This window comes from Klebsiella sp. K47 (assembly GCF_051858335.1).
Classification (GTDB): domain Bacteria; phylum Pseudomonadota; class Gammaproteobacteria; order Enterobacterales; family Enterobacteriaceae; genus Klebsiella; species Klebsiella pneumoniae.
The window spans coordinates 1-42,968 of the sequence record NZ_JBPYUI010000034.1 but is presented as its reverse complement, the minus strand read 5'-3'; the positions used below and the strand labels follow the sequence as shown (position 1 = coordinate 42,968).

Here is a 42,968-nt window from a genome sequence, read left to right as displayed (position 1 = left end):
TTGGTGATTTTGAACTTTTGCTTTGCCACGGAACGGTCTGCGTTGTCGGGAAGATACGTGATCTGATCCTTCAACTCAGCAAAAGTTCGATTTATTCAACAAAGCCGCGTTTTGTTCAAGAGGTCCATATTCAGGAACAATCAACCTCCCCTGATACCGATATGCCCAGGCCATACCGTTTGCGACCATGATGGCGTTAACATCGTTGTTGTTAAGATAGATTGTGCCAAGCATACGACCATAGACGTCCTGCCCATGGTCCTGAATATTAACAACCTGATTTGCTACTAACTGAATCATTGTTTGCTTTGCCTTCTGCCCGAAGGCTTGCTTACTTTCAGGGGCATCAATCCCATAGAGCCGTATTCTTGTATTTGTTGCACCGTCATAAGCCTGGACTGTATCACCATCAATAACACGCACCACTTTCGCCGAGAAAGTTTTGGCAATTGAAGTTAGTGGGGAATATAAAAGGATAACAGCCAGTGGAAAAATGGATAATCTAGTTGTCCGGATGTTTATCATTGGTTGTCTCTGGATGATAATCATTAAATGTGATTTGAGGGGAAAATCACAACGATTTTGAAAAGTTACTTTCAATGTATAGGTTACTTTATTAACAACATGCTATTGTGTCAATGTATATGAAAATTATTACCTGAGGTGAATGAAAACGCATCTCGGCTCAGATCAATTAAGGGGGGCTTATGTCTACTGTTAATGATGTGATTGTATCTTATGGAGGTGACAGTAAAAGGTATTCAAGAGACTTCCAGACAAAAGAAGAATTTAAAAAGAGCTGGTACGCCGTTTTGTCACGGGCGCATGCTTCGGTAGAAGCGAAGGTAAGCTGTGCCTGTAAAGGTAAAGGACAAAAATCACTTGCCGTAAAATATCACTCAGGCGGTGATACTTATTTCCTGGCACGGTACCCGAATACAGGTAGTCAACATTCACCTGACTGTATTTTCTTTACGCTTGATAAAGACAATTCAGGTCTAAAATGCTATACACAAGGTGTCGTCAAAGACCTTAAAGATGGAGGCTACGGAATTAGGTTAGACGTGGCATTAGCCTCATCTGACTCGGAGTCGACCTCGATCGTACCGATAGATAACAGGAATAAATCAGGTGGTGTTTCTCAGAATAGCATGTCATTGCTGGGTCTTCTCCAGTTCCTGTGGGATGACAGCGGTCTGAATCGTTGGTATCCGAAAATGGCCGGGAAACGTAATCCTGGCAAGGTGTTCAACCTTATAACCCACTCTGCGGAAAAAATTAAAGTCGCATCACATCCGCTGTCCATGCATTTACTTGCAGGTGCATATCCTTCGACACCTCAAGAGACAAAAAACATAAAAATGACATCAGAGGCGCTGATGAATAAAGAGCGTCTGATATGCCTCAATGTACTATCTAAATATAACCCTGAAAGACACTCGAATGCATCAAAACGACTTCCGATAAAGTTTTTTTCAGGTGTTCCAGTTGTGCTGATGAATACTGAGAATTGGGCATCACTGGAGAAGAGATTCAGCTCTGAAATAGCAAACTGGCGTTCAGGAGGTAACGTAATCTGTATGGCTATAGGTGATCTGGGTAAATTTAAGGGGAAAGATACATACTATCTTAAACCACTTCAGATAGCATTGATGAATGTTGATGAAAACTGGATCCCGGCAGACTCGAGTTATGAGCTGACCATGCTAAATTATCTTCATAAGCATGAGCGGTCATTTATCAAACCCCTGAGATACGATGCTTCTAATAATGATGTTTTCCCAGATTTTTGTCTGACGGATATTGGGGGGCATGAACTATTTCCTATTGAGGTATTTGGTATGGATACTGCTTCATATTTGGCGCGTAAGGCGATCAAAGAAAGTTACTATAATGAACGATATGGAAAGGATGGTTGGGCATCATGGGTTGCACCGGCTGGCCCCCTACCCCATTTGCCCGATAAGGGCTGCAGTTAACGCCAAAATGCTTCAGTAAGGGCTTCGGCCCTATTATAACTATCAGCACTTTTCTGGCATAAAAGGCTTCAGCCCTGTTGTACTTCATCCTGCGATTTCAATTTTGATCAATTAACCGGCCAGAAATCATACGAAATTTTCTTTTCGTCGCCGTGCGCTACGTGAAATCTGACGTACTCACCCCTCCGTTTTTCTTCAGATTTCGCGTAGCGCAACCTGAACAAAAACCACTAGAAAAGTAACTTTTGGACTGATTTAGAAGCTGGTTACCCCCACCTCGGGTGATAACATTAATCTAACACATGGAATAAAGGGTATTATTCTAACTGTAAATAGGATGTTGCATACCTCTTGAAGCGATGGAAAAATGAGCACACTTCTGGTTATTCCTGAATTCATGCTTTTTGTTGGTTTTTATATCGACATATTGAAACCTTGTTTTATTTAAAAGGCATCAATTTTATAATCAATTTCTGTTATTTTATCGCTATTGACATTTATCATTGTGACTATATCCAATGATATTAAATCACTTACATCTAAAAGTGACGGTGTCACGTATTGTGCGCCCAGAGAGACCCTTTTCGTGAAAAAAGTAGTTCACTCCCATAACGAAATGTGGGCTTCTTTATTGCAGATCGTATGTGGATGTCTTCAGGTAGCAGGAAGGAAAGTGATGCAGGCATGAAAGGATGACAAACCGGCAAAGGGGCTGCTACTGCTCCGTATTCAACAAACCACCCCTGGTTAGTTGAATCCTTTGCCGGTTTTACTGACAATACCAGACAGGTAAACTTTTTCCATCAGATTTTCTCGTCAACATGTTGCATTCATAGTTTTTCCATAATTGGATGCTTTTGCAGGACAACTACGGTTTTTATCCTTTCGTGCCCGGTAAAAAAAATTGTTAAATAGCGATTTCACCCTTTTAAAGGAAAAATTGTCCTCAGGCTCACAGTACTATAAAAGTATCAATAATCAGGAGCCTTACTATGACTATCATGAAAGTTCATTATTCACCAACTGACGGGATCCCTTTGCACTCCCTTTATCTGAAGGAAACTTCAACTACTGAACGATCAGGTTCAGTACTGGGGGGCGGCATTTCGGGAGACTCTGTTATTCTGGGAGGCGGAGGTTATGCCGGTTCGGAAATGCAGAAGACGACTCGTTCTACTGTCTTTGCACCACCTGATGAAGTTACTGCTGAGCCTGACAACACAAAAATGGTCCTCCGGATTTCCTGTGTTATCGGTGTAATGCTTTTACTTATAATTATTACCTTATTCAGTAATGCTGTTGTTGATATTTTTGACGTAAACGTATCTAAAACAATGTCTTCTTTCCTGGAACATGCTCCCTTCTTTATCATTGGACTATCTGTCATTTGTGCTTTCTTTGTTATAGGAATGACCGATCATGATTACACCCCGGTACTTGAAGAGCATAAAAGGAATGAAGCGCGTTTGTCTGTATACCACAGGCTACGCTATGTCGAAGCTGATAATATTGTTTTTGATCCGCAATCAATGAAAGGATGTTATGCAGAAAGAAAATTCATTGCCTCACTAGTTGAAAGCTGTATCACTAAGTAATATCCCTGATTTCCTTTACTAAGCCTTTCATGTAAGGCTTAGTAATTGCTTTAACCCTCCCTTTGCTCACTGTTTTTATATGCTTCCGGTTTATGGGTGTGCTAAAAGTTGCTTTCTCATGTTTGAAGTTGACTCCGAAAAATATTAAATGTTTTTGAATATTATTCATAAGCACTATTATATAAATAGGTACTGGCAAGTGAAATAATTACTGATAATATGTCTTTATGTGCTTCCTATTCTCTAAGGATGGTAATTAATGATATCTTCCACGCTTGTCCCGATTAACCCTTTCCAGCGATGTGCAATGGCTTCTATTGCTTCTGTGGAGAATCGCAGAGCTTTGGGACGGAAAACAGGAGAACTGGCCTACGTCAAAGCCTTTTTTAAAGAACTTACAGGTAAATCGCAAATTAGCTCGAATGACTTGAGAAAGGTTGATTCGAGTTACGATCCATTTGTTCGTGGCGAAGCAACTAAAGTTGAATACCTGCGTGCTATCGATATTCTGATTGAATCTCGTGGAGAGTGTTTTATTCTCCCTCTTTCCTGGTCTCTGGCAGTTTCCATGTTCCCGGAGTTACAGAACAGGGTTTTTCAGCGCCGCGAACACCGTGACCGGATTCATGATCAAAGGGTGGAGCGCCTGACAAAAAAAGAATCTAACCTATTGAAATATCAACTTGAAATTAACGTTGCAAAATCCAGGCTTTACTTGTCTTTCTGTGTTCCAGGTCAACATAAACGCTGGTTAGAAGAGTGGCGAAACGATACCCATGGACAAGGACTTACAACTAATCATATTTACCTGCTGATTAAGGAATGGTGGTCATCATTCTGGATAACTTCATACAGAAAGGACTATATTTGGTGTTACACACTGGCTGAATTGCTGGACGAGATTGATTATGTTCTTAGCACTATTACAATTATGGAGTTTAACGTCTGTTTTTCAGCGCTACCATTATCTCTTATATATAAAACTGGATAGAATACAAAGCTCCAATCAGAAAAACTAAATTTTGCAAGCCCAATATTTCTCACTGTTTTCAAGGGTTTTTTTGTACCATTTAAGGGGGTGGTTATTATTATCCAAAATTTATGAATCTGACCTTAATTATTATTGCTTCCGGTGGAAATACCCCCTTGATGAGCCGGTTTGGTTTAGTATGATGGTCTTATTCATAATCGATCGTAATCTTCTAAACAGATATGAGGTTTATCATGGCTGACTATTATTCAGAATGTGCTTGCCTTATCGAAGCAAATCCTACTCAAGCTGATATATTACTTGAGGCAATGAATGAATTGTTTGAACCGGATGATAGTTTTATTCAAAAACTAATTTCATGTGATAACACAAACGGCCTGTCAGAAATGGAGATTATTGTACGTCACTGTGTCCTGAACCATCCATTCAGAAATGTTGCAGATATTCCTGAAGACCTGGACTGGCATTTTGATGGGGAAAAATGCCCAGAAGGTTTTCTTATTAACAGTGATCTCGGTGATTTCAATTCTGAACATGGTGCGCTGTTTGCTCAGGCGGCACTTATTGCATTTGACAGGAACGAATTGATAGAGTTCAAAATTGCTTTTACATGCAGTAACTTAAAAAGGCCTGACGGGTTTGGAGGCGCTGCCTGTGTCGTGAGCAAGGATTTCATCCGGTGGACAGGTCTACACAATTTTCTGGAGGCTGAACGAACCGCTTTCGCCGAGAAGATGAATTACTTCTTTTGTGAATTTACAGAGGTCGTCGGTGAGCTTGAATATCCAGTATCGTTTATATTGCGTTGCCCGAACAGCGTTAATGCAGCGCATAGGTATGATGAGATTCAGCTTAACTATCGCGATGGTGGGGAAAAAGATGCCGAAGGAGGGATACAATTTAGTTCTGGCTCTGCCATCAAAAAATCCAGTATGAAACCAATCACTCCTGATGAGTTCCGGGTGATGAAATCGTACCTGAACGTCATGTGATTTTCTTTGGTCCGGGCATTCTCCCTCCACTCTTCTGTACTGATCTGTCTATTTTGTGAGGCATTATGACAAAGCAAATATTACCCAATGAACTGGCTGAAATCGTAACCGGTCTTCTTATTAAACCTGAACTGCTGGGTGAACTTGACTCCCGTGAGGCGCACCAGGCCTTCATGCTGGATATAGGGCGGGTAATTGCTGATCACTGTGGTGGACGGGTCAACGGCATTACGGATGGCGATGTCGCAAAGCCCTATCTTTCAGACATAGAGTGTACCCCCACACTCCACATTGAACCCGATGACCGTCTGCCTTCGACTGAACGTAACGTATGGTCAAATTATCATGTTGAAGCCTGGGCAGACGAGGGACAGGAAACTATCCTCGACAGGGCGATCCGAAACTCTGACAGAGCTGCCCTGCAATCTCTGCTTATTGTGGCCGCACAAAAATAATCTGTCGGTGCTCCTGTTATTAAACTAATGACGGACTGGCGTATCCCTGAAGGTGAACCGGTTTGCCATGAAGCGGATAGCAGAATTTATACGGCCACCTACCATCTGGATAACCAGACCTCAATCGAGGTGGCGGACGATACAGGTCAGCTTTGCTTAGGTGTATTACTGGAAATCAATCATGGCGTGCCTGCACTACATCTGAATGTGTCGGGTGGGGATAAGCTTCTCCACGTACATGCTGCACAAGGTGGACTTGTCCTGACACCAGACAGTTCCGGGGTACGGTTTCAGGGTGCTGAATGTGACAGGTATGCTTACAGAGATCAGAACTCATTACTTGTGAAGGAACAGTAATATACTGCCCTCCGCCGATCCAGAGTATGGGGTTACCGCATCAGATTTTACTGAGCACACAATCACGAAAAAGTTACTTTTTTCTCAGGAGGTGCCTGGACCCCTGCCCTTCATTTTGACGCGAGAAGGATGTTAGCACCTCACGTGCAGTTACTGTTATTCGCGTCCTGGTGGTATAGTGCAGCGGCTGGCAGAAGTAACCTACTATCCAACGGAATAAGATCACGATGAACGTCATTCAGCCCCGCATGCTTTCTGTATTTGATTTTGACGGTACGTTAACGCGGCATGATAGCTTTATCCCTTTTCTGCGGTTTGCCTTTGGCAATCGGGCGTTTTCGCGACGTATCGTCAGCATGGCTCTACCCACGTTACGCTGTATGGGTAAGCAGATGACGCGTGATGAGCTAAAAGAAACGCTCATTACAACTTTTCTTACTGGTGTTGAGGAAAAGTGGGTGTCTTCTAAAGCAGAGGAATTCTGTCAGCTCTACTGGCATCGCCTCATGCGCCCGGCAGGTTTGATTGCTGTGGCGAATGAAGTCACTTCCGGCGCGATCGTCACCTTATGTTCTGCGTCGCCGGAAATTGTACTCAGACCCTTTGCCGAAAAACTTAGGATCAAACTGATTGGTACACAATTAGAGACAAAAGACGGCATTCTGACTGGCAGAATCAGTGGTCATAATTGCAGGTGCTCACAGAAAATTATCCGGCTTGAAAAAGAATATGGACCTCTGACTGACTATCATCTTCGGGCATGGGGTGATACGCGGGGTGATTATGAACTCCTTTCCGCAGCGACTGAGCCTCACTGGCGTCACTTCCATCAAGGTTTCCGTCGTAAACTTCCGTCGAAGCTAATCATCAGATAAAAATTGCCCTTTATCGTTCTGTAATTTCTTCTTTACATAAAGGCAACATATATTCTACATTTAACCACTGTAACTGGTCAAAAAAAGAGTGCATCCTGGTAAATCGGTAGCTCGGACTATTAGGTATGCTTCAACCTGTTACCATTGGAATACCTACTTTCAGCCCGCTTTTCCGAGCGGGTTTTTTTCATCCCTGCCGATGTGTTCCTGGGTATAAATTACTGGGTGAAGTTGGGTTTCAGCGATCACATCTGCATATAGCCCTGTTTAGCTCTGCGTACTTTGAAAAGGTGTCGTCATGGCAGCAGGCCTATCGCCCCTTACCGGGGCGATGGGTCAGATAATGCCTTCCTTTTTTGCCAGTCCAAGCCAGTCTTTGAACTCTTCGAGAAGTTTTTCATACAACTCTTCGTCCTTTATGTGGGCAAAATTATCGATCGCAAAAAAGTTGCTGTTGTCTACGCGACGGTCGCTAAAGGTGTCCAGCCTCTCCAGAATCCCATAATTTGATCCGCCCAGTCCCACGAACTTCCAGAAGACAGGATAGTTGGCTGAGCGGCGGATGGCCTCTTTAATTTCTCGTGTTTTGCTGATCCCGCCATCTGTAATGCACACGACAAAAACGGGTAGGGTGCTGTCCTTGAAATAATCGATAACCTCATTCATGACTGGCGGCTCATTGTTCGTCCCGCCAAGGCCGGGAAGGATTTCCCAGGCAGATCGTTTACCCGTGTTCTGAATTGCAGCAATGTATCCGTCAAGGTTGTCCAGTGTGACGTCAGGGTATTTCTTGTGACGCTCAGCAAAGCCCCATACATCCATCGTGCCGTCATCATCGAACTGGACAGACAGGACAGCTATACGGTCAAGAACGGCCTGTACATGCCCTTTTTTAAACTGGCCGGTCATTGAGCCTGAGGCATCGAGAACAAAAGCGACTCGTGCTTCAACGGTATCCAGTTTGTGTTTTGCCAGTGAAATACTGGCTTTCTTAGCCAGGCTGATAAGCGCAGGCGCTTTACCTTCGAGTTTCTTTTCAAGGCTGATCCTGGCTGGTTGCGGTACAACTTCTGCTGCAGGTTCCACGTCCACACCATAGCTAACTGCCAGTGGCTCAAGCCCGCCATTAAATCCCTGCCCAAGCGCCCTGAGCTTCCAGTTGCCCTGGTATCGGTAAACTTCCCCCATAATTACTGCCTTTTCTGTGCGGCCATTGAGATCGACAAAAAAGGTGGCCTGACTTTCAGCAGAAAGTTTCAGTTGCGCGAGGCCGCTTATCGTATCACTGCCATCTATCACCATAGAGATTGCAATCTTCTGAATCGTATCCGGGATCTGGTCAAGCGCAAAATGAACGACTGCGTACTGGTGACCGGGGTTGAGCTTCACACTGCCACCGGCGGCACTGAGATTGTTGTAAAAGATAAAATCGGCATCGCCTGTCACTTTTCCCTCAGCATTCAGCATAAACAGGCAAGTCTCAGGGGTACTGTGAAATCCAGGACTGGGGGGATAATCAAGCCGGAGAGTCAGTGTAGCTGTGTGAAGCGGAATGTTCTGTCCTGATTGTAATTGCATTTAGGCTCCTTGTTGCCGGGTAAAGGGATCACTCAGCGGGTAGAAAAAACCCCGGACAGGCCGGGGTTTGGTTTTACTGGTTTATCAGATGTTGATGCCGTGCTGGGTTGCCAGCGCAGCCAGGCCACCAGCAAAGCCCTGTCCTACAGCCTTAAACTTCCATTCCGCGCCATGGCGATACAGTTCACCGAAAATCATTGCGGTTTCAGTTGAGGCATCTTCTGACAGGTCAAAGCGTGCAATCTCGGAGCCATTATCGTTGTTCACCACACGCATAAAGCTGTTACTGACCATGCCGAAATTTTGCTTACGGCTGTCTGCTTCATGAATGGTGACTGCGAATACGAGCTTCTTAACGTCTGCGGCCACTTTTGTCAGATCAATTTTGACCTGCTCATCGTCACCGTCGCCTTCACCGGTACGGTTATCACCCTGATGCTGTACTGCGCCATCCGGGCTGGTGGTGTTGTTATAAAATACGAAATGCGAATCGGACAGCACTTTACCGTTTTCGCCAACAAGGAATACTGATGCATCCAGATCAAATGCCTGACCATCAGTAACGCGTGCATCCCAGCCCAGGCCAACCAAAGCAACATTCATGCTCGGGGCTTCTTTAGTCAGAGAAACATTACCGCCTTTAACGAGAGAAACAGCCATTTTTTGCTCCTGCTAATCGTAGATATCGGGTCGTGGATATCGGGTCGTGGATATCGGGGGCATCACCCCCGAATGATTTGGGTAAGAAAGTTACTTTTTATCAGGACGCGTTGATGCCGTACTGAGCGCACACGGAAGCCAGTCCACCAGCATAACCCTGGCCAACCGCACGGAATTTCCATTCTCCGTTGTGACGATACAGCTCCCCAAACAGCATGGCAGTTTCAGTAGAAGCGTCTTCTGTCAGATCGTAGCGAGCAACTTCAGTCTGATTGTCATCATTCACCAGACGGATAAATGCGCCGGAAACCTGACCGAAGCTCTGGCGACGAGCCTGAGCATCATGGATAGTGACAACGAAAATAATTTTGTCGACATCCCCAGGTACCGCGTCCAGTTTGATTTTGAGGGATTCATCGTCGCCATCACCTTCACCGGTACGGTTATCACCGGTATGAGTAACGGAACCATCAGCAGATTTCAGGTTGTTATAGAAAATGAAATCTGCATCGCCACGAACCTTGCCATTGGCTGCCAGCAGAAATGCGGAAGCATCGAGGTCAAAGTCCTGACCGTCCGTAGAACGTGCATCCCAGCCAAGGCCAACCAGCACGTTTTTCATGCTTGGCGCGGTTTTGCTCAGGGAAACGTTGCCGCCTTTAGATAGTGAAACGCTCATCTATTTATCCTCTTTCGTTAATCATTAATCAGCTGAGATCAGCTTTCTTTATTTTCAGCTTCCGGCTTTTCCGGAAAGATGACACTGGCCAGAATACCAAGAGCCAGTACACCCAGTACGACATACAGACTGGTGGTCGCAGACAGGCTGTAACCATGGTGCCAGATGTGATCGGTAGCGTTCAGACCCAGCTTAAACGCAATGAAGAACAGCAGGACGATAACAGCTTTCTCCAGCTGGGACAGATACTGTTTCAGGGCTTCCAGTACGAAATACAGAGTACGCAGGCCCAGTATTGCGAACATCATGGCGCTATACACAATCAGTGGCTCACGACTGACTGCAATAATTGCCGGGACAGAGTCGAAGGCAAACATCACGTCAGAGAGTTCCACTACAGCCACACATAACATCAATGGGGTGGCGTATAGCGCTGCCTTTTTCAGTCGCCCTACAGATACGTCTTTGTTTTCTGGCTTAGCCAGTTCGGCGTCCACTTCTTTTTGTGTCAGCAGGAATGCATGTCCGGACAGTTTCGGCCAAATCGGGAAGAAGCGTTTAACCAGGCGATAAGCAAGGTGCTGAGAATAATCCTCAATTTCGTCATCATCCCCACCGCCTTTGAGCATCATGACCGCAGTCCAGGCAACAACAACGGCAAAGATCAGCTCGACATAAGGGCCAAGGCTAAGCAGACCGGTACCGATCGCAACGAAAATCCCCCGGAAAACGATAGCGCCAATGATCCCCCAGTACAGAACCCGGTGACGGTAACGGTCCGGAACTGAGAACCATGAGAAAATCGCCATCATGACAAACAGGTTATCAACTGACAGCACCTTCTCAAGGGCATAACCCGTGACAAACAGGCTGGCAACCTCGGCTCCGTGATGCACAAAAAGGAAACCGGCAAATGCCATCGCGACAACAACCCAGAAAACGGACCATAAGGCTGCGCTTTTGAGGGAAATTGGCTTGTCATGTCGGTGCATGAACAGGTCAATAAAGATGGCGCCGACCGACAGAGCAACAAAGACCGTCACTGTTTCAGCCGGAAAACCGATGTGAGTGGAAACCATATCGTACCTTTATCCGTTGTTTATCAGAGGCCAAATTCAGCCGGGTCGAAACCCAGCGAACGGGCAATTTCACGGACAGCACTCTTCTCATCATCATCGAAGTTGCCATCACTTTTAGCGACAGCAATACCGACACGAAGAGCCAGTTGAGCTGCCTCTGGCTGGTCTTTCAGGGCGAGGATATATTTCATCGTTTCGCCTTTTCCGATTTCCAGATCAAAGTCGAAACTGGTCACCAGCTTGTTAAAAAATTCGATAACTTCTGCTGTATCGAAGACTTTCAGCTCTTCTGAGGATCGCAGAAATCCAATCATCTTCTGTTTTTCTTCGGAGCTAACGCCGTCACTGGCAACAGCGATACGGGCGCATACCGCGACGGTACCCTGCATAAATTTCTTGTTTTTGTAACGGCCTACCTGGCGGGTCAATTCCTCACGACCCGAGGTCAAAGCCCCTTTTACTTTGTCGAAAAAACTCATTCTCATACCCTCATCATTGCGTTTATTTGGAACCTCTGGACCAGCGAAACCCCCAGCCAAAAGCGCGGTCCATTTCCTCCTGGCCTCTGAAGTACTGGTTAATACGTTCCACACGAATGGAACCGTTCTCGTTGACCAGACGGGCAATCGCACACAGCGTGCGTTTGTTATCACCTTCAGTCAGACGCGATTCAATCGGTGGTTGCTCAGGAACATGTAATGTCACCACGCCATCGGTTTTGTCCCAGCTAGGCACGCCCTGATAGATAAAGGCATATATCAGTACCTGGCGAATTTCTTTCCATTCGCGGCCATTGATGTGTAGCCATTCCCCATCCAGAGCCTCGCCGGTACGATCATCACCCTGCAGTTGAACATATGGCTCAGAGTGATAGTTACCAAAAGCATTACCGAGTGCCTGAACAACTGACTTATAGCCATCTGCGAGCTCAACGAATGCACCGAGATCCAGGTCTATCGCTTTGTTCGAACCAAACATACCGCCCAGTAACCCGCCTGAACCCGAGCCACGATGCCAGTTCAGATTGATGCGGATTTCACCAAAATTGTCTTTTTTGGCAAGGCTGATGGCAGGCTTCTCTTTGGTCAGAGAAACTTTACTCAGGCTAACTTTAGGCGGAGCCGGAGGTGCTGGTGGCGGAGTGACTGGAGCTGGCTCATCCGCGACGTTGACGCCATAGTACTCAGCGAGAGGTTTCAGGCCGCCATTGAAGCCCTGGGCGATAAAACGAAATTTCCAGTCACCATTCCTGCGATAGACTTCACCGAGGATCAGAGCGGCTTCCTGACGGCCACTCAGTTCTACCTGACCACTGATCAGCGAGGTATTGCCACTTTCAATTTGTATGGACAGATGATTCAGGGAGGAAACGGTATGACTGCCGTCACAGGTAACGGTGAAGGCGACTTTCTGCACGTCGGGCTTGAGGCGGGACAGATCAACGGTGAAAACGCTATTGGTCCCTTCAGCACTGAAGCTAATGGAACCATCTTCATTACGGGGTTGCCCGTAAAAGACCATATCGCTGTCACCCCGAACTTTCCCGTCAGCGAATAATCGAAACGCCGAAGCGTCAACAGGACCACCAGAAATGACCCTCACGCGGAGATCCTGAGCTATTAAAGGGGCATTGCCCCCCGGTGTCAGATTCATGCTTTTACCACCGTACTTACGATATCGAATTGCATATCGTCGATTGTGCGGCCACCGCTTGCTTTACCGTGGGCGGTAAAATCCCAGTTTCCGTTGTTGCGGCGCAGGGAAGCGATGATGATACCCGTATGAGCACCTTGTTCCGTCAGCTGATAACGGGCCAGTTCTTTATTGGTCTGATCCACGACGCGACAGAAGGCGTTATCGACATCGTTGAAGGACTGCCCACGAAAGCTGTTCACGGTAAAGGCGAGGTATTCAACATTTGCCGGCAATTTTGTGAGATCGACGCGAATGATTTCATCATCTCCATCCCCCTCACCCGTCAGGTTATCGCCGGAGTGGACGACAGACCCACAGCTGGATTTCAGTTTACGAAACCAGATGGTGTCAATTTTATTACCTGCGGCATCCAGAAGAACGCAACCTGCATCCAGGTCTATGGAATCATTGCCACCAAAAATGCTGCCAAATAATCCCTTTTTCTTAACAGGATCCCAACCCAGTCCGAACTGAAGCTGGCTGAGAGCAGTGGATTGTTTGCTGAGTGATACTGTCTGGTTTTTACTTAAAGAAACCATATTCATTCCTTAAAAGGTATTGACCGGGTTTTTATAAAATTCATTTTCAAACAGAATGCATCTAAATCATATCATGACAAAGTTCACCCGCAAGGTAAAAACTGGTGGGTTTCTGGAATTTACGTTTCATTACATTGGGTGGGTAGGTGGTGGTTTGATGTATGTTATTGTTATTAAGTGGTTTTTGTGGTCTAGCCGGAAAGTCAAAAACAGCGAGTGATTATCATATTATGATTGACATGGCGCAGGTCAGTTCTTAGACTCATGTATTACAAAAATCTCATCCCCTTTTCAGGCGACAATTATAAAAAATGAAAAAGAAAATTTGGTTTATGGAAGGGCTATCTTCCCAGCGAGACATTATCCTTGGAGTGAAATCATTTGCGGAAAAGGAAAATCAGGATATTGAAATCTTTTCTTCTCATCGCAACGAGAGGAAAGAGATCTTGTCTGTTTCCGATTTTTCAATGATCGAACCTAACAACGAAGAAGAACGTCTTTCTTTTATTCATTCCATTACTGACGCTCATGGTATTAATGCGATACATACTGGTCGCAACTGTAAATGGTTTGAAAGCCACCGGGAAAACATTCAACGTTCTGGTGTCCACCTGACTACCGGGTCAACGGGGACTCACTGGTTTGAATTAGCCGATGAAAAAGTTACTTTTTCCGAGTTTATGGAAAAAAATGGACTTCCGGTTGTCCCGTCGGTTCGGGTAAAAAATGTAGACGAGCTTCGTACTCTGCTGAGTCATCCCCCTTTCCCTTCTGATTGCCTCTGCATTAAACCTGTTACAGGCATTTATGGCATGGGATTCTGGCGTTTTGATGACAATGTTTCCCCGGTAGCTTTTCTCAACAATCCTGATAGCCGTGTTATCCACCCATCACAGTTTCTGGCTGCTCATGCCCGGATGGACTGCTTTACTCCACAAGTACTGATGCCCTATTTACCCGGACCAGAATACTCTGTGGATATGGTGGTAAGTCAAGGCACGGTCCTGGCCGCTATCGGGCGGCGTAAAGAAGGTGTGCTTCAGTATCTGGAAAATGAAGGGGAAGCGATTGAACTTGCCATCAACTGCGCCCGCCTAATGAACGCAGACGGCATGGTCAATGTACAGACTCGCCATAATGCCGAAGGCAAACCGCTATTGCTGGAAATTAACATGCGGCCTTCAGGAGGTATTGGTTATACGCGGCACAGTGGCGTGAATCTTCCGGGTCTGTATGCCTTCCATACACTTGGGCTGATGGATGATGATCAGGTCAGGCAGTCAGCGAAAACTGATTTTTCACCTGCAGTCGTCCGCTCTGTCACCGATGTCATTCTCTATCCGGCATCATTGACCAACAGAATTGATTAATGGAGACAGATATGTCAGCAATTGATGGTAATTTCGTTTATCAAAAGACATTATCCTGTGGGCGAATTGAAGTAAGCAGCGAGGAAACCGATTATCCTCTTACTGATCTCTTTGATATCGCCGAACGGCGGAATCCAAAACGCGCATTTCTGTTTGTCAGTAAAGTGCTGGGTCGACATATTCCTGTCTCTCCTCTGGTCATGCGCAATGTTTATACACAGCTGGCGGAGAAGTTTCCCGGGACTCTGGACGGGCCGGTGGTATTTATCGGGATGGCTGAGACGGCTGTCGGCCTCGGGGCGGGAGTGTTTGATGAGGTGCGCAAGCATCACCCTGACTGTGTTTATCTGACATCAACCCGCCATCCGGTCGATGCCGAACTGTTGTGCGAGTTTAAAGAAGAGCACAGCCATGCCACAGACCACCTGATCTACTATCCAGTTTCTGCTGCCATGCGGCAAACCGTAGCGGAGGCACAAACATTAGTGCTCGTGGATGATGAAGCCACGACAGGGAAAACGTTCCTCAATCTTCTCGCCTCATTACGTGCATCGGGTGCACTCCGGAAGGTACGACGGATTATTGCTGTCACGCTGACTGACTGGAGCGGAGAAGCACTCAGTCAGAACAGCCCCCTGCCACTACATACAGTATCGCTCATCTCCGGCAACTGGCGCTGGACACCCGAACCGGATGCCCCGCTTCCTGTCATGCCCCAGGTAAATGTGACCTCCAGAGGGAACGTCCCGATCACAGGCAAACAATCCTGGGGGCGACTCGGGATGCAGATACCGGCGAGTGACCTGGGTCTCCAGGTTCAGGTTTCGCACGGTGAAAACATTCTGGTGCTGGGCACCGGTGAATTTGTCTGGGAGCCGTTCCTGCTGGCTGAACGACTTGAGGCGGCAGGTGCTCAGGTCGTGTTCAGTTCGACGACCCGCTCACCGATTTCCACTGGTTATGCTATCCAGTCCGCCATTGCTTTCAGCGATAACTACGGACTGGGTATTCCGAATTATGTCTATAACGTTGCTCATCAGCAGTTTGACCGGATCCTGATTTGTTGCGAAACGCCAGCTTCCAGCGTCGACCCCCGGCTGCTTGAGGCGCTTTCCGCTGTTGCTCCCACCGTAGAGGTGATTACCTATGAATAAGCCCGTCGTCTTCAGCGACCTCGATGACACCCTGTTCCAGACCCGCCGAAAAATGGTTGATGAACTTGCCCTTGAACCGTTCCGGACCGGCGCACTGGATCGCAGCCTCACGCCTCGCAGTTTTATGACCGAAGAGCAGGCCATGCTGGTGGACTGGTTGCTGGAACATGCGGACCTCATTCCGGTGACGGCCAGAGGTACGGAAGAAATCAGTCGGGTACAGATCCCCTTCCGTTCCTGGGCCGTGACCACTCATGGCGCGGTGATCCTTCGTCCAGATGGTACGCCAGACAGCGACTGGAAAGCCCATATGCTGGAGTGCCTGTCCTCCTACGCCGACCGCTTAACATCAATGCAACATATCATCACCGAGCTCATGGATGCGCGAGGCATTAATGCCTGGGCACGCCTCAACTACGAATATGAGGGTACGCCGGTGTATCTGGTCATGAAGCACCGCGACAGCACGAAGCTTGATGAACTGAACGCTGTCGGGGATGAGATTGAGCGCGTTTTTTCGACCGAAGGGTTTTACATCCACCGTAACAGCAACAACATTGCCTGGTTACCCTGCCCGGTAGAAAAAGGGCTGGCCGTTTCATGGTTGCTGGAGAAACTGCGTCAGGAGCGCGGGGTTTTCCCGGTGATGGGGCTGGGTGACAGCCTGAGCGACCATCGGTTCATGAAACTCTGCAGCTGGTTTGGTCTTCCACGCCAGAGTCAGTTTGCCGAGGCCATATCACAGCGTATTTTTGGAGAGCAATAAGATGTCGCATTTTGCCCCGTTTTCTGGTTCCTATAAACCGGACGATGTTCACTTTTTGCTGAAACCCATTGTCATGGAGATGACACCGGTTGACCTGAAGGAAGAACTGATTCAGTCAGGAAAAATGCATTATTCCGACATGTTAAGCCAGGAACCAGAGCCGACCCGCTGGCACCTGGATCTTTTCACCCGTGCGCTTGACTCGGGAGCTGCACGTCTGGCACGGGAGGTATCTTATCTTGCTCGTGAACTGGCCCGTCGTGCTGGCGATGAACCCATTGTCCTGGTCAGCCTGGTCAGAGCTGGTGTTCCACTGGGGGTCATGCTGCATCAGGCTCTGCGTGCGATGGGAAAACAGTCTTTCCACTACGGGATCAGCATTATCCGCGACAGGGGTATTGATGCTGCGGCGCTTGATTTTATCGAATCACGCCATGGTACTGGTGGCATAGTGTTTGTCGACGGCTGGACGGGAAAAGGAGCTATTACCGGCGAATTATCCCGCACACTGAAGGACCGTCCCGGTTATCCGGAGCAGCCTCGACTGGTTGTGCTGGCTGACCCCTGCGGATGTGCCTGGCTTGCTGCCAGTGACGATGACTGGCTTATCCCGTTCGGTATCATGGGCGCGCCTGTCTCGGGTCTGATTTCGCGCTCTGTCTGGGCCGAAGAAGGCCTGCATGGCTGTGTGGTTTGCGATCACCTTCAGTCTTTTGAATGTAGCCAGATGCTGGTGGATACGGTAGCACATTTCCGTGAACAGCTTGACGGTAAACCCCTTCCCGCTTCTGGCTGGGACGCAGGGAAAAATGCCGCACGCTGGCAGCTGAGCAGAAAAGTTATCCAGAGCCTTGCTGCGCGTTATGAGGTGGACAGCATTAACCGCATTAAGCCGGGTATCGCTGAAGCGACGCGGGCGGTTCTGCGTCGTGTACCTGATCATGTTTTTGTTCGCCAGATGGATGACCCGGATGTTTCTCTTCTGGTTGGGCTGGCAAAAGAGAAAGGTATCCAGGTGACGGAAGCCGGGGATACGCTCGGTCAGTATCGTGCGGTTACCATTATCAAAAAGGTACGCTGATGAAAAAACAACCCAACCCATGGGAACTCGGTGCCACGCTGTATATGCCTGCCACACGCAAGGATATCGCTGAGGTCGTTCTGGAAGGGAAAATACCGGGGCTACGCTCTCTGGTTGTCTGCCTGGAAGATGCGGTCAGCGAGCATGACATCCCTCTTGCGATTCAGAATCTTTCACTGTTTTTGAAGCAATTGAGACACGCAAGAGCCGTCAACGATGATGAGAAGTACCCACTGGTATTTATCCGCCCACGTCACACTGATATGGGGGGATGGTTAACGACTAATTTGGACCTGAGTGCAGTTGATGGTTTTGTACTGCCCAAATTCACCCTTTCCACGCTCCCGGTTTGGTGGGACATCATGGCAGGAACATCATTGATGATGATGCCAACGCTTGAAACCGAAGAAGTCTATGATGTTATTAAAATGCAGGCGCTGGCAAATGAACTTTCGAGTCATGACTGCCGTGACCGCATAATCGCTTTGCGGATCGGCGGAAACGATCTCATGAACGTCGTGTCTCTGCGACGGCCACGGGATCTGACCCTTTATGACACTCCTATGGGTTATGTCATAAAAATGCTTGTGTCAGTATTCGCTCCTCGTGATTTTGCGCTTACCGCACCAGTATGCGAACACATCGACGATCACGGCGTTCTGGGACGAGAACTCTCTATGGATATCGCCCATGGGCTGGTGGGTAAAACGGCCATTCATCCTGATCAGATTAGTGTCATAGAGGAGGCGCTTAAAGTGTCTCCTGGTGAGCATTCAGATGCGTTACGAATTCTGAATTCCACCCAGGCAGTCTTCAAATCTCAGGGAGCGATGTGTGAACCGGCCACCCATCGCCGGTGGGCTCAGGGGATCCTGGGACGGGGACAGGTATACGGTCTGACTACGGGGCAAAATCCGGAAGGAATCAGGCTTATTCCAGTTTCTAAGCAGCACTAAGGAAGCATATATGGGATTCAGATTTCGTAAATCGATCAGCATTATCCCGGGGGTCAGGGTTAACCTGAGTAACGGGACCCCCAGTCTGAGTATTGGCCCCCGTGGAGCTTCGCTGTCAGTGGGAAAGAATGGTACGTTTGCCAACCTGGGCCTTCCCGGAACGGGACTGAGTTACCGCACCCGGATTGACAGAACAGCACGGGAAAGAGTGAATACCAGGCATCAGGCAGATCCCGGTCTGAGGTCTGAACTGGAGCTGGTGGTGGAAAAACTGATGTCCACCGTAACAGCGATAACCAATATCCATGAACTCTCCCCTTCTCCAAAGGGAGGGAATACCTGGGCCACGCTCGAGACACAGTACCTGGCGCTCCGTCAGGGCAGTTTCACTCTTCCTGCGCCGGTACGACCAAACAAACCTGAATATATACCTCTTCCACCAGAACCTGATGAGCATGCCGGTCGCGGTTTCCTTGGGGGATGGTTTGAATCTGATGCAGCCCGACAGGAGCGACAGAACGAAAACCTTCGGCGGTGGCAGACGTCCGTCGCTGATATTGAACGTGAAAATGCGTTGCTGAAACAGCGTTATGAGAAACAGCGTATAGCGTGGGCTGAGCAGTACGCAGAATGGCAGCATCAGTACCAGGAGCATGAAAAAAATCGCACGGACTCTGTAGCTTTAGCGAAAGAGCAATTCCGATCTAACGCCCGCTTCTTTGAACATTGTCTTGAGGAAGTTTTCTCGCAAACAGAATGGCCGCGAGAAACGCTGGTGACGTTTGAGGTACGGCCTGAAGAATCAACAGTCTGGCTTGATGTTGATTTACCTGAGATTGAGGATATGCCTGATAAAGTGTATAGCGTGAATGCCCGGGGAACTGATATCAATGAAAAAGCCATGACACAGAAAGCGGTCCGGGAAAGTTACGCTAAACACGTTCACGGATGCCTGCTGAGATTAGCAGCAATCGTTTTTCAGACGCTTCCGTTTGAACAGGCCGTCATTTCAGGCTTCACTCAGCGGGTGAGTAAACGCACTGGATATCTTGAAGATGAGTACATTATTTCCTGGCGGGTACGCCGCTCTGAAATCGAGCTAATCAACTTCGGGAATCTGCGTGGCGTTGACCCTATTGAAGCATTGGGTGATCGAGGTCTGATCAGGAAAATGAGTTCAACTTACATTTTTCAGCCTATAGAACCACTGACCCAGATGGCAGGTACCGACTGAATATGCAATTAAACACCAGACAGGAAAGAGTTTACACCCTGGCTAACATACTTGGCTCAGGGAAGCCTGTATCGGCGCAATCCATCACCGCGACGCTGGCCTGTTCTGAGCCGACACTAAGCCGGGCGCTTAAAGAGCTGAGGGAAACTTACGCTGCTGAAATTAAATACAGTAAGGCTGGCCACTCCTATCAGATGGTACACTCCGGATTACTGGATAAGAAAACACTAAAGAGAATGAGTGAGGCGCTGGACCTTAATTCTGATTTAAAAACACATGACCAGGGGGCACGGGTGGTACTGGATAAGGATATAAAAACTTCCGTTTCCCTGTCGATAAGACGCCGTGTTCTTCGCAAAATTGACAAACTGGCTGCGCTAAGCGGTACATCAAGAAGCGAGGCAGTAGAAAAATTAGTAGAGTTAAAAATTGATGAAATTATCAATGAAATGAAGAAATAGCAGAATATTAGTGGGGTGGTTGTTCTCACTCCACTAATCGGCAATCTTTACCATTTTCCCAACAGGTGTTTATTGTATAACTACAGATAAAAAGCAAATTAATAAAATAAAGATTCTTAATTCATAAATAATCCCTGCGTTTTATTTAATTAGTTTTCTTTTAACTAACCATCGTCGCCGTATTATTAAATGCAAAAACGTTAAACCATATTTTATATAGATTATGACCTGTACAGTTTCCCGGCGACGGGTTATCAATATGGCGAATGCCTACTAAAAATGGCGGGGATCGTATTGTTGAAATATTGCAAATTTGTATTGTTGTTCAACCAACTCGCGCGTTTGAAACAACGTGAAAATCTCACTTTGTGATTGCTGAACTAACTATATGCCTTTGTTTTTAGTAATATGATATGAAGTGTTTATAAAACCATGTTCAGGAAATGAGCTCCCCCATCAACCATTAAGGAAAGTTTAAGATGAGAAGACTTCCCGTCTATCTGCTTCTCGATACATCAGGTTCAATGCACGGAGAGCCTATAGAGGCAGTTAAAAATGGTGTCCAGACACTACTGACCACCCTGAAGCAGGATCCTTATGCACTGGAAACTGCATATGTCTCTGTCATTACTTTCGATTCTACTGCACGTCAGGCCGTACCTCTTACAGATCTCCTCAGTTTCAATCTCCCCTCTTTTTCGGCAAGCGGAACTACCGCTCTGGGCGAAGCCTTATCCCTGACTGCAAACCGAATTGATTCAGAAGTTCAGAAAACGACAGCGGAGACAAAAGGCGACTGGCGTCCACTCGTTTTCCTGATGACGGATGGTGGCCCTACTGATGACTGGCGTAAAGGACTTAATGAATTCAAAGCAGCCAAAAAAGGGGTAGTTGTCGCATGTGCTGCCGGGCATGATGCAGATACGGATGTGCTTAAGGAGATCACCGAGATTGTTCTCCAGCTGGACACTGCCGACAGCTCTTCCATCAAAGCTTTTTTCAAATGGGTGTCTGCCAGTGTTTCCGTAGGTAGCCAGAAAGTCGATGCCGGTAAAAAAGAAGTTATCGGTCTTGATGATTTGCCTCCACCGCCGCCAGAAGTAAACGTGGTTTTATAAGCAATTAACTTAAGAGAGGATCCTATGACTGTCAGCTTACGGAAAGGGCAAGGCGTCAGCCTGCGTAAAAATGAGTTCGATCTTTCCTCAGTCACGATAGGTCTTGGCTGGGACATCAATGAAGAGAAAAAAGGGTTCCTGGGCGGAATTTTTGGCAAAAAAGAGGAGGAGTATGACCTCGATGTTATTGCCTTTCTCTGCAACGCAGCCGGTAAAGTGACTGATCTTGGCAATGTTGAAAATGGTAAGCCGACACTGGTTAACGGCGATATTGTCTTCTTCAACAGTCTTCGCCATAAATCAGGGCAGATCTGGTTGACCGGCGATAACCGGACAGGTGCCGGTGACGGAGACGATGAGCAAATTATCGTAAAACTAAACAGCATCGATCCGAAGTACGAAAAAATTGTCTTTATTGTTCAGATCTACAACGGCGAAAAATTACAGCAGCACTTTGGAAAAGTGCAAAATGCATTTATCCGGGCGGTAGACGGAAAAAATGTGGAAATGGCACGCTTTGACCTCTCCGGCGGTGTAGCCTTTAATGGTCAGCGATCGATGGTCTTTGCTGAGCTTGTCCGGGAATCCAGTGGCTGGAAACTGAATGCGATAGGCGAGCCTTCCACCTCCGATTCGTTCGTAAGCCATCTGAGGAACTATATCTAAATGCGAAGACTACCCGTATATCTGCTCATCGATACTTCCGGCTCAATGAGAGGAGAATCGATACATTCAGTGAATGTGGGTGTGCAGGCTATGCTGAGTGCCCTGAGACAGGACCCTTATGCGCTTGAAAGCGTCCATATCTCAATAATTACATACGATAATGAAGCCCGGGAGTATGTTCCCCTCACTGCCCTGGCTGACTTTCAGTTTTCTGATATAGAAGTACCAAGTGCGGGCGGCACCTTTACCGGCGCGGCGCTTGAATGTCTGATCCAGTGTGTCGACCGGGATATTCGCCGCTCTGATGGTGAACAGAAAGGCGACTGGAGACCGCTGGTGTTTCTGATGACAGATGGTACTCCGTCAGATGCCTGGGCTTATGGGGAAGCTGTTAAAGAGGTTCAGCGGCGTTCGTTTGGTTCCATTATAGCCTGTGCTGTTGGCCCTAAAGCGGGACACGAACATCTGAAACTACTGACTGACAAAGTTGTGGCTCTTGAAACACTGGATTCGACCGCATTTTCAGGCTTTTTCAAATGGGTCAGTGCCAGCGTGGCTTCAGGAAGCTCCAGTGCCGGAGTCACTACTGATTCGGACACACTTCCACCGCCACCGCCAGAAATCCAGCTTGTTCTGTAACTTACGCCGGTATGGCAGGGAATAACCCTGCCTTATACCGATAAAGTCCATCTCTGCTATGGACGTCACATTTTGCTATGAGGGAGTTTCCTGTGAGACGACTTCCCGTTTTTTTTGTTCTGGACTGTTCTGAGTCCATGATTGGTGAAAACCTGAAAAGGATGAATGATGGCTTGCAGAAGATTGTGAGCGATCTGCGTAAGGACCCTCATGCTCTGGAGACTGTCTGGGTGTCAGTAATTGCCTTTGCCGGTATTGCCAGAACGATTGTCCCGTTACATGACATTGTGTCTTTTTATCCCCCTCGCCTTCCTGTCGGTGGAGGAACTAACCTCGCGACTGCCTTACGGGAACTGACAACACAAATAGATTCTCAGGTCCGAAAAACGACGCTGGAAGAAAAAGGTGACTGGAAGCCAGTTGTCTACTTACTTACTGACGGCCGACCGACAGATGACATTTCAGCTGAGGTTAAGCGCTGGAACGAATTTTACGCAAAAAAAGTGAATATGATTGCTGTGGGGATCGGACCATCAGTTGATCTCAGTGTACTCAGGCAACTGACTGAAAACGTCTTATCGTTTACCGAAAATCAGGAAGGCGATTTTTCGCGGTTTATCCAGTGGATCACAGCTTCAGTCACAGCTCACAGTCGTAGTGTTGGCGAGGATTCTCAGCCGCCCCTGAAACAAACTGACTATATCGTCAAACTTGCCAAAGATGACACAGCCCGTGCATACGATGAAAACTGTGTGGTATTAACCGGGCGTTGCAGTAAAACCCGTCGACCTTATCTGATTAAGTATGAGCGTCCGCCAGCCAGGGTATCGGGCCTCGCTTTCGATCTAAACCTTAACAGCTTTAACATTGCTGGTTGTTATCCTGTGGATGAAGATTACTTCTCATGGACGGATATGTCCGTAGCCGGGGCGCAGATAAACACCAGTGAACTCCATGGCGTACCAGGGTGCCCACACTGCGGAAACAGTAGTGCTTTTGCGATGTGTACCTGCGGAAAACTTCTCTGTATTGATGGGCCTGATGATGTGAACTGCCCATGGTGTGGGAAAGGTTTGTCCTTTCAGAGCGAGGGTGGAAATTCAGATTTTAACGTTAGCAGAGGACGCGGCTAATGAGCGAGTTCATTACACCTGAACATAAAATTATTGCTCTCATTCTGGAGGCATCAGGGGAACCGACTGATGCTGATAAAGTATGCTGTCTTGGTAACATACCTGATGTTGCCCTTGCTGTGCGGCAGCTGAGAGAAACGGTCATTCAACACTGTGCAAGCGAAGCCATACCGGCGGAGAACACTCAAACAGTTTCAGAATGTCTTACCCAGCCCTTTTCTGACAAAATCCTCCCACCTCAAAACTCGGGTGAAAGCGAAGCTGATCGACCTGAGATTGAACCCGTCCATGCCGCTACTGCACTTCAGGGAAATGATAAGCAGGAAGCGCATAGTGAAATGGTGGATGATACAGCGTCAGAAGGCGTTCAGGGACTCACTGAAGAAGTTCCTGATGCAACCGGGGTCTTACAGACCGAGGCTTCCGTCACGGCGCAACCAGAAGACATGGATAAAACCAGTCCGGTTGTTTCTGACAACCTTTCAGCTGACACCGCAGTCAGTGCTTTACGGCCCGGGGAAGTACCTCAGAGAGTGGAGAATAAAACATCCCCTGCCCCCGGAAAAGTGCCGGAGGTGTTTATCATGCTGCCAAATGCACGGGCAGGTGAACCCTACGATGTTCGACTGGAAATAGCGACCGATACAGGTGTTGAGGCAGAGATCACGGAGGTTAACTTCTCTCAGGACATAGGGCTGATATTTGATATCAATGAGCGACGCCTCCAGGGGACGCCAGGGCACAGCGGAGACTTTGAACTGACTGTGAAATGGTCATGCAGCTCACATCGTGATAATGAAAAAAAGTTACTTTTTGTCGTGAACCCTGATCCGAAAAGTCTCTGGAAAGTGATTGACCCGCCTTCTGATGCACCATTCTACAAGAAGAGTATCGACCACCAGAGTGTCTGTCGGTCAGGTATTCATATTGCCGGAGCAAGCCGTCGTGGACGCTCCCATGAACATGTAGGCTCTTTTCGTGACGACGATTATTACCTCAACTTCAGTGATGTATCCGGATGGAGTGTATTACTGGTAGCTGATGGCGCGGGGAGCGCTAAATATTCCCGGGAAGGCTCCCGTATCGTTTCTGAAACTGTTGGTAACTATCTCTTCAACCAGTTCAAGACTGAAAAAGGTCTTGAGATCAAAAACAGGGTCCTTCGCTGGAACAGTGAGGATCAGCGAGCAGTATGGGAGTTTATGAACCACCACTTCCGACAGGCAGCGGTACTGGCCGTAAACAATATCAGCAGTGCCGCAATTTTGGCTGAAGATAAAGTAAAGTCATTCTCAACGACTTTACTCGCGACCGTCACTTTTCGCGACGGTGCTGATCTTTTTGCCGCGTCTTTCTGGTTAGGTGACGGTGCGATAGCTGCATATGGACCTGCTGGCAAAGTCAGAGTGCTTGGGACTCCGGATAGCGGAGAGTATGCAGGTCAGACGCGTTTTCTGGATGCCGATGCCGTCAGTGATGCCGGATTCAGTAAACGTATCAGTATCGGTAAGTGGAACGACATATCGCATCTGGTTCTGATGACGGATGGTGTTTCCGATCCCTGGTTTGAAACGGATAACGGGCTTCAGAATCCACAAAAATGGGACAGGCTGATGGCCGAGCTCTCTCCCCTACTCACAGACCCTGAACATGCCTCGGCACAACTGGTGGAGTGGCTTAACTTTTTCTCTCCGGGAAATCACGATGATCGCACAATCATTGTGCTCTGGTGAAATTAATGCGATAGCAGGTGGCTATTCATGGCAAATATAATTACATGCAAAACTAAGGATGGAAAAACCATTCAGTATGTCGATGAAGTCATCGGCTCTGGCTCAATGAAAGACGTTTATTTTTCTCCGGATAAATCATATGTCGTAGCCTTCTACCATAAACCTCAGAATGAACAGGCCCGGGAACGTATCAACATGATCACCGGGAGGTACCGGCAGAATATTTTTGAGCAGACTGGTGGAGATTACTGGAAAGGTCTCTTCTGCTGGCCCACTGATGTGGTTGAGCACGCTGATAAGGTGGGTATTGTTGTACCTGCTTACCAGCAGCATTTCTTCTTCCGATATGGTTCCAAAAACAATGATTTCCTCGGGATCAAAGGACGTGAAAAGGAAGGGAAATGGTTTGCCAGCGCGAACAATCAGAATAAATTTCTGGATCCGCGTGAACGTGGCAATACGCTTAACTATCTGAAGGTCTGCATCCTTCTAACGCGTGCAGTCAGACGAATGCATGCTGCGGGCCTGTGTCATAGTGACCTGAGTTATAAAAATGTGCTGATAGATCCGGAACTAGGCCACGCATGCATTATTGATGTTGATGGGCTGGTGGTTCCGGGAAAATTTCCTCCAGACGTGGTTGGTACACCTGATTTTATTGCCCCGGAAGTGGTGAAGACAAGCCATCTCCCCAAAGACGATCCCCGCCGCGTATTGCCGAGTATCGCTACCGACCGGCATGCACTTTCGGTACTCATTTACATGTATCTTCTTTTCCGGCACCCGTTACGGGGAGGAAAAATTCACGATATCGATGATGAGGTCAGGGATGAGGCGCTTTCCATGGGAGAGCGGGCACTTTTTATCGAACACCCGACTGACAGAAGCAATGCAGTTAAAGTTAATCAGGTCTCATCGTTTTCGCTCCCGTGGGCAGATCCTCAGAAAATCCCGTACACCATTATGGGGCCCTACCTGAAACCTCTCTTCGACCGGGCTTTTATTGATGGGTTGCATGATCCGTCGAAGCGCCCTACAGCCGATGAATGGGAGAGCGCCCTGGTAAAAACCGTCGATCTCATCCAGCCATGCCAGAACAAGGATTGTGACCAGAAATGGTACGTTTTCAATGGAAAGACGAAACCCGTTTGTCCCTATTGCGGTACACCCTACAAAGGCAAACTCCCCATCCTGAATCTGTATTCGTCGAGAAAAGCTGGAACTTTCAGGCCAGATGATCACCGGCTTATGGTGTGGAGCGGTCAGTCATTATATGCATGGCACGTCAACCGACTGATTGCTCCTAACGAACGAACCACCGATGAGCAGAAGAAAAGGGTTGGTTATTTCGTCTTCCATAATGACCAGTGGTGGCTGGTTAACGAGGGGCTTAGCGGGCTCATATCACTTCCCGATCGGAAAACGGTCGGCATTGGTGAAAAGTTGCTGCTGGAGGATAACACCCAGTTCATCCTGTCTTCAGAGGATGGCGGGCGATTGGTGGTGGTTCAGCTTTTGAATAATTAGCTATATTACTGGCCATTGATATCATAACGTCAATATGAGCCCACCATTAGGTGGGCCATAATTATCACAGTCGAAACGCAACATCTCAATACTATCCCTTTGAGCCTGGAAGATGGTTCGGCGGGACAGGTTATCCACAAACATTGAAGAAAGAGTGTCTCACATTCAGTAAGAGTAACTTTCACAAATCGCCCCACTAGGGAAACACCACAGTCAGGACAGAAGTCCGGAAACGCCTATTTTTTTCATCAGCTAATTATGTAGCCCCTTCTGTTCTACTCTTTCCCGGAATGTTCCGGTCCGGAACAGTGTCTGCCGGTAATGCGCCAGAAAAAAATGTATCCCTGTATAACCTGGAAGCCCATGTGTTTCATGGCTTTTCAGCTGAGTAATTCTCTCAATAAGCCATCTGAAATTACTGTATGACATTCTATCCTCTACAAGACATTTTAATCATTTGTGTTTGGTAATAAATTTAAAAGTTCGCCAGGTAATGTCTCGTCTTCTAGTAGCATAAAGTTCCCATCCAGAAACTCTAAGTTAATATATTCTCTGTATAGTTGAATATACTGATTAATGGTGTAACATAAGTTATTACAGATGATGCTACAGTTTTCTCCCCATAAGTCGTGCTCTTTCTGAAGGTTTTCATGCATTTCATAGGGTTCATTTTTTTTCCAGCTTTTTAAAACCATATATCCTCTTCGCCCCATTTCCATATATCTAAACTCCATGAAATGTTTTTCAAGAGCAAGAATCCATGGGTACATTGCTTCAATTGCTTCTTTAAAACCCGGAATATCATACGTTTGTTGATTACAAATGCCGACAATTTTCCTCAAATCCCTTAAAGTATCAGCTTCAATATAATTGGCAGACAAATTAGTGACAAAGAGGCCTGGCTGATCTAAAGGTAAATGCCTGACTAGGTAGTTATGTATAACCATTTCTTTCTTATATGAGGGCGTCTCGACATTCAAAAATGTTTTTAACTTTGATGCTGGTAATCTCATTGCTAAACGGAGAAGGCTCGAAGAGCTGAAAACATCTGCGTGTTCTAACTTATAATCTTCTTTAATTTTTGCAAGAGTGGTATATATCTCTTTTGGAAACCCCTGTTCTTTATCATTGATAACCGCATAAAAAACTTTAAACTCGCAAGACTCATTCCATGATTCTTTTATTTTTTCAACATCTGCTTTCATTTTTTTTATTGCAAATTTTATTGTTTCGCGATTTAATTCCTCCGGAGCGTATACTTGATAATATTCCCCTCGCTCTGGAATATAACCATCGTTACCGCCATCACCTTTTCTTCCCCAAGGTTTGACCTTCCTGAATTTTTCAGGGTAAGATAACTCCATTACGGTTTCAAATAGTCTTTGATATTCTACACCGTTGCTACGGAGTATTTCTAAACGCATACGTGCCCAAAAATCTGACATATAAAAATTTCCTCGAAAATAGCAGATCTCTAATGTTTATCTATTCCTTATCATCTTTTATTGGGAAAAACAACCTCAACGCATTAACTACCGAAAGTAAGCTTAAACGGGTGTGAAGGCCGTAACCATTTCCATCCAGATATAGCGAGACCATTGTTCACATCCCACAACTGAACGAGGCCCAATTTAGCAATCCACCACGCAGAGAAAGTAAAGGAATCTTATGGCATAGATGCACGTAAGTGGTAAGGTACTGGGCATCTACAAAACCTTATTTCTAAGCCATCGAGCCAGTCCGGTGTCCAGTATGAGTTCGGCAAGCCTGATGGGGCCAATCATAGTGACTCCTTCAGCACGAAGGTCCTCACTCAATGTCCCTCGATGCCAGACAAAGAACATTCGAGCATAGCTGTCACTGGTCTGGAACAGTGACAGATACTCAGAGAATACAGACGGGTCAGCAACAGACTTCACTTGCACAAATGCCCGTTCGCCGGTAGTGGGCAGTTCAAGCTCAATGTCTACGGTCTTCTGTGTCCTCCCAAGGCACCCGGTTCTTCTCCATCCGCTGGCGGAAAAAATCAGATCTACCAGCAATTCAAAGTCCTGCCAGGTAAGTAAACTACACAGCCTCGTAATAGCCTTAAGGTACTGAGCTTCAGCAATATCCGCGTCTTTGATTTCCGGCGATTGCTCGTCGTTAATTTTCCGCAGGGCGTAATCGGCCAAACGCACATCGCAGATGGTACCCCGGTAACTCTGTGTAGCGAGCAAAGCACCGCTAAGGACGCTGTGGGAGAGAAGGTTTCCGGCCAGACTATGGTTGTGCCATCCGTTCACAGTGGGGCGGATCCTGCTGCCATCATCCAGTTCTGTGACTTCCCCGGAAGGCTGACACCAATACAATAATCCTTGGCTGAAAGTTATGAACAGCATATCGGGGGTGGCTGTGTAAAATGTCCTTATCTGCCTGACATCACTGGTGGCAGTGGACTGGTTATATTTCCTCTCTTCTAACCAGACTTTATTGACTTCTTCCCACTTTCCCTCAAGACACATCTGATGGGGTGTTTTGTCGTAACCAAACCTAATAATGCCAGATGTCAGGCACTCACGTTCCCATTCGCCTCCCTCTCCCAGCTTGATGTATTTAACTGCAGTAGCCCGAATCTTTTCCAAAATACAATCACTCCGTTAAACGAATATCCAGACAGAATAGGAGGTTCTGTCCAGCGCCCACAAAAAAGCCACTTTCGCGGGGTGTGTCTTATTTTTTCGCGACCAGATGAACACCTTCCGCTTTATCGGCGGCCAGCTGAATAAGCCCATCATACTCTTCAATCACATGATCATGACCATGTACGGACCACTCACAGCTCTGACATTTAATCCCAAACCGCACCTCTCCGGAGTCGCAGCTCACTACTATAACCTTTGACAGACACCCACTGGGTTTCACGTTGTACTGAAGCTCGGCGTTCATATCAAACCAAACTTTATCGATACGAGTCTGTAGCTTCGCCTGAAAATCCGGGCGTGTTTCCGCCATCCTGACGGCTTCAACAGATAATACCTTATATTTGCCCTGCTGAAGTGGCACGCCAGGCCAGCGGCGTATGGCGGTGTCTGTCCAGAGACGGGAGTTCTTAAGTTGGTAGACGGTGATCCATTTTTCTGACCATTCATAAAATTTCTGGCATAGCAGCTTCTACAGCAAACTTTCGGTCACCAATTAAATCCCCTGGATTTTACCCATACCTGCTCTTCCCTGGAATGTCGTTAATATCCACGGTATCAGGTCAGAGCTGTAACGACCAGCAGCGCCAGTGGAAATAGTCCGGCCAGTACCGGCTCCTTACCCCGGATTGATGTCTACTGTATGCGATAAATTTGGGAAAAACTGGCGATGGCCATTCTTCTGATTCTGATCGCCGGCAAGCGTCCCAGGCAGCAAAAGAGCAGACGTAAGACAACATACCCTTGAGGGTCCTGACCTTCAACGTGCCCGACCCGGCCCCCGCCGCGCGGACGAAAAAAAGAGAAAAAATAAAAAAAAAGAAAAAAAGAATATGCCGAAAATGTGCACAGTCGCGACCCACGCAGAGCGTGGCGCTCCGGGGCAAAGGCTTTGCAGGGCTATAAGGCATGTTGTCTTACGTTTTGAGTGTGATGGTCCGATCCCACCAGCTTTCATGAATTGTCCCGCCGGGTGTACTGCTATAAAGTGCATACCAGCACTGCAGCCCCTGCCGGTGATGATGAATAATTCCGTCCGGCGAGTATTGAGCAAGACCCTCACTACGTATTAAAACCTGGAACTCCGGGATGACGATGCCTGAGGTGATTTACCACCGGGAGTAAAAATTCGTTTATGGCGCCAGCAGCTGGTACCTTGCAGAGTTAAGTTCTTATCGCAAAGGATGATAAAAATGAGCCATGGCAAATGTGAGCCGACAAACACGAATGCCGCCGATTACAAGCTGTACGCGCGATTCGATGCTGGTGAAACGCTTGAAAGCGTTTTAGCCTCTCCACCGACCACGAAGCACAATAAAGTAACTTCTGAAGGAAACATCAGGACAGAACACAGAATGTGGATGGCGTGGAGAAAGAAGCATCCCAGACCACTCTGATTATCAGTGTCGATTAATAAGGATAAAACATGCGAACGACAAGTATCACCCTGTGTCTGGTTTTGGCGAGTTTTGGTGTATCCGCTAAAATCCTTGCAGACCCAGACCTTACTTACCAGGCAAATAAAACGTGTGCTAAACGAGATGTACTGGAACTGAAAGTCCCTTTAGAAGCCAATAATCCCTCCTCCCCCACATGGGGTTTGGACAAGGGCATGGTGCAGGCCACAATTGACGCACTGAAAGAAAATCCAGACATCGCCCCGGCTGACTCTGTAGCCTGCCAACAGGCTGCAATAAAACAGTATCGGGCTGGGCAAAAACACTACAGTAAGCTCAGGTAGCTGCCGTGATGCCCACCAGCTGAAACCTGTGTGTGGTATAAAAAACCCCGTAGGGGTCCGCTTGGAAAACGGAAATTATCCCACGCTAAGACTATATTTTGTACAGCAGTGGAGAAGGATGAGAGACCAGCAGTTCATTAACAGGGACTCCTTTTTGCTTAAGCGGCTCAATGGTTCTTTCTATATAAACCGTATTCCAGAGTGTTATCGCCGCCGTATGTAGTGTCAGCGCCGGTGGCGTGGTAACGCTGATCCTCCCACCCCCAGATCCCTGATTTCATTCAGCCGGTGCATGAAGGAAGCTAGCCCAAGGGCCTCACCCTTATTCAGCCCCGCCTGTATGCATCGGCCTAAGCCTTTATCGCAAAATCAGTCCAGCATAAACAGCGTCCGATCTCTGCAGAAAATCGCCCTCTGCGCTACGAGTTTGAACGCATTTACTCTGTTTATAGGTAACATTCGCTCCACGATATAATGATATCGGCAACGTATTCAGCATCCTGAGCATGAGTCAGAAGGTGATCCGCCTTACCCAACGAAATGAAACTCTTGGGATGCTTTGCTGCTTTGAATATTTTTTCGGCCTGCTCAATTAACACAGTATCATCTTCAGTCGCATGAAAAATAAGCAGAGGCTTGTTCATGGCGAACACCTTATGAGCGATTTTGTGTTCCTGAATATTGTCCAGCATCTGTTTCTTTAAGGTAAATACCCGCCCGGCCAGCTCAACGGGATAGGCTCCATGCTGGTTAATGTTTTCAACATCATCCTTAAAAAGACGTTTTACATGTGTCAGTTCTCCGGGTGATCCTATGGTGACAACGGCCTTTGCCTCAGGAACTTCGCCGGCAATAGACAGAATGGCCGATCCCCCCAGGCTATGGCCGATGAGCAAAGAAGGCGCTTCGTACTGTCGGCGGAGATAATCTACCGCGCAAAGCAGGTCCGAAATATTGGATGAGAAGTTGGTGTTGGAAAAATCCCCTTCGCTGTTTCCCAGACCAGTAAAATCAAACCGGAGAACGGCGATAGCATTCTCTGTCAGTTTCCGCGCAATACGCGCCGCGCCTTTGAGGTCTTTGCCACACGTAAAACAATGAGCTAACAGCGCAAACGCTTTAGGATTTTCAGGAAGTTCAAGCAATCCGGCCAGTTCTTCACCAGCCGCATTTTTGAACGTAAATTTTAGTTTTTTCATAGGATATTCCAGGTCTTAAACTGATTTCATATGTTTGATCGCAGGGAAAAATAATCTTCTGCTCTGCATCTGGCATTACGCGTTTTCCTTCCTCTACTGGGGATGTGAAACAGAATTCATTCCGAATGCCTGTCCTCACCTTCCAGTTTGAAAGCTGATTATTGCTTCCTGTTCGGTGATCACTTACGCTATGCTACCAACTAGATGGTAGTTTACAAGAATTTTATGAGGTCTCACTGAATGGCCAATTGCGCGCTCATTCTTAAAATATCCCTGGCAATGCTGGCGTTTGCTGCAAACTCTATTCTGTGCCGTCTGGCCCTGCAGGGAGGCCACATTGATCCCCTTTCATTCAGCAGCCTCAGGCTGGCCAGTGGTGCACTCGTCCTGTCACCTTTCTTGTTTTATCACGCAAAAACTACATTATCGCTGTGGCGTCCGCTGAGCGGATTTTACCTCATGGTGTACGCAGTGCTCTTCTCTGTCGCCTATATCCATCTCGATACCGGGGCAGGTGCGCTGTTACTTTTTGGTGCCGTACAGTTTGCGATGGTGATCCACGGATTATTTAAAGGGGAATCACTCTCCGTTATGCGGGCTTGCGGTTTAGTTATTGCTCTGGCAGGAATTGCTGCCCTGCTGTTACCCGGGGCGAAGGCACCGCCGCTTTACAGTGCACTTATGATGATCGTTGCCGGATTAGCCTGGGCCGCCTATTCCGTCAGGGGGAGGGCGGGCCAGGCGGCCGGGGCTTCAACGGCGGCAAATTTTGTACTCGCCACGCCGATGGCTCTCGCTCTTTCGTTGCTGTTTATGAAGCAGGGTCACTATGATGCTGCGGGCATTGCTTTGTCATTGCTGTCCGGTGCCGCCGCCTCAGCCGGTGCATATGTATTGTGGTATACCCTTTTACCCTCTCTCGGCTCTATCACCGCCAGTACCCTTCAGCTCAGCGTTCCCTGTCTGGCAATGCTAGGGGGTGTGGTATTCCTGGATGAATCACTGACGGTCAGAACGATATTTTCTGCCCTGGCGGTGCTGACTGGCATTGTGATGGTGACACGCGAGAAATCCCCCCGTCAGTCGATGACAAAGGCGAGAGAACCTTAATAACGCAATTAATTCATGCAGTTGTGATGATTCTCTTATGTTAATCACACGAGCCAGTTTTCCCGCTCCGGCATCAGACTGACAGTAATACTGAGGTCGACGTTTCTGACTACACCTAAGGCAGGTTTATGAAATGAAATATGATTTTGATGAGTACGTAAGCAGAGAGAAAACAGACAGTCTCACCGTGGACGGCTGGCGGGAATACCTGTTTTCGGGACAGTCCGAATTTGCAATGCGGTATCCGGCAGAAGGGCTAATCAACCTCTGGGTTGCTGACATGGCTTTTGCCACACCAGAGCCGATTCTTCAGGCCATCAGAGACCGTCTGGATAGAAAAATACTCGGCTACACTAAAATCTACGACGAAGAATACTATGAGATCTTTGGCAGCTGGTGTGAGCGACAATATGGTCACCGTTTCAAAACGGAAGACATTGTGCTGTCTCCGGGCATTATTCCCGCGCTGAACCGTCTCGTCCCGCTTCTGACCGACATGGATGACAGTATTCTTATTATGACGCCTTCATATGGCCCGTTTAAAAAGGCGGGTGAATACAGTCAGCGTCGCGTGGTGTACTCGGCGTTAAAAAAATCAGCAGGCGGCTGGGAACCTGACTGGGAAGACTTTGCACGCAAAGCCAGTCAGGCCGATTTACGTGTGAAAATCCTTTTCCTGTGTAATCCGCATAACCCGACCGGACGAGTCTGGCGGCCTGATGAACTTAAGCGGATTATTGAAATTTGCCTGGCCAATGACATCTGGGTGATATCTGACGAAATTCACTGCGACCTGTCCCGAAGCGGTATCGGTCATACACCGGCCGCCTCTCTTTTCCCTGATTCTACACGCATTATTACCTGCATGTCCTCGAGTAAAACATTCAATCTGGCCGGGAATTTGTTGGCAAATATTATTATTCCGGATCCCGGTGTCAGAAGCGAGTGGCGTCTCAGACACGACGAGTTCATCTCTCCACTGAGCCTGGCAGCAAACAAAGCGGCGTGGAGTGAATGTGATGACTGGCTTGTCCATCTGAGGGAATATATTGACGGCAATTTCCAGTACCTGCACGACTATCTCAAAAGCTATTTACCCGAAACCAGGTTCTCGATCCCCGAAGGGACATATCTGGCCTGGATAGATATTAGCCGCTACCTGCCCGACACCGCAGGTGAGGATTTATCGCTGTATTTTGCCCGGGAGTCAGGGGTCCTTCTTGAAGGGGGCTTGCTGTTTGTCGACAATGGGGACGGATATATCCGGTTAAATCTGGCCTGCCCACGGAGTATGCTGACAGCAGGGATGAAAAGAATTTCATAGGTACTGCGGATACCGGCTCCTCATCGTGTATAACCCCTTTCTCTCTGGCCGTTTTGTCCTGTCAGGATGTCGTCAGAACCCGGCATAACACCCTGTGCCGGGAACACAAAAGGCACGGATGAACAGGTCGTGAATATTCTTAGTGAAGCCTGCTGATGACATGTCTGGCGACAAAAAAATGCCGCCCTTAAGGGGCGGCTTATGCCAGCGTCACGGGGTTATCGTCTGACCGCCATGATGCCCGCATCGACATCCCAGATAGCGCCCGTCACCCATGAGGTTTTGTCAGACAACAGGAAGAGAATAGTGTTTGCCACATCTTCGGCAGTTCCGACGCGTCCCAGCGGGTGGAAATCGTTCAGCGACTTCATAGCATCTGCGATATCCGCTTTGTCCATGAAGCCTTCGTATATCGGCGTATGAACAATCCCGGGAGACACCGCGTTGACACGAATACCCGCGCTGGCCAGCTCAATCGCCAGATTACGCGTCAGGGCATGCAGACCCGCTTTTGCCATTGAATAGGCCGAGGCCGGCGAGTCACCCAGTGCAGCCTGAGCACCAATCGAACCGACGTTGACGATAGACCCTTCGAGCTTCGCGGCGAGCATGTTCTTCACGACATCCTGTGTAATAAAGAACGTGGCTCGGTTCAGCGAAAGATACATGTCATAATCGGCAAAGCTGTGCTCGGTAAATCCTTTGGGCATGAAGATACCGGCGGCATTCACCATCAGGCTGATATCGCGATGGTGAGCATTAATTTCCTGACGGATAGTTTCCATACCTTCTTCGGTCATCAGGTTCGCCGCGATGACCGCAACCGGTCCCAGAGGGCTCAGTTCTTTTTGCACCGCTTCGGCTTTGTCTTTTTTATTCCCGGTCAGCACGACACTGCCGCCCGCTTCCAGTACCATGCGTGCCACGGCCAGGCCCATGCCGCTGGTACCGCCGACGACGAGCAGTTTTTTACCTTTGAAAAAAGTGTTCATTTTCTGACTCCATTACTGGTGGGTAAGACGTTGCCGGCAGCGTGAAACTGCCGGCGGTTGACGGATTAAATACTGCAGCCATCCGTTCCGCAGGTCTGACCCGCAGTGGCTGAAAATTCGGTTTGCTGTTCATCCCAGACCTGACGCAGGGCATTCAAAAAGTTATCTGCTGCCTGAGCCCCGCTGATGGCATATTTTTCGTTCATCACAAAAACCGGAACGCCGCTGAGGCCAATAGACTGTGCGTGGGCTTCATCGTCGGAAACGGTGGCGCGAAAATCGTCATTTTCCAGGGCGGCTTCAGCGTCAGCTTTCGGCATACCGGCTTCTACGGCCATGGCAACGAGCTGCTGACGGTCAAAGAGAGAGCGACCTTCGGTGATACTGCCATGATAAAAACGTTCTTCCACCGCGTCCGCAATTCCGGCCTTACGCGCGGCAACCAGCAGGGTGTGTGCATCTTCTGTATCACCAAACATCATGCCGTCGAAGTTGTAGATCAGACCTTCAGATTTACCGGCGGTGCCCACCTGATTCATCATCAGCTCCGCTGAATGCTGACTGCCCAGCTTTTTAACGATGGCATCCTTAAAAGGCATCGCGGGAGTACCACCGGCCAGACGGTAGCTGTGATGGCGGATCACCACCTGGTCGCGAAATTCAAAGCGATTCAGACCCTGTTCAAATCTTTTTTTAGCAATCCAGCACCACGGGCAGACCAAATCTGACCAGATATCGATGGTAAGGGTGGGTTTCAGCGTTTGCATAATGATTCCTCAAAGACGTTGGGCGGTCGGATCTCACTTATCAGAGAACCGCGACCGTATGGGATTTATTGCGCCTGCCAGACCGGGTAATCGGTATAGCCTTTTTCCGGGGAACCACTGACGCCGTAGTAGGTGGCGCGGTCACTTTCTGCCAGTGGCCAGCCGTTTTGCATTCTTTCAACCAGATCCGGGTTAGCGATGTAGGGCACACCAAATGCCACCAGATCCAGCTCATCATCTTCCAGAGCCTGCTCTGCGATATCACGGGTAAAACCGCCGGCAGCGATGATGGTGCCTTTAAACGTGTTGCGAAAACGGCGGCGGAAGCCTTCCGGAAGTGGCGCTTTGGTGTACACCGGCTGATAGTAAAGGTGTACGTAGGCCAGTTCCCGCTGACCGAGCGCGTCGGTGATGGCTGACCAGGTTTGCTCTTCACCTTCATACGGCGCGAGGTCATAAATGCGGCCGAACGGTGACAGGCGCACGGCAACGTGGCTGTTACCCACGGCTTCCGCCACGGCGTCAATGGTCTCCAGCAGGAAACGCTGACGATTTTCCACCGAGCCGCCGTATTCGTCGGTGCGGGTGTTCAGTTCGCTACTGAGGAACTGGTCAAAGATGAATCCGTTTGCCGCCATGATTTCCACGCCGTCAAAGCCGGCTTCCATCGCCAGGCGTGCGGAGTGCACGAAGTCTGCAGTGATGCGTTTAACTTCATGCGTTTCCAGCGCGCGTGGCTGGCTTGGTACAACCGGGCCCGGTTCTCCGGATTCGGTCAGCGCAAAAACGGTGGTATTGACCGCCTGAACGGTGCCCGCTGAAACCGGCGCTATGTGGCCTGGCTGAAGAGAGACGTGAGACATACGGCCGACGTGCCAGAGCTGCGCGAAAATACAGCCACCTTTGGCGTGAACCGCTTGTGTCACCTTACGCCAGCCCTGGACGTGTTCGTCGTTGTAGATACCAGGGGTATAAAGGTAACCCCGGCCTTCTTCTGAAACCGGCATCCCTTCGGTGATGAGCAGGCCAGCAGAAGCACGCTGTGCATAGTACAAAGCCACGACCTCATCCGGCACGTCATTCATGGTGCGGGTGCGGGTCATCGGTGCCATGACTACACGGTTTTTTAACGCCAGGCCAGACAGATTATAGGGGGTGAAAAGCTTACTCATCGTATACCTCACAAAAAACAAAAAGGAGTATCCCGGCAGGGATTTGCACAGCCCGGCAGTATCATCGACTGGACGTCGCGCACTGGAGTTGCATAAACATCTGATGGGTGGCAATATACCAACCATCTAGTAGGTAGGTCAATGGGTGTGTCGTATTTTTTTGTCATAACGCAGCCATTTCTGAATTGTCACTCATTTTGCGAGGTCATCACCATGCGTACATTAACAGCTTATAACGAAGATAATTTCCGCCAGATAGAGCAGTACAAAGGAATATCGGTGGTACGTTTCTCTGCACCCTGGTGTCCGCCCTGTCAGGCCAGCGAAGAAATGTTCAGTCAGTTTGCAGACCGGCTCGATAGAGATATTCAGGTGGGGAAAGTCAATGTAGATCAGGCGCCGGTGCTGACAACCAAATACGAGATCTGGGGGCTGCCGTCTGTGCTGATATTTCATGAAGGGCAATTAGTTAAACGCATACCGGGTGTGAAACCTGCATCGGTATATGCTCAGGCTATTGCGGACATTAAAAAAGGGCAGTAATGCCCTTTTAACGTGGAATTTATTAATGCTTAACCGCGTGCCTGACCGACGGCATCCAGAGTGCGGGCTGAATAAATGACCGCCGCGCCAGCGTTGAGGTTAATCGCCACGCCCAGCGCTTCAGCAATTTCAGCGTCGGTTGCACCGGCTTTCACAGCGGCGTCGGCGTGAAAAGCAATACAGCCGTCGCAGCGGGTTGTGACTGCGCACGCCAGGGCAATGAGTTCACGCACTTTTGCGCCCAAAAGGTCAGTTTTGTTACCTGCGTTGCCCAGGGCAACCACGCCTTTCATGGTCTCGGGGGTCAGTTTGCCCAACTCGCCTAAACGTTGCATTAACTCTGAGCGATAGTTGTTCCAGTCCAGCATAGTGTCATTCTCCTGAATGAGGGGTATTAAGAAGCAGTTTTATATACTTAAGGCTGTTGGCGAAGACTTCGGGTCTGGCCGTTGCATGCGCCACTACGCTTGAGCCTTCACAGACATTAATGATCATCAAAGCAATATCTGATGGTTCGGCATGGGATGAAAACTCACCTGACTCCATGCCCGCCCTGACGACTTTTGTGAGCCACTCGATTTGCATATCGAAATAAAGTGATGTCTGTACAGTAATTGCCTGAGGCAGATTGGCGGTCTCTGCTGACAACGCACAACACAGTGGCAGTAGCGAAGCTTTATGGCTTTGCGCGAAGATATCGATGTAAGCCGCAATTCTTCTCTCCGCGCTTTTCTCAGTCGCCTCTATCTGCTCAAATACGCGTTGTGTATCAGAGAACGCCTGTATTACCACCTGCTCACCCAGAATATCTTTGGTCGGGAAATGGTGATGAATACTGGCCTTGGTGATACCCACTATTTTTGATAAATCAGCATAGCTGAATGCTGAATACCCTTTTTCGCGCATCAGGTGTTCTGCTTCGCTGAGCAGCCGTTCCCGTGTCATGGTTGTCATAATTACTCCATATAATCTACTAGTTGATAGATTATATTGTTGCTATTTTTCCGTAGCAAGTTGTATCACTGACTCAGTATCGTGCAGAGCTGAACGTCACTGCCATCCTGCATTCTGAATGGCAGCATTACATCTCTGACATCACGCCAGGCGTGTAATCATTTCAACCGGATTAGCCAGAGTATCGTGGATTGGCGAATTCTTTTGCATTTCGCTGACCAGCGCTTCTAACTCCTCGCGACTGGCGGTCTTGCTCGTAAGGTGAACATCGACGCGAATAGATTTCGCACCTTTACGCACGTTGCTGTCCAGCCCAAGGAAGCCGTTGAGGTTGATATCGAAATTAAGATCCAGCTCGATACCGTCCAGGTCGATCCCTTTTTCAGCAGCCATCATGGTAAGGGTGGCGGTATAACAGCCAGCCAGCGCCTGCATGATGTATTCAGTCGGGCTCATGCCGGTATCGGTGCCGAGTAAACCTGCGGGTTCATCACCGATATTAGAAAATTTCCCCACACGGCTGGTATCGATAACGCCGTTCTGGATTGTGGCGCCGGTCTCTGTGCGAACGGTTAATCCGCCGCTGGAACGGGCTTTCATCTGGAAAGTCAGGTTACCCAGGCCAGGCTGGCTGCGAACTGCTTCACGGGTATTGTGGATCGCAGCTGCGTCTGCAGAAGGTTTAACGGTAGTAGACATAATGGCTCCTGTAATTTCTTGATAAAAGGTATAGCTGGTGCAATCAATACCAACCATCTAGTTGGTAGATTAATGTCGCGAACCTCTTTTGTCTACTCTTTTATAAAAAATAGGGGGAAAAGAACCCAGCAGGCTGTTTTATTTCATAATAACCATTTGATTTTTTTTATAATCTTCCCAGCCGCTCACTCTTGCAGCAATCCAGCCTTTACCCGAAGGATAGTCTGGCGGGTGGTATTAAATTCCCGGGCAATAGCACTGATACTGATGCCAGCATTTAGGCGCTCTGTCACTGTTTGCTTTTGTTCCTCGCTCAGGATGGGGGGGCGACCGAAGCGTTTTCCAGCCGCTTTTGCCCTCGCAATACCTGAATACGTTGCCGATATCATTATATCGTGGAGCGAATGTTACCTATAAACAGAGTAAATGCGTTCAAACTCGTAGCGCAGAGGGCGATTTTCTGCAGAGATCGGACGCTGTTTATGCTGGACTGATTTTGCGATAAAGGCTTAGGCCGATGCATACAGGCGGGGCTGAATAAGGGTGAGGCCCTTGGGCTAGCTTCCTTCATGCACCGGCTGAATGAAATCAGGGATCTGGGGGTGGGAGGATCAGCGTTACCACGCCACCGGCGCTGACACTACATACGGCGGCGATAACACTCTGGAATACGGTATATATAGAAAGAGCTATTGAGTCACTAAAACGAAAGGGTATCCCGATAAATGAGCAACTGGTCTCTCATCTTTCTCCCCTGGGCTGGGAACATATCAATCTGCGTGGAGATTACGTCTGGCGTAATAATCTTAAGCTGGGATCCGGAAAATACCGCTCATTACGTACAGTCGATACCGCTTTGTACAAAAAACAGTCTTAGCGTGGGATAATTTCCGTTTTCCAAGCGGACCCCCCGTAGCGCTGGTGCAAAACAGACCAGCGCATTCCAGTTCTCAATCCCGTTCTGTGCTGTAGGCCCCTGTCGCATTCAGACCTGAATTACCGAGCAAGGAAACATGTCAGTAAGCCATCTGGATACAAAAACTGGTGGTATAGCCACTTTAGCGTAATGCTAATGTATGCGTACATTAGCTTTAAATTTATGTTATTTACCCTTCTCCCTTCCTGGATGCCTTAACCTGGGTCTGATAGTTGCGCTTTACCCGCTCAATTTCCGCCAGAGTTGCCGCCCAGTGCAGCCCTGCGGCGTGACGATATCTGGTTGCCATTTTTTCAACGGCCTCCGGAGTGCTGTCATCGCTGCGGTGCTGCCGTCCCTTCACCCCGAAAATTTCCACTATAAGCCACTGGCTACCGGTTCTGCCGAACAAGGCCTGACACAGCCGCCTCACGGCAAGCGGGGTCAGATCCGGGTCGGGATCATACGCGATGGTGGCAAAAATAAAACGCAGCATCTCAGAGGTTTTGTAGCGTTTTACCGCTGCCGCCAGCCGGGCAGCTCTTTGCGGCGCTTCCCAGCGGTCGTCGCTGTAACCTGCCACTTCAGAGAGATAGTCCTTCTCGAGTTGTTTAGCCGTGTAGCAACGTCCCCCCAAAAACATCCGCATAGCTTCTTTCGTTTCAGCTCTCACGAATCTTGTCCTCAGCCAAAGCTAATGTACGCATACATTAGCATTAAGTATCAGGTTAAACAAAAATCAGGAAACCGATCTGATTCAGTGCAGGTGGCTGTCTCTTTTGAATTATAGCTTTTGCGTTCTGGTATACAGGTTACCCCTCCCCCCTCTTTTCCCGCTGGTCTACTGTAGTCGACACAAAAGACAGGAACCTCGGTATGTCCTGATAATTTTGTTTGAGTTTTAATCACGAAGCAGAGGGTATCGCATATAGTAGACACAACGCAGCCAGAATAACGCTCGATGCAAAATTTAGATCGTTGTCGCCTACAGTAGACATTCCTGGTTTCGACGCTGGTGCTTCCAATACTGACCAGTCCCGGGCCATGGCATAGCATCCAATAGAAATAGTGATTTCCTCCACCAGCTTTCCTTAAAAAGCTTACATTTACGGATAACCTCACCACAGCCGCACATACCAGCCAATGGCCAGTATGATAGTTGTAGCATGCAGTAGACCTTTACCCTCGAGGCTTCCCTGGTTGTCGCACACAGTAGACACATTATGTCAGCCACCAGTACGACCGGTATTATCCGGCCCCTGAACAAAAACTCGAATACAGTAGACCTTCGCCAAATATGTTGGGGTCGCACACAGTAGACATTAAACGTGGGTTTACAACATATCTGGCGCTTCCCGGCTACCAGGCAGAGCGTCGGATACAGTAGACCGTTACCATCTCTGCCAGGTCTCACTGGTTGTCGCATACAGTAGACAGTAAATTCTTTCCACCACGGAAAACCGGCACTGATCCGCGATTTAATCGGGCATCAAATACAGTAACCCATTGCCTTCAGCACCTACCCGGTGTGTGGGTTGTCGCATCCAGTAGACACCCG

General features: G+C 48.2%; 44 protein-coding genes and 3 pseudogenes. 25 read left to right on the top strand and 22 right to left on the bottom strand.

The features are described 5' to 3' along the window. A partial coding sequence (locus RRF55_RS24110) for a hypothetical protein (protein WP_223176993.1) occupies positions 1-74 on the bottom strand: 74 nt, incomplete at its 3' end. A gap of 1 nt (position 75) precedes the next feature. After that, complete coding sequence (locus RRF55_RS24105) at positions 76-525, bottom strand: thermonuclease family protein (protein WP_045372405.1); 450 nt, start codon at positions 523-525, stop codon at positions 76-78. 182 nt (positions 526-707) lie between these two features. Here RRF55_RS24105 and RRF55_RS24100 point away from each other — a divergent pair, with 182 nt between their 5' ends. From RRF55_RS24100 to RRF55_RS24070, 7 genes are all read left to right on the top strand, one after another. Beyond that, complete coding sequence (locus RRF55_RS24100) at positions 708-1,979, top strand: DUF1173 family protein (protein WP_004181719.1); 1,272 nt, start codon at positions 708-710, stop codon at positions 1,977-1,979. Between the two features lie 992 nt (positions 1,980-2,971). Next, the gene (locus RRF55_RS24095; protein WP_073558153.1) at positions 2,972-3,574 is read left to right on the top strand and encodes a hypothetical protein; all 603 of its coding nucleotides are present in this window, start codon (positions 2,972-2,974) and stop codon (positions 3,572-3,574) included. 259 nt (positions 3,575-3,833) lie between these two features. After that, positions 3,834-4,565: a plasmid SOS inhibition protein A gene (locus RRF55_RS24090; RefSeq protein WP_025368661.1), complete on the top strand. Its 732-nt coding sequence runs from the start codon at positions 3,834-3,836 to the stop codon at positions 4,563-4,565. A 233-nt stretch (positions 4,566-4,798) separates the two neighbouring features. Then, complete coding sequence (locus tag RRF55_RS24085; protein ID WP_016947102.1) at positions 4,799-5,557, top strand: hypothetical protein; 759 nt, start codon at positions 4,799-4,801, stop codon at positions 5,555-5,557. Between the two features lie 65 nt (positions 5,558-5,622). Beyond that, positions 5,623-6,012 carry a hypothetical protein gene (locus RRF55_RS24080; protein WP_004181725.1) on the top strand — a complete coding sequence of 130 codons (390 nt, stop codon included), beginning with the start codon at positions 5,623-5,625 and terminating at the stop codon, positions 6,010-6,012. Positions 6,013-6,039: 27 nt separating this feature from the next. Next, a complete protein-coding gene (locus RRF55_RS24075; RefSeq protein ID WP_119906220.1) occupies positions 6,040-6,369 on the top strand; it encodes a hypothetical protein in 330 nt (109 codons plus the stop codon). 227 nt (positions 6,370-6,596) lie between these two features. After that, positions 6,597-7,244, top strand: coding sequence for an HAD family hydrolase (locus RRF55_RS24070; protein WP_001100942.1), 648 nt, complete (start codon positions 6,597-6,599; stop codon positions 7,242-7,244). Between the two features lie 336 nt (positions 7,245-7,580). Here the strand turns inward: RRF55_RS24070 and RRF55_RS24065 are convergent, their stop codons facing one another. The 7 genes from RRF55_RS24065 to RRF55_RS24035 form a co-directional block, all read right to left on the bottom strand. Beyond that, complete coding sequence (locus RRF55_RS24065) at positions 7,581-8,822, bottom strand: VWA domain-containing protein (protein ID WP_004210233.1); 1,242 nt, start codon at positions 8,820-8,822, stop codon at positions 7,581-7,583. An 84-nt stretch (positions 8,823-8,906) separates the two neighbouring features. After that, entirely contained in the window at positions 8,907-9,482 is a 576-nt protein-coding gene (terE, locus tag RRF55_RS24060; protein ID WP_004026611.1) for a tellurium resistance cAMP binding protein TerE, read from the bottom strand. A 100-nt stretch (positions 9,483-9,582) separates the two neighbouring features. Beyond that, complete coding sequence (gene terD, locus RRF55_RS24055; RefSeq protein ID WP_004026609.1) at positions 9,583-10,161, bottom strand: tellurium resistance membrane protein TerD; 579 nt, start codon at positions 10,159-10,161, stop codon at positions 9,583-9,585. 38 nt (positions 10,162-10,199) lie between these two features. Then, on the bottom strand, positions 10,200-11,240 hold the full coding sequence (gene terC, locus RRF55_RS24050) for a tellurium resistance membrane protein TerC (protein WP_004026607.1): 1,041 nt from the start codon (positions 11,238-11,240) through the stop codon (positions 10,200-10,202). 23 nt (positions 11,241-11,263) lie between these two features. After that, positions 11,264-11,719, bottom strand: a complete 456-nt coding sequence (terB, locus tag RRF55_RS24045) for a tellurium resistance membrane protein TerB (protein ID WP_004026604.1) — start codon at positions 11,717-11,719, stop codon at positions 11,264-11,266. Between the two features lie 22 nt (positions 11,720-11,741). Further along, positions 11,742-12,893, bottom strand: a complete 1,152-nt coding sequence (gene terA / locus RRF55_RS24040; protein ID WP_025368659.1) for a tellurium resistance system protein TerA — start codon at positions 12,891-12,893, stop codon at positions 11,742-11,744. After that, the gene (locus RRF55_RS24035) at positions 12,890-13,474 is read right to left on the bottom strand and encodes a TerD family protein (protein ID WP_004210240.1); all 585 of its coding nucleotides are present in this window, start codon (positions 13,472-13,474) and stop codon (positions 12,890-12,892) included. Before RRF55_RS24035 ends, terA begins: the two co-directional genes overlap by 4 nt. Positions 13,475-13,785: 311 nt before the next feature. Here RRF55_RS24035 and RRF55_RS24030 point away from each other — a divergent pair, with 311 nt between their 5' ends. From RRF55_RS24030 to RRF55_RS23970, 13 genes are all read left to right on the top strand, one after another. Beyond that, positions 13,786-14,844, top strand: a complete 1,059-nt coding sequence (locus RRF55_RS24030; RefSeq protein WP_023302789.1) for an ATP-grasp domain-containing protein — start codon at positions 13,786-13,788, stop codon at positions 14,842-14,844. A gap of 11 nt (positions 14,845-14,855) precedes the next feature. Further along, positions 14,856-15,998, top strand: coding sequence for a phosphoribosyltransferase domain-containing protein (locus tag RRF55_RS24025; protein ID WP_049125915.1), 1,143 nt, complete (start codon positions 14,856-14,858; stop codon positions 15,996-15,998). Further along, positions 15,991-16,764 (top strand): hypothetical protein, encoded by a 774-nt coding sequence (locus RRF55_RS24020; RefSeq protein WP_004181732.1) that lies wholly within the window; start codon positions 15,991-15,993, stop codon positions 16,762-16,764. Before RRF55_RS24025 ends, RRF55_RS24020 begins: the two co-directional genes overlap by 8 nt. A gap of 1 nt (position 16,765) precedes the next feature. Next, on the top strand, positions 16,766-17,845 hold the full coding sequence (locus RRF55_RS24015) for a cysteine protease StiP family protein (RefSeq protein WP_004210251.1): 1,080 nt from the start codon (positions 16,766-16,768) through the stop codon (positions 17,843-17,845). After that, positions 17,845-18,801, top strand: a complete 957-nt coding sequence (locus RRF55_RS24010; RefSeq protein ID WP_014386544.1) for an HpcH/HpaI aldolase/citrate lyase family protein — start codon at positions 17,845-17,847, stop codon at positions 18,799-18,801. Before RRF55_RS24015 ends, RRF55_RS24010 begins: the two co-directional genes overlap by 1 nt. Positions 18,802-18,811: 10 nt before the next feature. Further along, the gene (locus RRF55_RS24005) at positions 18,812-20,035 is read left to right on the top strand and encodes a DUF4236 domain-containing protein (protein WP_032430775.1); all 1,224 of its coding nucleotides are present in this window, start codon (positions 18,812-18,814) and stop codon (positions 20,033-20,035) included. Positions 20,036-20,037: 2 nt separating this feature from the next. Then, positions 20,038-20,496, top strand: coding sequence for a ribbon-helix-helix protein, CopG family (locus RRF55_RS24000; RefSeq protein WP_004026591.1), 459 nt, complete (start codon positions 20,038-20,040; stop codon positions 20,494-20,496). Positions 20,497-20,975: 479 nt separating this feature from the next. After that, positions 20,976-21,614 carry a vWA domain-containing protein gene (locus RRF55_RS23995; protein WP_014386542.1) on the top strand — a complete coding sequence of 213 codons (639 nt, stop codon included), beginning with the start codon at positions 20,976-20,978 and terminating at the stop codon, positions 21,612-21,614. 24 nt (positions 21,615-21,638) lie between these two features. Beyond that, complete coding sequence (locus tag RRF55_RS23990) at positions 21,639-22,280, top strand: TerD family protein (protein WP_004026586.1); 642 nt, start codon at positions 21,639-21,641, stop codon at positions 22,278-22,280. After that, on the top strand, positions 22,281-22,919 hold the full coding sequence (locus RRF55_RS23985) for a vWA domain-containing protein (protein WP_004026585.1): 639 nt from the start codon (positions 22,281-22,283) through the stop codon (positions 22,917-22,919). 92 nt (positions 22,920-23,011) lie between these two features. Beyond that, positions 23,012-24,052 carry a TerY-C metal binding domain-containing protein gene (locus tag RRF55_RS23980; RefSeq protein WP_004026583.1) on the top strand — a complete coding sequence of 347 codons (1,041 nt, stop codon included), beginning with the start codon at positions 23,012-23,014 and terminating at the stop codon, positions 24,050-24,052. After that, the gene (locus RRF55_RS23975; protein ID WP_032412835.1) at positions 24,052-25,785 is read left to right on the top strand and encodes a PP2C family serine/threonine-protein phosphatase; all 1,734 of its coding nucleotides are present in this window, start codon (positions 24,052-24,054) and stop codon (positions 25,783-25,785) included. The genes RRF55_RS23980 and RRF55_RS23975 overlap by 1 nt, the downstream gene beginning before the upstream one ends. 27 nt (positions 25,786-25,812) lie before the next feature. Further along, positions 25,813-27,312: a helix-hairpin-helix domain-containing protein gene (locus tag RRF55_RS23970; protein WP_058842874.1), complete on the top strand. Its 1,500-nt coding sequence runs from the start codon at positions 25,813-25,815 to the stop codon at positions 27,310-27,312. Positions 27,313-27,761: 449 nt separating this feature from the next. Here the strand turns inward: RRF55_RS23970 and RRF55_RS23965 are convergent, their stop codons facing one another. From RRF55_RS23965 to RRF55_RS23955, 3 genes are all read right to left on the bottom strand, one after another. Beyond that, positions 27,762-28,757, bottom strand: coding sequence for a hypothetical protein (locus RRF55_RS23965; RefSeq protein WP_163535452.1), 996 nt, complete (start codon positions 28,755-28,757; stop codon positions 27,762-27,764). A gap of 261 nt (positions 28,758-29,018) precedes the next feature. Continuing rightward, the gene (locus RRF55_RS23960; protein WP_004026570.1) at positions 29,019-29,936 is read right to left on the bottom strand and encodes a hypothetical protein; all 918 of its coding nucleotides are present in this window, start codon (positions 29,934-29,936) and stop codon (positions 29,019-29,021) included. 88 nt (positions 29,937-30,024) lie between these two features. After that, the gene (locus RRF55_RS23955; protein ID WP_227652022.1) at positions 30,025-30,357 is read right to left on the bottom strand and encodes a hypothetical protein; all 333 of its coding nucleotides are present in this window, start codon (positions 30,355-30,357) and stop codon (positions 30,025-30,027) included. 1,062 nt (positions 30,358-31,419) lie between these two features. Between RRF55_RS23955 and RRF55_RS23950 the strand changes: the two genes are divergently transcribed. Beyond that, complete coding sequence (locus RRF55_RS23950; RefSeq protein WP_023288299.1) at positions 31,420-31,734, top strand: hypothetical protein; 315 nt, start codon at positions 31,420-31,422, stop codon at positions 31,732-31,734. A gap of 106 nt (positions 31,735-31,840) precedes the next feature. On the opposite strand, the pseudogene RRF55_RS23945 reads toward RRF55_RS23950, so the two are convergent. Continuing rightward, a pseudogene (locus RRF55_RS23945) lies at positions 31,841-32,154 on the bottom strand (Tn3 family transposase); the annotation flags it as partial. Positions 32,155-32,180: 26 nt separating this feature from the next. After that, the gene (locus RRF55_RS23940) at positions 32,181-32,933 is read right to left on the bottom strand and encodes an alpha/beta hydrolase family protein (protein ID WP_004729622.1); all 753 of its coding nucleotides are present in this window, start codon (positions 32,931-32,933) and stop codon (positions 32,181-32,183) included. Positions 32,934-33,173: 240 nt separating this feature from the next. Here RRF55_RS23940 and RRF55_RS23935 point away from each other — a divergent pair, with 240 nt between their 5' ends. Together RRF55_RS23935 and RRF55_RS23930 are read left to right on the top strand one after the other, a co-directional pair. Further along, positions 33,174-34,043 carry a DMT family transporter gene (locus RRF55_RS23935; protein ID WP_001567390.1) on the top strand — a complete coding sequence of 290 codons (870 nt, stop codon included), beginning with the start codon at positions 33,174-33,176 and terminating at the stop codon, positions 34,041-34,043. Between the two features lie 133 nt (positions 34,044-34,176). Continuing rightward, positions 34,177-35,367, top strand: a complete 1,191-nt coding sequence (locus RRF55_RS23930; RefSeq protein WP_048292274.1) for a MalY/PatB family protein — start codon at positions 34,177-34,179, stop codon at positions 35,365-35,367. Positions 35,368-35,585: 218 nt separating this feature from the next. On the opposite strand, the gene RRF55_RS23925 is transcribed toward RRF55_RS23930, so the two are convergent. The 3 genes from RRF55_RS23925 to RRF55_RS23915 all read right to left on the bottom strand — a co-directional run bounded on the left by RRF55_RS23925 (position 35,586) and on the right by RRF55_RS23915 (position 38,298). Further along, the gene (locus RRF55_RS23925; RefSeq protein ID WP_004729618.1) at positions 35,586-36,359 is read right to left on the bottom strand and encodes an SDR family NAD(P)-dependent oxidoreductase; all 774 of its coding nucleotides are present in this window, start codon (positions 36,357-36,359) and stop codon (positions 35,586-35,588) included. Positions 36,360-36,424: 65 nt separating this feature from the next. Further along, positions 36,425-37,126 (bottom strand): DsbA family oxidoreductase, encoded by a 702-nt coding sequence (locus RRF55_RS23920; protein WP_001194072.1) that lies wholly within the window; start codon positions 37,124-37,126, stop codon positions 36,425-36,427. Between the two features lie 65 nt (positions 37,127-37,191). Further along, positions 37,192-38,298, bottom strand: coding sequence for an alkene reductase (locus tag RRF55_RS23915; protein ID WP_023287189.1), 1,107 nt, complete (start codon positions 38,296-38,298; stop codon positions 37,192-37,194). A 213-nt stretch (positions 38,299-38,511) separates the two neighbouring features. Between RRF55_RS23915 and RRF55_RS23910 the strand changes: the two genes are divergently transcribed. Then, positions 38,512-38,841: a thioredoxin family protein gene (locus RRF55_RS23910; RefSeq protein ID WP_002431133.1), complete on the top strand. Its 330-nt coding sequence runs from the start codon at positions 38,512-38,514 to the stop codon at positions 38,839-38,841. A gap of 29 nt (positions 38,842-38,870) precedes the next feature. Here RRF55_RS23910 and RRF55_RS23905 read toward each other — a convergent pair whose 3' ends face one another. The 4 genes and pseudogenes from RRF55_RS23905 to RRF55_RS23890 all read right to left on the bottom strand — a co-directional run. After that, positions 38,871-39,209: a carboxymuconolactone decarboxylase family protein gene (locus RRF55_RS23905; protein WP_000888080.1), complete on the bottom strand. Its 339-nt coding sequence runs from the start codon at positions 39,207-39,209 to the stop codon at positions 38,871-38,873. A 4-nt stretch (positions 39,210-39,213) separates the two neighbouring features. Continuing rightward, positions 39,214-39,795 (bottom strand): TetR/AcrR family transcriptional regulator, encoded by a 582-nt coding sequence (locus RRF55_RS23900; protein ID WP_000210409.1) that lies wholly within the window; start codon positions 39,793-39,795, stop codon positions 39,214-39,216. 141 nt (positions 39,796-39,936) lie between these two features. Then, positions 39,937-40,494 carry an OsmC family protein gene (locus tag RRF55_RS23895; protein WP_000108589.1) on the bottom strand — a complete coding sequence of 186 codons (558 nt, stop codon included), beginning with the start codon at positions 40,492-40,494 and terminating at the stop codon, positions 39,937-39,939. A gap of 185 nt (positions 40,495-40,679) precedes the next feature. Beyond that, a pseudogene (locus RRF55_RS23890) lies at positions 40,680-40,871 on the bottom strand (helix-turn-helix domain-containing protein); the annotation flags it as partial. 87 nt (positions 40,872-40,958) lie between these two features. Between RRF55_RS23890 and RRF55_RS23885 the strand changes: the two are divergent. After that, positions 40,959-41,371: pseudogene (locus RRF55_RS23885) on the top strand (Tn3 family transposase); the annotation flags it as partial. Positions 41,372-41,600: 229 nt separating this feature from the next. Here the strand turns inward: RRF55_RS23885 and RRF55_RS23880 are convergent. Continuing rightward, positions 41,601-42,083 (bottom strand): hypothetical protein, encoded by a 483-nt coding sequence (locus RRF55_RS23880; protein WP_004210306.1) that lies wholly within the window; start codon positions 42,081-42,083, stop codon positions 41,601-41,603. Between the last annotated feature and the right edge of the window lie 885 nt (positions 42,084-42,968).

What these genes read in the sequence shown, in the direction of transcription:
- RRF55_RS24105 (WP_045372405.1), bottom strand. Translation starts at nt 525, where the DNA reads ATGATAAACATCCGGACAACTAGATTATCCATTTTTCCACTGGCTGTT.
- RRF55_RS24100 (WP_004181719.1), top strand. Translation starts at nt 708, where the DNA reads ATGTCTACTGTTAATGATGTGATTGTATCTTATGGAGGTGACAGTAAA.
- RRF55_RS24095 (WP_073558153.1), top strand. Translation starts at nt 2,972, where the DNA reads ATGACTATCATGAAAGTTCATTATTCACCAACTGACGGGATCCCTTTG.
- RRF55_RS24090 (WP_025368661.1), top strand. Translation starts at nt 3,834, where the DNA reads ATGATATCTTCCACGCTTGTCCCGATTAACCCTTTCCAGCGATGTGCA.
- RRF55_RS24085 (WP_016947102.1), top strand. Translation starts at nt 4,799, where the DNA reads ATGGCTGACTATTATTCAGAATGTGCTTGCCTTATCGAAGCAAATCCT.
- RRF55_RS24080 (WP_004181725.1), top strand. Translation starts at nt 5,623, where the DNA reads ATGACAAAGCAAATATTACCCAATGAACTGGCTGAAATCGTAACCGGT.
- RRF55_RS24075 (WP_119906220.1), top strand. Translation starts at nt 6,040, where the DNA reads ATGACGGACTGGCGTATCCCTGAAGGTGAACCGGTTTGCCATGAAGCG.
- RRF55_RS24070 (WP_001100942.1), top strand. Translation starts at nt 6,597, where the DNA reads ATGAACGTCATTCAGCCCCGCATGCTTTCTGTATTTGATTTTGACGGT.
- RRF55_RS24065 (WP_004210233.1), bottom strand. Translation starts at nt 8,822, where the DNA reads ATGCAATTACAATCAGGACAGAACATTCCGCTTCACACAGCTACACTG.
- terE (WP_004026611.1), bottom strand. Translation starts at nt 9,482, where the DNA reads ATGGCTGTTTCTCTCGTTAAAGGCGGTAATGTTTCTCTGACTAAAGAA.
- terD (WP_004026609.1), bottom strand. Translation starts at nt 10,161, where the DNA reads ATGAGCGTTTCACTATCTAAAGGCGGCAACGTTTCCCTGAGCAAAACC.
- terC (WP_004026607.1), bottom strand. Translation starts at nt 11,240, where the DNA reads ATGGTTTCCACTCACATCGGTTTTCCGGCTGAAACAGTGACGGTCTTT.
- terB (WP_004026604.1), bottom strand. Translation starts at nt 11,719, where the DNA reads ATGAGTTTTTTCGACAAAGTAAAAGGGGCTTTGACCTCGGGTCGTGAG.
- terA (WP_025368659.1), bottom strand. Translation starts at nt 12,893, where the DNA reads ATGAATCTGACACCGGGGGGCAATGCCCCTTTAATAGCTCAGGATCTC.
- RRF55_RS24035 (WP_004210240.1), bottom strand. Translation starts at nt 13,474, where the DNA reads ATGGTTTCTTTAAGTAAAAACCAGACAGTATCACTCAGCAAACAATCC.
- RRF55_RS24030 (WP_023302789.1), top strand. Translation starts at nt 13,786, where the DNA reads ATGAAAAAGAAAATTTGGTTTATGGAAGGGCTATCTTCCCAGCGAGAC.
- RRF55_RS24025 (WP_049125915.1), top strand. Translation starts at nt 14,856, where the DNA reads ATGTCAGCAATTGATGGTAATTTCGTTTATCAAAAGACATTATCCTGT.
- RRF55_RS24020 (WP_004181732.1), top strand. Translation starts at nt 15,991, where the DNA reads ATGAATAAGCCCGTCGTCTTCAGCGACCTCGATGACACCCTGTTCCAG.
- RRF55_RS24015 (WP_004210251.1), top strand. Translation starts at nt 16,766, where the DNA reads ATGTCGCATTTTGCCCCGTTTTCTGGTTCCTATAAACCGGACGATGTT.
- RRF55_RS24010 (WP_014386544.1), top strand. Translation starts at nt 17,845, where the DNA reads ATGAAAAAACAACCCAACCCATGGGAACTCGGTGCCACGCTGTATATG.
- RRF55_RS24005 (WP_032430775.1), top strand. Translation starts at nt 18,812, where the DNA reads ATGGGATTCAGATTTCGTAAATCGATCAGCATTATCCCGGGGGTCAGG.
- RRF55_RS24000 (WP_004026591.1), top strand. Translation starts at nt 20,038, where the DNA reads ATGCAATTAAACACCAGACAGGAAAGAGTTTACACCCTGGCTAACATA.
- RRF55_RS23995 (WP_014386542.1), top strand. Translation starts at nt 20,976, where the DNA reads ATGAGAAGACTTCCCGTCTATCTGCTTCTCGATACATCAGGTTCAATG.
- RRF55_RS23990 (WP_004026586.1), top strand. Translation starts at nt 21,639, where the DNA reads ATGACTGTCAGCTTACGGAAAGGGCAAGGCGTCAGCCTGCGTAAAAAT.
- RRF55_RS23985 (WP_004026585.1), top strand. Translation starts at nt 22,281, where the DNA reads ATGCGAAGACTACCCGTATATCTGCTCATCGATACTTCCGGCTCAATG.
- RRF55_RS23975 (WP_032412835.1), top strand. Translation starts at nt 24,052, where the DNA reads ATGAGCGAGTTCATTACACCTGAACATAAAATTATTGCTCTCATTCTG.
- RRF55_RS23970 (WP_058842874.1), top strand. Translation starts at nt 25,813, where the DNA reads ATGGCAAATATAATTACATGCAAAACTAAGGATGGAAAAACCATTCAG.
- RRF55_RS23965 (WP_163535452.1), bottom strand. Translation starts at nt 28,757, where the DNA reads ATGTCAGATTTTTGGGCACGTATGCGTTTAGAAATACTCCGTAGCAAC.
- RRF55_RS23950 (WP_023288299.1), top strand. Translation starts at nt 31,420, where the DNA reads ATGCGAACGACAAGTATCACCCTGTGTCTGGTTTTGGCGAGTTTTGGT.
- RRF55_RS23940 (WP_004729622.1), bottom strand. Translation starts at nt 32,933, where the DNA reads ATGAAAAAACTAAAATTTACGTTCAAAAATGCGGCTGGTGAAGAACTG.
- RRF55_RS23935 (WP_001567390.1), top strand. Translation starts at nt 33,174, where the DNA reads ATGGCCAATTGCGCGCTCATTCTTAAAATATCCCTGGCAATGCTGGCG.
- RRF55_RS23930 (WP_048292274.1), top strand. Translation starts at nt 34,177, where the DNA reads ATGAAATATGATTTTGATGAGTACGTAAGCAGAGAGAAAACAGACAGT.
- RRF55_RS23925 (WP_004729618.1), bottom strand. Translation starts at nt 36,359, where the DNA reads ATGAACACTTTTTTCAAAGGTAAAAAACTGCTCGTCGTCGGCGGTACC.
- RRF55_RS23920 (WP_001194072.1), bottom strand. Translation starts at nt 37,126, where the DNA reads ATGCAAACGCTGAAACCCACCCTTACCATCGATATCTGGTCAGATTTG.
- RRF55_RS23915 (WP_023287189.1), bottom strand. Translation starts at nt 38,298, where the DNA reads ATGAGTAAGCTTTTCACCCCCTATAATCTGTCTGGCCTGGCGTTAAAA.
- RRF55_RS23910 (WP_002431133.1), top strand. Translation starts at nt 38,512, where the DNA reads ATGCGTACATTAACAGCTTATAACGAAGATAATTTCCGCCAGATAGAG.
- RRF55_RS23905 (WP_000888080.1), bottom strand. Translation starts at nt 39,209, where the DNA reads ATGCTGGACTGGAACAACTATCGCTCAGAGTTAATGCAACGTTTAGGC.
- RRF55_RS23900 (WP_000210409.1), bottom strand. Translation starts at nt 39,795, where the DNA reads ATGACAACCATGACACGGGAACGGCTGCTCAGCGAAGCAGAACACCTG.
- RRF55_RS23895 (WP_000108589.1), bottom strand. Translation starts at nt 40,494, where the DNA reads ATGTCTACTACCGTTAAACCTTCTGCAGACGCAGCTGCGATCCACAAT.